Genomic DNA, 57,671 nt, shown 5'->3' with positions numbered 1-57,671 from the left:
GACTGGCTGTCCTCCAGCAGCACCGTACGTCGATCGGCCGACAGTTCCAGCGCGACCACGCGCGGGGTCACCTTGGCCCGTGTCACCCGGCCGTGTGAGGTGTCCAGATTGGACACCTCAATCCAGCGGAAGCCGAGCTTGCTCGCGTCCGGCGATTTCAGTTGCCTGCCGACCGGCAGACCGTCCAACGCCTTGACGACCGCGGAGCGCGCCGATTGATCGAGGGTCCATTTCGGGTTCGGCCGACCCGAATATATCTCGACCGTCGCGACGCTGGGCGAGTCGCCCTGGGCACCGGAATTACCGCAGGCCAACATGGACAGCGAAACTCCGACCACCGCGAGCACAAGCCGGATAGACACTGGGAACTCCTGACTACCTGATATTGGACCGCGGATTCACCCGGGGATAGATCCACGGCGTTCCGCCCACCGTATACGGTCCACGGTTGCACGTCACCGGATTGGTAATGGGATTCCCGGAATTATCGAGGTTCGTCGCCGGGGTGCTTCCGGGTTTGTGCGCCCAGCGGTTGCTGGTCCCCCAGAGGTCGTGGATCAAGTGATAGAAGTGGAAGTCGACACCCGGCCAAATGCACAGATAACTAATGAATCGGTCGTCGTTGCAGAAGCTGGTATACCCATCGCGGAAGGTCGCGGCCTCGATGTTGGCGACGGTCAGCGAGCTGAAGGTCGAGCCGCTGCCGCGGCCCGGCTGTGCGAAGGTTCCCGTGGCCAGACTGGAGGCGAAGTTGTAGCAGTTGTTGCTGGACCGGCGGGTGCCGTTCCAGAAGGTGTTGAGATCCGCCCACCAGGACGCCCAGTACGCGCAGGCCAGAAGGCCTTTGCCGGCCTGACCGCCGGGGCCTGCCGACGGCGATCCGATGGACCGGTCGGACACGTCGCCGACCTCGGGCAGGAGGGCCTCCTGCGCGCCTGGGGTGTGCAGCAGCCAGCGCTCGGCCACGTCCGAGACGTTCACGCCGGTGGCCTCCCTGAGGCGGAAGCCCGGCGGAAGCCCGGCCGCGGTGAGACGCTCCCGGCCGGCGCGGTCGGCGTGCACGACCATTCCGCGGTAGCCGAGCTTCGACTCGACCTGGTCGACGGGCCGCAGCGCGGCAGGGCTCGCCGTGAGCCGGTCGATGAGTTCACGTTCCTCGCGCGCCGTGAGCTTCCAGTACGGATTCGGACGTCCGGAAAAGACGTCGAGCTCGATGTGGAGCATTAACACTCCTTCGCTGTCGGCGATTCCACAAAGAAGTTAACAGACTAGTAAGCACATAGAAAGACTCGAATTTCACGCAATAGGAGATCATGGTGGGTAAGTTCAAATTAATCTTCCACCAAACGCCCACAATGACATTAAACGATCCCACCAAAACGGGGTTGCGTCACAAAGGGTGACCCCGGACCAAAGTCGTTTCTCACCATTCGAGAAAGAGTGCACCGGGAAGATTGAGAATTCACGCTGTACCCACCGGCCGAATTCACCGCTTTGAGCATGCTGACCAGGCGTAACACACCGATCACACAGCTACGCATGGTGGCCGCCCCGAACGGAGCGGATCCGGTGCGAACCGTCAGCGGCGCTCACCAAGAGTTACATCCCGCCGAGACGACCCTTGCCGGATCCGTTGTCCTGGGTCTCCGCCATGCGGCTACGACGGACCGGTCACCCCAATCGACGAGGAGGCACCGGCGCGCGGCCTACCCGGATCATCGGGGTGGTGCCTCCGCCGACGGCACAAGCGCGCGCTCAGCGCGCAGACGCAGCAGCTTGAGCATCGACGCGATGCCCACCAGCGGGCCCACCGCCAGCACGGCGAACGCCCAACGCCAGCCGACGGCCTGCTCGGCCGCGGGGACGAGCCAGATCGTCGCGCCGGTCAGCAGGAAACCGAAGGCCATCTGCAGGGTCAACGCGGTGCCCACGTAACTCTGATCGGCCAGCTCGGTGACGAGCGCGGAGAACTGCACCGAGTCCCCCACGACGCTGTACCCCCAGACGAGGGCGACAACGACGAGCAGCCAGAGGGGCGCCTCCATGAGCAGGCCGATGAACGCGGCGCAGGAGGCCGACACCGCCATCATCACGATCGCGGTTCGCTCGCGCCCGTAGCGGTCGCCGCACAGTCCGCCGGTGTAGTTCGCCAGTCCGCCGATGGCGAAGACGGCGAAGGTGACGTAAACGCCAAGGAGGGATCCCCCCCTACCCTGGCCGTCCAGCGCCGCGGAGAAGAACAGCAGGAACCAGGTCCACATCGCGTAAAGCTCCCACATGTGACCCAGGTAGCCGATCACGGCCAGCCGGGTGCCCCGGTCGCGGAGAATGCGCCGCGCCTGGCGCGGGTCCAGCGCAGCGGCCGGGAACGGGTACGGTCCCTCCTTGACGACCGTCAGCGTGATCAGCCCACCGGCCAGGGTCAGCGCCGAGGTGGCCACGATGACGGTGCGCCAGTTCAGGCCGCCGAGCCCGTTGATCAGGTGGGGTACGCCGGAGCTCACGGTCAGCGCGCCGATCAGCAGCCCCATCGCCGCCCCGCGCCCGTGGCGGTACCAGGTGGAGATGAGCTTCAGCGCGGGAGGGTAGACGCCGGCGATGAACAGGCCGGTGGCGAAGCGGGCCAGGCCGCCGGTGAAGACGTCGTGGGTCAGCAGCAGGGCCAGGTTGGCGACGGCGGCCCCGATCGAGCTCAGGAAGATCAGCCGGATGGGCGGCAGCGCGTCGGAGATGACGAACACCGCCGACAGTACGGCGCCCGCCACGAACCCCCACTGCACGGAGATCGTCAGCCAGGCCGCGAAGTCGGGCGTGAGCCCCCATTCCTGCCGAACCTGGGGGATCACCGCGGTCGCGGAGAACCAGGTCGACTTCAGCAGCAGCAGCGTTCCGGCGAGGATGAGCAGGTTGCGGCGGGCGTCCGTGTTTGCCATGGGACTCCCCTTCTCGACGGCGGTCAGGTGGGGGTCACCGCCTGGCGGGCGCGGAAGGCTGCGACGGTGGCACGGTTGAGGCAGGTTTTGGAGCAGTAGCGTTTGCGCGGCCCGCGCGAGATGTCGGCGTAGACGCGCTCGCACCCGGTGTCCTGGCACACGCCGAGCCGACCGGCGCCGTGCTCGCAGATCACGAAAGCCAGTCCCACCGCGGTGTTGGCCCGGACGCGGTCGACAAGCCCGGCCCCGGGCGGGCCGTAGTGCAGGTGCGGGCCCAGGCCATGGTCGGAGATGTGCGGATGCATGGGGACCTCGCCCATCACGGCGTTGAGCAGGTCGATCGCCCCCTCCTCGTCGGCCTCGGCGAACACCGGCCGCAGCAGCCGCGCCCAGTGGCGAAGCGCTTCCGCCTCGTCGTCGGTCACCGGTTCGCCGACCTTGAAGTTGTAGGAGGCCAGCAGCGCGCCGAGCGCTCCGGGGGAGGCGTCGCCGTCGGTGGTGACGGCGTTGACCAAGGCCACTGCGGTGCCCACGCCGTCGTTGCGGTAACCGGTCACCTCGGTAGGGCTGGATCTTGTCACAAACCCAACTGTAATCTAATTTGGTAGATAATTGAATTACAACCTTCTTTGAAGGTGGGACGATGGACCTGAAGGCGTGTGATGAATGCGGCTCCGCGACGGGGCAGGAGATCCTGTCCGGTCACTCAACCTCGCAAGGGCGGGTGATCTACGTGCGCTGCGCCTGCGGCGGCATGGGCATCCACCTGATCACTTACGTGGAGGCGTCGCACCCCATCGTCGAGCTGGCCGGCCCGGCGGGCCGACCCGGGTACGCACGAGCTCGCTCGTGACACACACGTACCAAAGGTCGGCTGGACCACCGGATCCCCGGTGTGCTCCAACCGGGTGATGACCGCCATGGACGAAGTCCATCCTGCTGTTCGTCGGGGCGACCCTGGTCGCGGGTTGCTCCTCAATCGCTCCGGCCGGGTCGGCGGCCAAGCCCCGAAAGACGTCTCATACTGCCGGGGAATCGGCTGGCTGAGCCCCACTCGTGGGCGTCACTCGCAGAAAGCCGGTCGACGACACCTTCGCGCTGGACGTCACGACCGGCGACGCTCGGCAGGTCAGCCGGTTCGAGCGGAGGAAGGTGCTGGTTCGCGACCCGACGCCGCTTCCGTACGGGCAGGTGGCGGTCGGCGGTTACCTCCCGACCTCGCCGTACCGGGCGGCTCGGGAAAAAGTCGTCCCGCTCAAGCGCGGGAGCTGTGGGTGGACCCCGGCCGGCCCCTCGCCGGTCAGGTCCGCGGCGGCGCGACCACGTCGCCGCGGACGCCGGGTCACCGCCCCTTGTAGGCCACGAAGTCGATCTCGACCAGGATGTTCATCAGTTCGGATCCGACCGTGGTCCGGACCGGGAACGGCTCCTTGAAGTGTTCCTTGTAGACCTCGTTGTAGGCGGCGAAGTCCCGCTTGAGGTGCTGCAGGTGCACCGTCGACTTGACCACGTCGTCGAAGGTCAGGCCATGCGCGTCGAGGATCGCCGCGAGGTTCTTCAGGGTCTGCCGGGTCTGGGTGGCCACGTCGTCGCCCACGACCTCCGATGTCACCGGGTCGAGCGGGCCCATCCCCGAGGTGTAGACGAAGTCTCCCACCACCAGACCCTGCGAGTAGGCCCCTACCGGGGGCACACACCCATCCGTCCTGATCTCCTGCTTACCCATATATCCCACTCCCTAGAAATAGGTATTAATCAACTCGGTCACCACGTAGTGATCGTCCACCACCGGCAGGACCCGCCACTTGTCGAACGCGGTGCACGGATGCGAGACCCCGAACGACACCAGGTCGCCGGGGCGCAACCCGGCGTCCCCGGCGAGTACGGCGTGCTGGTCGTACATCTTCACCACGCTCACCTCGCGCAGCGGTACGGACGTGCCGTCCGCCCGGCGCAGCGCCTTCGGCACCGGGAGCCCCTCGTCGAAGGGGGCGTCCCGCTTGCCGAACCCCACGACGGTCAAGCCGGGTTCGGGCACCGACAGCACGTGCGCCCAGAGTTCGAGCGCCGGGCGCAGCTCCCCCGCCATCCGGTTGAACGGTGTGCGCTCACGGTAGTACCCGTCGTCGTGGGTGACGTACGCCCCGCTGCGCAGCACCACCGTCGCGGTGCACCCGGCCAGCTCCTCGGCGATCACGTCGAACCACTGGCTGCCGCCGACCGTCAGTATCTCCGTACCCGTCGCCTCGACGGCCTCGCGCAGCGCCTTCACATAGCCGCGCACCTCGTCCGCCGACGAGAGCGTCCCCTCGTAGCCCGCGACCCCGGCGAGCTCCACCCCGTTTGCGGCCCGTACGGCTTCGGCCACCCGGTAGAGCTCGGCGAGCGTACGGCTGCCGCACCGCCCTCCGGCGTGGCCGAGCTCGGCCAGGACCCGGAACGGCCGCGTTCCGGCGCACCTGGAGAGGATCTCCACCCCCTCGACGGAGTCGGCGAAGCAGAGGAACTCGAACTCCGGATCCCGGTCCAGCTCCGCGGCTAGGGCACGCAGCGCGACGGGGTCGACGACCTGGTTGGCGAGCAGAATCCTCGGCACCGCGAAGCCGCGCAGCGCCAGAGCCTGGCTCGGCGTGGCCACCGTACCGCCCCATGCCCCGGCGGCCAGCTGGGCCTGGACGATCCGCGGCGCCATCGTGGTCTTGACGTGCGGCGCGAGCTCCATGCCGTGTCCGCGGGCGAAGGCGGCCATCGCGGCGATGTCGTGCTGGAGCGCGTCCCGGTGCAGGACCATCAACGGGAAGACGAAGGGCCCGTCGAACAGGGAGCGGCCGACCGCGGGCTCGCCCGTGAGGAAGCCTTTCGTCCATGGTCCGAGCGGTTCGTCAGGAATCCTCATTCCGCCTCTTTCGTCGAGCTTTGGATCAACGGACGACATCGTCACGGCGTTCGAAGTCGCTCAGGTCCGCCCGGGTGGGCAGCCCCTCCCAGTCGCCCGAGACGGTGACGGCGAACGCCCCGGTCCTGGTGGCGGTCGACAGCCGGCCGTGCGGATCGACGCCGCGCACAAGCTCGCTCAGGTAGCCCGCCGCGAAGGCGTCCCCGGCTCCGACGGGGTCGACCACCGTCACCGTCTCGGCCTCCCGCACGTAGAGTTCGTCGTCGACGACGGACACGCTACCCGCCGCCCCGAGTTTGACCATGACCTGGCTCGGACCGAGGGACGACAACACGCGCGCGCAGTCGGCCGGGGTGGCCTCGTCCACGATGAGCCGAGCCTCCTCGAACGTGGTGAACAGCACGTCGGCCTGCTTGACGAGCGGCTCCAGGGCCAACGCGGCCGTACGCGGATCCCACAGCGCGCCGCGGTAGTTCACGTCGAGTGAGACGGTGACGCCGTTGGCCCGCGCGACCTCGACGGCCGCCGACACCGCCGCGGCGGGCTTGTCGCCGAGCGCCGGCGTGATGCCGGTGACGTGCAGCACCTTCGCCTCGCGGATCGCCGTCTCGTCGACGTCGTCGACGGACAGGCGCGAGCCGGCGCTGGCGGACCGGAGGTAGGTGACCCGGACTTGGCCGGCGGCTCCGACGGTCTTGAGCATCAACCCGGTGGGCGCCGTGTCCCGTACGCACGAGGTCACCACGCCTTCGGCCCGCAGCTCGCGCACGATGAGGTCGCCGATCTCGTCGTCGCCGACGCGACCGATCCAGTGGGTGCGCAGGCCCAGCCGGGAGGCGCCGATGGCCAGGTTGGTCTCGGCGCCCCCGAAGCCGAGACGCATCAGCGGCTTGCGCAGCAGGGGCCCGGGCTCGATCGGCGTGAGCAGCCCCATCGCCTCGCCGAGCGTCACGAGGTCGGCCGTCATCGGCGTGCCCGCCCGGCCGCGACGGACCGGAGCACCCGCGCGATGTCGCCGCGCATGCGGCCGGCCTCTCCGGTGCGCAGCGCCGTACCGGTCAGCGCGCCGCCCAGCCCGACGGCCACCGCTCCGGCGCCCAGGAAGTCCGCGACGAGGTCGGCGGTGACACCACCGGTGGGGATCAGCGGGATGTCCGGGAACGGCTCGCGCAGCCGCCGCAGGTGCGCCACCCCGCCGCTGGAAGCCGGGAACAGTTTGACCGCGGAGGCTCCGAGCCGCCATGCGTGCAGCACCTCGGTCGGAGTCCAGGCTCCGACGACGGTCGGGACGCCGGCCGCCCGTACGGTCTCGATCGCCTCCTCGCTGACGCAAGGCGAGACGACGAAGTCGGCACCGGCCGCGAGAGCCGACTCGGCCTGAGCGCTTTCGGTGATCGTTCCCGCACCGATCGCGATCTCACCGCCGTAGCGTTGCCGCAGACCGCGCAATGTGTCGATGAATCCGGGCGTGGTCGCCGTAAGCTCGATGCACGTGATGCCGCCCTCGACGAGCGCGTCGGCCGTACGCACCACGTGGTCGGCCGTGTGCGCGCGGAGGATGGCGACGACACCGGTGGTGACGATCTGTACGGGAGCCGCCGTGCGCTCCACAGTCCCGATCATGGGTTGACTCCTAGGGAAGACGTGCCGGCCGCGCGAAGTACTCCGGCGGGCGGCGTGCGGTCGAGGGTACGGATCGGCAGGGTCACCGCCGTGCTCCGAGGCGCCGCGAGATCTCGTTCGCGGCCGCGATCACCAGCGGCCCGAGCTCCGAAACCCGCTCCCGGGTGACCCGTTCCACGGGGCCGGAGACGCTGATCCCGCTCGAACTCATCCCCGACACATCGAAGATCGGTGCGGCTACGCAACGAATGCCTTCCTCGTTCTCGATGTCGTCGATCGAATAGCCTCGCTCCCTGATCGCCGCCAGCTCCGCGCACAGCCCGTCGGCCGTGGTGATCGTCTGCGACGTCCGGGCCGGCATCCCGTTCGAGACGACGACCTGTACGGTCTCGGCCGGGGCGTGGGCCAGCATCGCCTTGCCCAGGCTCGTGCTGTAGGCCGGCTGCTGGTTGCCGATCCGGGAGAACATCCGGACGGGGTGGAGGCTGTCGACCTTGTCCACGTACACGATGCTCGGAAAGTCGGCGATCGCCAGGTGAACGGTCTCGCTGGTCTGCGTGGCGAGCTGCTGCAGCACGTCCCGCATCGTGCGGTGCAGGTCCACTCCGGCGAGGTACACCTGGCCGAGCTGAGCGTTTCGCCAGCCCAGCCGGTAGTGCCCGGAGTTGAGCTGTTCCACGAAGCGTGCCTCGGTGAGCGGCTGGAGCAGCCGCAGCAGCGTGCTCTTGTTCATCTCCAGCTCCGTGGCCAGCTCGACGAGGGAGTAGCCGCCCCCGCCGGTGTCGTTGCCGAGCTGCAGCAGGATGGACAACGCTCGGCGCAACGACGCCGAGTTGTTGCGAGGACCTGGGGTCTTACTCAGATCCTGGGTCATCGTGGACGCTCCCCTCGCCTCAGCGCACGGCCACTGCGGGCACCGGTGCGGTGCCCGTGACGAAGCACGAATTCACCATTGACGATCACGTCGTCGACGCCTTCGGCCAATGATCGTGGATCATGATAATCGGCACGGTCGGCGATGCGGTCCGGATCGACGACGGCGATGTCGGCCACCTGGCCTTCCCGCAGAAATCCCCGATCGGACAGGCCGAACCGCTCGGCCGCGTGCCCCGACAGATGCCATGCGGCCTCACCCCAGGTCCAGTCCCCCAGGTCGCGTGTGTGCCGGCCAAGCAACCGGGCGAAGGCACCCCAGCCGCGCGGATGTGGGTGGCTCCCGGTGAATATGCCGTCGGAACCGGCCATGTGACCCGGCTGCCGGAGCAGCGCCCGGATGTCCTCCAGGGCATTGCTCTTCGGCTGCCGGACCACGCAGCCCACACCGAGGCGACTCGCGGTGATGAGCTCGCAGACGGTGTCCGCGACCGTGCGTCCGGCGCGCTCGGCGGTCTCGGCCAGGCTCAGCCCCTCGGCCCACCCCCACTCGGGTGACTCGACGTAGGAGAGCGTGATCCGGCTGAGCAGGTCCTCGGCCGCCGGGAACCAGGTGCGCGCCAGTTCCCTGCGGGTCGCCGGATCGGCCAGGGTTTCCAACGTCTCGTACGGCGAACCGCGCTGCAGGTCCCGCGGCAGCGCGATCATGGCCAGAATCGTGTTGCCGCGGCGGTACGGATAGGTGTCGTAGGTGAGATCGACACCGTCGTCCGCCGCCTCCGCGAGCAGCGGGAGCAGGAGCGCGGCCGGTCCGTGGTAGTGCGACACGTGGGAGGCGACGCCGGAGGCCACGGCGACCGCCCGCAGCTCGGCCATCCCGATCCGTGCGTCCGCCTCGTAGCCGCGCAGGTGGGAAACGTGCACGCCCCCCGCCTCCGCGACGAGGCCGCACAGATAGGCCAGCTCGTCCACATCGGCGTAGCCGCCGGGAACGTACTCCAGTCCGGTCGAGAGCCCGACGGCACCGGCGGCCAGCGACTCTTCGAGCAGGGCCGCCATGTCCTTCAGTTCGCCCGCGTCGGCCTGTCCCGCGGCGAAGCCCGTCACCTCGGCCCGCAGGGTGCCGGCCGGCACCAGGTAGGCGACGTTCAGCGACCCCCGCCGGTCGTAGTACGACAGCAGGTCGGCGACGGAGCAGCCGCCGGCGAGTTCAGGTGGACGATGTCCGTTGACCGCGGCGAAGTACCGGTCCAGCTGTCCGGCCGCGGGCCCCGACGAGGGGGCGACGGAGATTCCGTCCTGGCCGGCGACGACCGTCGTCACGCCCTGCCGGAGGACGGCGAGCTCGAAGTCGGGGTCGCCGATCAGCGTGTCGGCGTGGCTGTGGGCGTCGATGAAACCGGGCATCACCCGGCGCCCGGTGACGTCGACCACCTCCCGTGCGGGAGCCTCGGCGAGGTCGCCGACGGCCGCCACCCTGGTACCCAGAATGCCGAGATCGGCGGAGAACGGCTCGGCGCCCGTACCGTCCGTGATGTAGCCACCACGCAGCACGAGGTCTAGCATCAAGCCAGGTCGATACCCGACATAACGGACATTAGGCATACGCGCGACCACGGGTCGCCACCCTTTCTTTACAACGGGTCACGAGGCATTTTGCCGGGGGACTTCTTGACACGACTATGCCCTAGACATAACCATGATGCAATGCAAGTCACTGATTTGCATTGCAACACAATTCAGCGTGTCTCGCAGCCCCCTGCTTGGTCTCCCCACGTCTCATCGGAGCGCGGTCAGAGGAACGCTGAATCGACCTTGAGAGAAGGTTTGGATTGATGAAGCATCATGGCCGCGCGTTCGCTCTACGCGCTGCCGTGGTGGCTTGCACGACAGCGGTGGTCGCAGCGGGTTGTTCCCAACCCAAAAGCAGCACCGCTGACGCCGGAGTCACCGTGGCGGAAACGACGGCGCCCACCACACTCGATCCACAGGGCTCGGGCTATTTCGCCGACCGGTTCGCCTGGCAGTTGGCGTACGAGTGCCTGCTCACCACCACCCCCGACGGAAAGGTGGAGCCCGCACTCGCATCGGGTTACGAGCGGTCGGCGGACGGTCTCACCTACACGTTCGAGCTCAAACCCAATGTGAAGTTCCACAACGGCGAGACGCTGACCGCCGACGACGTCGTCCACACCTTCACCCGCCTGAAGGACAGCCCCGACGGCATCGACGAGGCGTTGTTCCCGACGCACACGGAAACGGTGGCGAAAGGCCCCACGACCGTGGAGTTCAAGCTCAAGAGCCCGGACGCCGGCTTCGTCAACAACATGGCGAACCCGCTCGTGTGGGGTTGTGCCGTGATGAGCAAGAAGGCCGCCACATCCGGCAACCCGGCCGTCACCATGGTCGGCACCGGCCCGTGGAAGCAGGAGTCCTACCGCGCCAACAGCGAGCTCAAGCTCACGCGCAACGGGGACTACTGGGGCACCAAGACCAAGTCCGACCGCCTCAACATCCTGTACGTTCCGAACATCTCCACCCAGGTGAGCAACCTGCAGGCCGAGAAAGTCGACCTGATCTTCCCCGACGTGGCCGGGTCGAAGGCCCTGTCCGGCTCAGACAAGATCACAGTTGACAAGGCCGCGACGGACTCCACGATCTTCCTTCAGGTCAACAACCTCACGAAGCCGTTCGACAACCTCAAGGTCCGCCAGGCGCTGGCCCTGGCGCTCGACCGGGACGCCCTGGCCCAGCAGGCCTACAGCGGCGCGGCCCGGGCCAGCGTCTACATCCCGCCGAGCGTCACCTGGGCCCCCGCCCCGGCCGAACTGCCCCACTCGACGCAGAACATCGAGAAGGCCAAGCAGCTTCTCGGCGAGGCCGGATTCCCCAACGGTTTCAGCACATCGCTGATGTACCTCAGCGGTTACGACGGCGGCACCAACGACCTGGTCGCCGCCATGCAGGACCAGCTCGCCAAGGTCGGCATCAAGATCGAGCTGGAGCCGCTTGAGGTCGGCGCCTGGGGCGACAAGCTGGTCAACGCCAAATACGCCCTGAGCTGGAACGCGCAGTCGTACTACTCCAACCCGTACCAGTACGTGCAGCCCGCCGCGGGTCGTCAGGGCCCCGTCCCCGACTCCCTGCAGAAGCTGCTCGACGCGGCGCTGACGGCCGAGAGCCAGGAGGCGTACCAGCAGGCCCTCATCGCCGTCGAGAAGGAGGAGGCCGAGCTGGTCTACCCCACGATCACCCTGCTCGCGACGGACATGTTCGTCGCCTACAAGAAGGGGCTGACCGGGGTGGCGGTGCCGCCAAGCCAGAGCCGCACCTTCCTGAGCCAGGTTGGCCGTGGCTGATGCACGAGAGGTGGACCGTCCCCGGAAGGGGGCGGTCCACGCCGTGTCCGCGACGGATGCCCCCCTGCTGGCCGTCGACGCTCTCTCCGTGCACTACGGGAGAGCGGCCAAGGCGGCCGTCGACGACGTCTCGTTCACGATCTCGCGCGGCGACCGGGTCGGACTCGTCGGCGAGTCGGGATCGGGGAAGTCGACCCTCGCGTCGGCGATCCTGCGCATCCTCCCCCCGGCCGCGACCGTCAAGTCCGGCCGGATCGAGCTCGACGGCGAGAACCTGCTGGCCCTCAAGCCCGCGGCGCTGCGATCCATCCGCAGCACCCGCATCGCCCGGGTGCCCCAAGACCCCCTGGGCAGCCTCAACCCGGTCTTCACCATCGGCCGCCAGCTCTCCGACGTCGTCTCCGCGCATCGCAAACTCAGCCGACGTGAGCGGACGACCCTCGTCGAGGAGGCCTTGCGCCAGGTGGGCATCGGCGACGCCGCCGTCAAGCGGCGCAGCTACCCGCACGAACTCTCCGGCGGCATGCGCCAGCGGGTGATGATCGCGATGGCGCTGCTGAACCACCCCGATCTGCTCATCGCCGACGAACCGACGACGGCACTCGACGTGACCGTCCAGGCCCAGGTGATCGAGCTCCTGCGCGAGCGGGTCGAGAACTCCGCGATGACCCTGCTGGTCATCTCACACGACGTCGGCGTCATCTCCGAGCTGTGCACCAAAGTCATGGTCATGTACGGCGGCCGCATCGTCGAGCAGGGCTCGGCGGCCGACGTCCTCACCCGGCCCACGCACCCCTACACCCGGTCGCTCCTCGACGCCGCGCGAGGAAAGGTGACCACCTACTCCCCTGAGGTGGTGGCATGACCAACGTGACCCCGCGATCCGACATCGTCCTCGACGTCCAGGACGCCGTGAAACACTACGCCCTCCGCCGCCGAGGCCTGCGGGCTCCCCGCCGTTCCGTCCACGCGGTCGACGGGGTCAGCATCCGGCTCCACTCCGGGCAGACCCTGGGGATCGTGGGCGAGTCCGGCTGCGGCAAATCGACGTTCGGACGGCTGATCACCGGCCTGGAGACGCCGACGAGCGGCACCATCCGGGTCGGCGCCCACGGTGTCCCCATCGCCGCGGCACACGGCACCGGAACGGTCCAGGCGGTGTTCCAGGATCCGGCGAGCGCGCTGGACCCGCGGATGACGGTGCGGGAGAGCATCGCCGAGGCGCTGGGCAAGGTCGCGGGGCGTGAACGCGAACGGCGTGTCGACGAGGCGCTCGCCGCCGTCGGGCTCACCCCCGAGTTCGGCGTCCGCTACCCCCACGAGCTGTCCGGCGGCCAGCAGCAGCGGGTGTGCATCGCCCGCGCCATCGTCGACCGGCCCGACCTGATCCTGCTGGACGAGGCCGTGAGCTCGCTCGACGCGTCCCTGCAGGCGCAGATCCTGCACCTGCTCGAACGACTGCAACAAGACACCGGCACGGCCTACGTCTTCATCTCGCACGACCTGCGCGCCGTACGGCAGGTGAGTCACTCGGTGGCCGTCATGTACCTGGGCCAGGTCGTGGAACAGGCGCCGGCCGAGGCGTTCGACCGCGGCCTGCTCCACCCCTACGCGGTCGCGCTGCGCTCCACCGAGCCGCGGATCCTCGACGAGGGGACCGAGCACGTCGAGCGCATCGTGCTCACGGGTGAGCCGCCGAGCGCCGTCTCCCCACCGGCCGGCTGCCGGTTCGCTCCGCGCTGCCCGATCGCCGAAGACCACTGCCGGAGTGTCGCCCCCGACCTCGTCGAGGCGACGTCCGGCCACCTGGTGCGCTGCCACAAGCCGGGCGAGCTCACGCTGTCCGGCGTCGCGCGCGCCGACGCGGAAGTCTAGGAGAGACTGTGCTCCTTTACCTGACAAGGAAGCTGGCCGGAGCCTTCGGCGTCCTGTTCGTCCTTTCGGCGCTGATCTTCTTCGCCGGGCGCGGGTTGGTACCCGGCAACCTGGCCACCACCCTCGCCGGTCCCAAGGCCTCCCAGGAGGCGATCGCGGCGATCGAGCGCGAACTCGGCCTGGACCTGCCGATCTACCAGGCGTACCTCGACTGGCTGGCCGGGGTGCTCCGCGGCGACCTGGGGACCTCGCCCCTGTCGGGTCAGGCCAACCTCGACGTGATCGCCCAGCAGGTGCCGGTCTCCCTGGAACTCAGCCTGATGGGGCTGTTCTTCGCCGTGCTGATCGGCATCCCGATCGGGGTGATGGCGGCAAACCGCGCTGGTAGCGGTACGGACTGGGGCATCCGGCTTCCCCTGCTGATCGTCTTCGCCTTCCCCGCCTTCGTGTCCGGGTCGGCGGCGCTGTACCTGGCGACGCACTACCTGACGAACCTGTACTCGCCGAGCTACATCCCGATCTCCGACAACCTCGTCGCCAACCTGCAGACGATGCTGCTGCCCGCCCTCGCGGTGGGCATCCCGACCGCGCCCCTGGTCAGCCAGATGACGCGGTCCTCGATGATCGAGGTGCTGGCGCAGCCGTACATCGCCACGGCACGCACCAACGGCATCTCCGAATGGCGGATCACCTATCAGTACGCCCTGCGGGCGGCGCTCCCCCCGGTGCTCACGCTGATCGGCTTCATCTTCGGCCTGCTCGTCGGCGGCCTGTTCATCGTGGAACAGATCTTCAGCTTGCCGGGCCTGGGCCGCGGCATCCTCAGCGCCATCTCAAACCGAGACTTCTCCCAGGTCACCGCGCAGGCGATGGTCATAGCAGGGGTGTTCATCCTCGGAAACCTGCTCGTCGACCTGGCGCTGCCGTTCGTCGACCGACGCATCCTCCGCAAGTAGCCTCAGGAGCCAGTGTGTCCACCGTTGCCCACCGACGGCGTCCCTCCCGCAGCGTCCGCTGGCCGGTGCGCGGGGTCGTCGCCAACATCGCGATCTTCCTCATCCTGTTCTACGTCGTGCTCGCGGTCCTGGGGCCGTACCTCACGCCCTTCGCCCCCAACCAGCTCAATGTGGGCCCGCGGCTGTCACCGCCGTCGGCGGAGCACTGGTTCGGCACGGACGCCCTCGGACGCGACCAGCTCTCCCGAGTCGTCGCCGCGGCCCAGCCCGCGCTGCTGGCGGCCGTGTACGCGGTGACGTTCGCCCTCGCGATCGGCACCGTCATCGGCATCGCCGCCGGCTTCCTCGGCGGACTGTGGGACGGCGCCCTGTCCCGCCTGGTCGACCTACTCTTCGCGATCCCCGAGTACCTGCTGGCCATCCTCGTCCTCACCATCATGGGCAGCGGCCTGATCAACGCGTCCGTCGCGATCGGAATCGTGTGCATCCCCCGGTTCGCGCGCATCGCGCGAGGCTCCACCCTTGAGATCATGGGGCGCAACTACATCGACGCCGCCCGGCTCTGCGGGCGCGGGCGCATCTGGATCATGCGGCGCCACATCCTCCCGAACATCGCCTCGCCGCTCGTCATCATGACCGCGATCAACCTGTCCACCGCCGAAGGCGCGTACGCGGCCCTCAGCTTCCTCGGTTTCGGCGTCCGGCCCCCCGAGGCCGACTACGGGAGCATGATCTCCTCCTCCCAGCAGTATCTGCTGACCGATCCGTGGCTGGTGGTGTTCCCCTCCATCGCGTTCGTCGTCCTCGTCCTCGCCTTCAACCTGATCGGCGACGTGATGCGCGACCGTCTGGACCCGCGCAGCCGTACCTCCGCCGGCGCGTGAGCCGATCCCGTTCGTCACGATCTATCAAGAGGAAACCCAGCACCATGTCCGACCACGCCACGACCCTGTACAGCCAGATCGCCCCCATTCTCCGCCAGCGGGGTGTGCCGGGCGTCGCCGTCGCCGTCATGCACCACGGGGACACGACGTTTCTGGAATTCGGCGTCACCAACGTCGAGCACGCCCTGCCGGTGAACCGCGACACGATCTTCCAGGTCGGCTCCATCTCCAAAACCATGCTCGGGCTGATCATCGGGCGGCTCGTGGAACAAGGGCGGGTGGAACTGGACGCGCCGGTGGCGCCGTACTTCCCCGCCGGCACCGGCGTCGACGAGCGGATCACCCTCCGCCACGTCATCACCCACACCTCGGGCATCGACGCGCAGAACATGATCGCGGACGCGCCGCGCATCCTCGGCAACCACGCCGACGACGCCCTCCAGGCGTCCCTCCCGCACTTCGTCCGCCGGCCCCTGCTGTTCGCACCCGGCACCGACTACTCCTACAGCGGCCCCGGCATCATGGTCGCCGCGGCCGTCGTGGAGAAGGCGACCGGCCGGCACTACGCGGACGTCCTCCAGGACGAGGTGCTCGACCCGGCCGGCATGACGAACACGTTCACCACAGCCGACCAGGTCATCACCCGCCGCGTCGCCGCCCCACACGGCCACGACCGGTACGGACGGCCCGAACTGCTCACCGACCGGGGATGGCAGCGCCACTGGCAGCTCCCCGGCTGGGACGTGCCCGGCGGAGGCGTGCTCAGCACCGCCCGCGACCTGATGAAGTACGCCGCCTATGTGCGGTCGCCCGCCGCCCCGGCCGGACTGTTCGACGTCCAGGCGCACCGCGGGCCGATCGGCCGCGACATCGGCCTCGCCTGGTGGCTCGAAGACGTCGCGGGCAGACCCGCCATGCTGCACGACGGTCTGACCATCGGCTACGCCACCCGGCTCGTCCTGATCCCCTCCGAAGACCTCGCGTTCGCCGTCCTTACCAACTCCCTGGAAGGCGGCCCCGCCGTCAAGGAGATCGAACGCGTCATCGCCCGCACCCTGTTCGGCCACGTCCCGCTCCGCGCCACCGGCCCCGTCGACGACAAACTGAGCGACGCCCTGCTCGGCACCTACGACTGCGGCTTCTACGGCACCGTGACCATCGCCCCCGGCACCCGGGCCGGCGAACTGCGGATGATCGCCAATCAGGCTCCGGCGGACTCCGACCGGTTCACCATCGAACTGTCCTCCGCCGACCGCCTCGTCCGCTGCGGCGAAGACTCATTGATCATGCTGGAGCCGAACGGCGAGGAAAGCTCGCGCATCCCCTTCGTCAGAGACCCCGACGGCACGGTCTCGGCCCTGCGCATCGGAGAGCGAATCGCGAGCCGCGTCGCCTGAGGCCCGTTGCACAACATTCCCGTCGACGGCTTGGAACTCCGAGCCAGAACCTCCCGTACGTCGTGCGTCGTCGATGACGACGGAGACCATGTGGTCGAGGCGGGCCCGTCCCAGGGCTGAAGAACGGATGATCGCGGTGGGTGGGCCCGGCGTGCTTGGCGGGGCCCACCCAAGGTGGGACGTGGTTCGGCTGAAACATGATCGGCAGCCGCTCCCGATCGGTGAATCATCGATCGTGACGACGACAGCCGGCCGAAGGCCGCCCCTGATAGGCCGCGGTTAGTAGGTGTAGGTCCAGGTCCAGGAGACGGTGACGGTGACGCTGACGGTCGCCGTCAGCGTGAGCGACTCGTTGTCGCGGGAGGCGACCGGCTGCTCCTGCAGAATCGCCTCGGTGGAGGCGTAATTCGCGTAACCAGCAATCAACTCATTCATCGATTCGGTTCCTTTCCTAATAGGTGAAGGTGATGGTGTTAGGGGAGGTGGTCGTCGTTGAGAGAGTCAACGAGAAAGAGGTAACGGAAGTCGACTCGTTTAGACGGGAGGCGAGCTGCTGCTCCCGCAGAATCGCCTCGGCGGAGGCGTAACTCGCGTAGCCCGCAATCAACTCATTCATCGATTCCGTTCCTTTCCTAATAGGTGAAGGTGATGGTGACCGGCGTGATGCTCACCGAGTTGGTAAGGTAAATCGACTCCATTTCGCGGGAGGCGAGCTGCTGCTCCCGCAGAATCGCCTCGGTGGAGGCGTAACTCGCGTAACCAGCAATCAACTCGTTCATTGGCACCACTTACTGTTAGATGCTGACGGTGGCGGTGACGGTGAAGCTGAAGCTGACGGTGACGGTGACGGTGACGGTGAGAAGCTCAGTCTGCCGCTCGCGGGAGGCGACCTGCTGCTCCCGCAGGATCGCCTCAGTTGAGGCGTAATTCGCGTAACCCGCAATCAGTTCATTCATCGCTTGCGTTCCTTTGTTAAACGGTTACGGTGATGGAAGCAGCCCGGTCCGCGTCTCGTCGTCGCGGGAGGCGACCTGCTGCTCCCGCAGGATCACCTCAGCGGAGGCGTAACTCGCGTAACCAGCAATCAGTCCGTACACCATGCGAAGAATCGCCTGACCATGGTGTGCGGACGGCCCCGGATGCGGCCAGGCTGATTCCATCTCGGCCGAGCACAACGGAAACAGAGGACGGTTCGAATGGAAATGGCGAGAACTTGCCCGCTCGAACCATCCATGACTTTGTGATCTGCTGACCGGGATGACAGGTATCTGCTATCCGGCTCCGCGCCCGGTCGGCAAAGGACCGACCTGCCAGCAAGATCCTGTCAGACATCCTCCCAATGGGTTCTGCCAGTGAATTGCTGTGATATCGGGCTGTCCTGGAACCCTCGTAGTGTGCGGCCATGAATGTGAAGGAAAAATCCGGCCACAGGGCGCCGGAGACGGCGCGAACCATGCCGGCCAGGCCTGTGCAACGCCCGGCGGAGTTCACGCGGACGATCGCCTCCATCAGCGGCTCCACTCCCGTCGTGGAGAGCATGCGGAGCTTCCTCGGGCGCAACGACAACTGGCAGGTACCCACCGAGGACGCGGCTGATCTGTTCGTGAAGCGCCTTCGGGGCGAACGTCCCCAGGTTGAGGCCCGGATGCGCCGGATCCTCGCATTTCAGCAGGCGATCGCCGGACAGCAGACGCGCGAGTTGCGCACGGCTCGGTTCCGGGGCAGCGACTTCGACCAAGGTCTGGTTGTGTTCGACTACGTGCCTGAATCGCGTACTGCTTCGGACCTACTCGCCGGTGACGAGCTGGACACCGACCTGGCTCACCGAATGGGCCGCATTCTCGGCGAGATCCACCGGTTGCCACCGCCGGCCCCCGACCGTCCCGAGGTAGCCGAAGCAAACAAGGCGACGACCTTCTACGCGCTGAGCCCGCAGGCTTACGCCGATTGCAGCGGTGGGGAGGTGGAGGCCTGGTCCATGCTGCAGCACGACAGACTGCTCGTGGAGACCCTCGACCGGTTGAGCCGCCGATCGGCCCAGGCCCCTGCCACCGCAACACACGGAGATATCAGGCTTGACCAGTTTCTCCTGGCAGGCGACGACATTTACGTCATCGACTGGGAGGAGTTCCGCCTAGGAGATCCGGCTCGCGACGTCGGGAGCTTCGCCGGCGAGTTCGTCCGCCACGCGGTAGGACGGATGTTCTCCGAGCTTGATATCGATCTCGGCCTGACGCCGGGTGCGGCCCATGAGGCCATTCTGGCGGCCGGCGACGAGCACCTGATGAACATACGTGAGCACGTGTGTCGATTCTGGGACGGATACCAGGAGACCGCGGAGATCGACGAGGGGCTGGCGGTTCGCGCGACCAGTTACCTCGGCTGGCACTTCATCGACCGGCTTCTCGCAGGTGCGGTTCACGCCGTAAAGCTCAGCGCCATTGAAAAAGGCATGGCCGGGATCGGCAGGAATGCGCTCCTCATGCCGGAGCGATTCGCAGCGGTCATCGGCCTTGGAGAGGAATGACGTCATGACGGACACCCATCCGGGCATCCTCGACCGCCTCGCACGATACCTTGACAAGTTGCACTTCGACCGCGCCGAAAAATGTGTGACAGTCGGCGATGAAACCATCGAATACGACAGCGCGAAACGTCTGCGCCAAGAACTCGGCAGTGCGCTCTACCGCCACTGGCACAGCGGCTCCGTCATCCGGCCCGAGGACCGCGATCTGCATCGTGACTTCGACTTCGAGGACCTGCTCCGCGAAGCCACCCCGCATCGCACCAGCAAGACACCGGCGGTCGTGAAATCAGCGCTGCTGGACGGCCCGCTCGGTCAGCACATTCTGTTTGACGTGGGCCATGTTCGCCTGCGGATCCCCGGGAGTGAGGGGCCGTCCCCATTGCCCGAGATCGGGACCAGGACCACCCTTGAGCTCCCTGCCATCCGCCCAGGGCTCTCCCCGGGCTTCTTCCTCGTCAACGGCTCGGCCGGTGGCAACTCCTCCGCGGGCCCCGTCCTCCGCGTGTACCTGCACATTGACGAGTCGTCGATGGCACCGGCCGTGTGGCGCGCCGCCCTGACGTACCTGGAGTCGCTGAAAGCGACCTACCGGGCAAAGATCCTGGCGAAGGCGAGCAGGTACCCACGGCGTGACGCCATGGTCGTCTACCTCGCGGAAGAGTCCTGGCACACGGTGGACGGCCTCGTCGAGGCGGTCCGGCACCTGCCCGGACTCAAACCGGACTACTCGCTCATGACCTGTCCGATCGCCGACGGAGTGGCCTTCGGCTGGGAGCCGAGAGACCAGCGGGTCGGCTGGGATCGAATGAGCCTCGGCCAGCACCGCACCATGGTGATCGCCCATGCGGTAGCCGCGCATCTGTTCGAGGACGCCGACCTGCACACGGCCGTCGCCGACGGGTTCCACGAGGCCAACATCGACCCGCAACGGCCCTATCGCAACGGCGACAGCCCCGATTGGACCCCCGTCGTGCGGGGAGCGGCGTCATGACCTCCACCCGTGTGTCCTTCATGTTCCCGCAACAGCCCACCGATCCTGACGCGATCCTTGAATTCGGGTCGCTCGTGCAGGAGATCGGAGCGCAACGGCTGTGGCTCGGGCAGTCACTGCGCATCGAGTCGCACCCGGCCATCGCCTACATGGCGGGTGCCGGCTGCAAGATCTCAGTCGGCATGTCGGTGGGGCTGACCGTTCTCCGCAATCCCTATGACGCCGCTCTTCAGGCGCGTTCCCTTGCTCGGCTGCTGGACAGACCCGTCGCCGTCGGATACGGCGCGGCTTTCCCGTCATTCGTCACAAGTGTTCGGGGGGAACCCTACGCCAAGCCCGCCGCGATGGTGGGAGAGTACATCTCCATCGCCCGCAGGCTCGCCAACAACGAGGCGGTCGCCCACAACGGTGAACACTTCACCGTGAACGCGCAGCTCCCCCCGATGGAGACACCCAAGGTGGAGATCGGGGCGGGCGTGCTGCGGCCGGTCATGGCCCGAGCCACCGGCCGCCACGGCGATCTCGCGATGACGTGGCTGACCCCGCTGAACTACATCGAGAACGTCGTGATGCCCGCGGTCGCCGAAGGCGCGCGAGGAGTGCAGACTCCGCCGCGCATCGTATCGATGATTCACGCAGGGGTGGAGCGGCCTAAGCGGAACCCGATGTTACTCGCCCAATACGGCAGCATGGCCCACCTACAGGCTCCGCACTACACCGACATGCTCCGCAAGGCCGGCCTCGACGTCGACGCTTCCGACCCGATATCAGGCGCACGCGAACTCGTTCAGGCCGGAGTCTACGTATACGGCAGCCCATCCCATATCGCCGGCGAGATCAGCAAATACCACGCGATCGGCGTCGACGAGGTCGTCATCAACCCCTGCTCCGTCGGCAATATGTACGGCATGCAGGCGGTCATCGAAGATCTTCGGGAGATCTTCGCCGCACTCGCCGAGCTACGAACCCCGCACGCGCAGAAGGGAGACTCCGATGGCTCGCTCCCCGAACTCGCCGACGCTGCGGCTGCTGTCCCGCTCGGTTAGGTCCCGGCGCGCCCGGCTCTCCGCCGCTGTGGCGCTGGCGCTCCTGGCCGCGGCCTCGGGAATCGTCGCGCCCCTGCTGATCGCACAGATGGTCAGCGCGATCGGCGACGAGCGAACCAACCTGACCGCCGTGGTCGTCCAGCTGGTGGTTTGCGTGCTCGCCGGGGCGTTCGCCGGAGGCTGGTCGTCCTATCTGCTGAGCTCGGTCGGCGAGCGGGCCATCGAGGACGTGCGGCTATCGGTGGTGCGTCACGCGATCCGCCTGCGTGTTCCGGTGATAGACCGCATCGGCGTCGGCGAGATCGTCTCACGTATCGGTCCGGACGCCGCGCAACTGCGGGCGATCACCGATACCGGAGTCACCGTCCTGCCGGTATCGGCGATCCTGGTGGCTGCCTATCTCACCATCATGGGCCTGCTCGACTGGGTGATGCTGGCCATCACCGTCGGCACCTTCGCGGTCGCCTCGATCGCCATTCGCGCCTTCCTCATCGGGATGCGCAAGGCGGCGCAGAGCCAGCAAATGGCACTCGGTCGTCTGGCGCAGTCCGCTCAGTCGGTCTTCGCCATGATCTCTACGGTCAAGGCCTACAACGCCGAAGACCGTGCCGTCGAGCCGTTGAAGGAGGAGGCGGCCGCCGCGGCGGCCTCGGCGATCCAAGCAGCGCGCGCGCAGGCGGCGATCAGCCCGCTCATGGGGCTGGGACAGCAAGTCGCGATCATCGGTGTTCTCGCCGTGGGTGGTATCCGCCTCTCCTCCGGTTCGCTCGACGTGGCCAGTTTCATCGCGTTCCTGGTTTACCTCTTCCAGTTGGTGAACCCGTTGATGACCCTCGCTCAGGGAGCCGGCCGAATCCAGGTCGGACGAGCCGCGGCCACACGCGTCGACGAGGTGCTCGGTGCGGAGGCCGAGCAGCTCGAAGACGGGGAGGCGCCGACGGTCGCCGACCAGGCGCCGGCCCTCAGGTTCTGCGAGGTCGATGTCGACTACGGCGACAAGCAGGTGCTCGAACAGGTATCGCTCGAAGTGCCGCGAAGCGGTGTTCTGGCCGTGGTCGGACCGTCAGGGGCGGGCAAGTCCACCCTCCTGAACCTCGTGGAGCGTTTCGCGGAACCCAGCAGCGGACATGTCGAACTGCTCGGCACCGCTCTGGACGCCTGGCCGATCGCCCGAGCGCGGCGGCGGATGGCGCTGGTCGAGCAAGGCCGGACCGTCCTCAACATGAGCATCCGGCAGAACCTGGCGCTGGGCAGGCGGGACGAGCCCACGGACGAACAACTCGTCGACGCGTTGCGCGCCGTCGGCCTGGAGGAGGCCGTGAGCACGCTCCAAGCGGGGCTTGACGCCGTCCTCGGCCAGGGTGTGCAAATGTCCGGAGGCGAGGAGCAGAGGCTGGCCATCGCCCGTGCGCTTCTTACCGATGCGGAGATCCTCCTGTTGGACGAACCCAGCGCGCACATGGACGGCATCAACGAGAGCCGGTTCGTGGACCTGCTGACACGGCTCGGACGCGATCGGGCCGTGGTGGTCGTCACCCATCGACCGTCGACCGTCGCCGCCGCCCGCTCCATCGCCGTGATGGAAGCCGGTCGCGTGACGGCCGTCGGCGATCACAAGACGTTGCTCGCCACCTGCCCGACCTATCAGGCGCTGGTGCGCAGCCAAGGCGAGGTCGACGAGACCTCGGCGATGGTGCCGCAGATGGCGGGATAGGGAGCGGAGATCGCCATGGTAGCCACGCACCCGCCGTTTGAAGTGGTGAGCCGAGAGCTTCCCGGCGGCGTAACCGTGATCGTTCGACCCGACCCTTTGCTGGGATTCACCGTGCTCAATGTCTGGCACAGCGTGGGTTCGCTCCATGACCCCATCGGGCGATCGGGTCTGGCGCATCTGGTCGAACACGTGATGTCCGGTGCGTCCGAAGGCATACGCGACGCCCCCGGACCGGTGGGATCCGTTCACGCCACCACGGCCTACGAGTGCACCAACTATCTCGAGACCGGCCCGGCCTCGGCGCTGCCCGAGTTGCTGGCCGGCGCCGTCGATCGGATCAAGAGCGGTGCCGCGGGTCTCTCGGACGCCGTCCTCGAGCGGCACCGCCGGATCGTGCTCGAAGAGATCCACCAACGTGAGGAGCCCGCACGCTTCGGCTCCGGACTGCGGCGAAACCTGCGGCTGCTGTTCGGTGCGGACCACCCGCTCGGGAAGCCGCCGTTTGGCGCGCTGAAAGAGATCTCCGCGATGACGCCGACAGACGTTCGTGGATTCATCGAACGCCACTACGGGACATCACGACTTGTAGTGTCGATCATTGGTCCCGTTCATCCCGAACATGCCATGGAACTGGTCGCGCGCCACATGACCGGGTTGCCCTACGGACAGCCTTCCGGGGACGGGAGACTCGCCTCGGCGGCCTCTGGCCGGACCCGGCGTGAGGACGTGCAGGAGGGGCAGCCGACCGGGATGCTCAGGTACGCCATCGCTCTGCCCGCAGCACGTGAGCGCCTGGCGGCGGCCTCCGAGGTTGTCATGACCGCCCTGGCGGGCGCCACGTGGTCCGTGATCGGAAGCGATCTCGTCCACGAGTACCGGCTGCTGGGTGCTCTGGCCCAACACGAACGCTGCGGGGACGGTCCGTCGATCGGGCTGCTCAAGATCAGTGCGCCGGCGGGTGTCGACCTGCACGACCTTGAGAAGGCGGTGGCTGCCCGCCTGGGAGACCTGGCCCGCACCGGTATTCGGGAAGATGTGCTGACCGCGGCGAAGGCCCAGCGGGGCAAGGAGCAGCTGGCCGTACTGGGCAGTGCTCGCCTGTGTGCTGAGGAACTGTGTCGTGAACAGTCATGGTCGGGCGACCCGTCAGGAATCACCGGACGGCTTGACGCCGTCCGCGCCGTGACCGTCGACCAGGTCTCCGAGATCATCGCAGGCCCGCTGGCGCGACCCTCGGTGGTCGCCTTTCACACCGACCCCCCGGGGAACCCCACATGGATCGTCTGACAACCACGCCGGTGTGGCGGTTTCCCGCAGCCCGCACGCTCCTGCTCGACAGCGGGATGCGCGTAAAGCTGGTGGACATGCCCGGCCGGTTCATCGCTTCCGTCGCCGTCGTCGTCGATCTGCCGACCGAGGTGGAGACGCCCGACGTGGAGGGCGTCGTGGCCGCGTACGCGACGATGATGCTCAGCGACGCACCGCATGCCAGAGCCGACCTCGTCAGCGAAGTCGCCAAGGCCGGCGGAATGATCACCACCAGATGCAGCCATCGAGGCCCGGTCGTCGTAGCCGACTGCCCCATGTCCGAGCTGCCGAGCCTGTTTCGAGCGCTCGTGCCGATGCTCATGCGGTTCGAGCCGACGGCCCGCTCCTTCGACAAGCTCCGGCGCCGCATCGCCGCTGAGCGGGTGTTCGAGGCGAGTGACCCGGCCGGCCTGGCCAACAAACTCCTGAACGAGTCCGTGCTTGAACCCGCAAGCCGCTACAGCCGCCCGCTGGGTGGATCGGAGGCGGCGTGGCGACACTTGACCTTGGACGATGTCGCCGAGCTGTTCGAAACCCGGGTCGGTCCACAGCGTATGACCCTGATAGTCGTCGGTGATCTGGGCATGCTGGACGCGGCCAAGGCGGCGGCCGAGGCCTTCGGGGGATACCCGGCCCAGGGCCGCCTTCCGGTCGCCGACCGGCCACCGGTTCCCGATGGCACCCCGCGGCTGCTGTGCCGTCCCGGGCCCGGTGGGCCTCAGACCAGACTCATGCTGGGCTGCTTCGGCATCGACCGGCTGGACCCTCGGTGGCCCTCCGCGCGAGCTGCGGCCGAACTGCTCGGGGCAGGGCCGGATTCCCTGCTCAACGTCGAGGTACGCGGGCGCCTGGGCCTCAGCTACGGCATCGAGGCGAGGTTTCTCCCGTTCCATGCCGGGGGGGTGTTCGTGGTGCACGGCGCAGTCGACGGCGCACGCAGTGAACACGCTGCCGCGGCGATCCTGCGGACCCTGCATGGGATGTGCCGGGGAGCAGTGGACACCGAGCGATTCGCGCGAGTCCGCAGCCGTATGGTCGGCTCAGCGCCCGAGATCTACGAGTCAGCCCTGGCCGTCGCCCATCAGTACGTGGAACTCGTCTCATGCGGGATCCACGAGTCGTTCATCGACGAACATCTCAACCGCCTCGGCTCCCTGGGTGTGGACCAGATGGTGACCGACTTCCGTAGCATCATTGATCCGGATTCGCTGCATGTCGTCGCCGTCGGACGCTTCGACCCTGATGTACCGACACTGGCTGGATCCGTCCTCTCCGGACTTGAACGCGGCTGAATCGGAGCTTCCTCACCCTGATGAGTACGCCGACGGGGTCGCATATGCCAAGCCGTGTACCCAACGTGCGACCTGCACCCGTGAAGTGCAGTTGAGCTTGCGCATGACCTGGCGGAGGTGGTTGATAACAGTCCAGTCGGAAATGCAGAGTTGACGGGCAATCTGCTTGTTGGTCAGTCCGTCGGCAACCAGGCTTGCCACTTCGGACTCGCGAGTGGTGAGCTTTGAGCGTTCTTTCAACAGCCGAGAGTTCGGCGTCTCGGACAGCGGCTGGCCGGGGAGCACGGAACGTCCGATCCCATTGTTGTTAAAACGCCGCTGCAGGATCTCATGGAGGAGATCCACGAGATCGGCGGCCATACCTTCCACTGCCCCACGCCACAGTGAGCGCGCGCCGATGCGCTTGGACAGTTGCCAATAGGTCTCGGCCAAGGTTGGCCAAGAAACCGTGTTGCAGTCCAAATAAACTCGGGCGAGCGAGCCTACAACCATTGCGAGGTCCCTACCCCCCTGCTTGAGGTTGCGCGAATGCCGGCCGCCGATAACTGTTTCTACCGCTGACATCGTCACCGCCGGTCCGAGCGGCAGGAATTTCTCCAGGGCGCGCTCGATGTACAGCCGCGCATCGCCATGCCCCTTGCCGCACGCCGCCGCAGCCCGCCACAACAGCAAAGAACCGGCGGCGTACCCGTCGCCATTGCGCATGGCCTCATACAAGGCCAACCGGCATTCGTCGTCAGCCCGTTCAAACTGCCGAGTCCGTATCAGGCACGCAACATATTCCGCGACGGTTTCGGTCAGCCGACGCAGGTCTCCTTGTTGCCTCTCGGCTTTTACGCACTCCGCCAGCGACTCGGCATCGGTATCGTCAACGACCAGGCTGTGGAGGAGTATCGTCTCCGGGTCGGTCCAACCGGTGGGGCACAGGCTCTCAAGGCATACCGCGGCCGCCTCCTGCTCCCCGGCCATTGCGAAGACTCGCACGGCCAGCCGTGCCAGCGCATGCCGTTCCATCGCGGTCGTCGGGTCGTACTCGCGAATGATGGGAAGGAGGTGCGGAAGGAGTTCCGCCACACCGCAGGTGCGGGCCAGCAGTGGAAGTGCATCGGACATCAATGCGACAGCTTGAGCGTATCGGCCGTTCCCCACGAGTTCGGTGATCGCGCATCGTAGGTTCCGCTGCTCATGTTGGAACTCGTCGAGCACCTTTCCCTGGGACTCGGAGAAACAATTGGCGGCCAAGCGTCGGATATGGGAAGAGAGATAATCTGCCTGGGACTGCCGGATTGCTGCGAGTGATATCTCCGGCTGCCCCGCACACCAGTTCGCGGCCGAGAACCCCGCCACACGTAGGTGATAGCGATCACGTGACGGGGACGCTTCGGAAGCGGCGTTGAACACCAGCCCCCGTTCGATCAGCGAACCTGTCAAACGGTCGATGTCACAACGGGGAAGTGACTGCCGTAGGATGCCCAAGCTCGCTCCGCCAGGCATGGCGAGAATCGACGCCAAGACCACCATCTCGTCGTTGGTCAGGTTGCGAGAGCGTGGCTCCGCCCCTTCGATGAACTCTCCCAGTCGATTGCGGGAGACGTCCTCGGTCACCGCATCGTGCACCGCTGTCAGTCCGTAACGGGCGACAAGCTCCGCGAGCGTATCGACGTCCGCCGGGATACCGAATGATACGGCGCAGATCCGTGTCACCCTGCCCAGGTCCTCAAAGGTGAGGGAGAAGGTTGGATCACGTCGTCGCAGGCAGAGCAGGAAGAATCGCGCCACCTCACTCAGGATCGCCAGGCCGGCGCCTTGTTCCGGGCCTCGCAGCGGTCGTATCGGCAAGGTGGGAACCCCGTCCAGCGGAGCGCTGCTGTTCGCGGAAACGACAACGTGCACCCATGAGTGGCGGTGGGGCAGTTCCAGTAGCCCACGTCGATGAGTGTCGTCCAGAAGCTCGACATCATCGATGAGGATCACCAAGCGCTCAGGGTCGGCTTCGCCATCCGCAGCGTGGATGACGCTGTGCAATCGCTCGAAGAGGGTGTGAGACGGCTCGCTTCCCGCATTCGCGGCGAACAGCGCGACGCCATCAGCCACGGCCAGATACTCGCCCACACGGGTCAGCACTGCGGTCTTACCGATGCCGGGGGGACCCGTAAGCCCGAGCGTCCGGCTGTCGGAGCAGGCGAGCAAGACCTGAATGGCCCTTAGCACGTCACCTGTTTGGGGAGGATCCGGAACCTGTAGAACTTGTTCCACCTGATCCAACCATGGCTCCTCCGCCTGGTGGATGTCGGCAATCATCGCGCGATCCTTTCTTCGATCCTGCAGCGGACGTGCTCCTCAAGCGGTAAGAACGGTGGCGACCCGCCTGGCGAGGAGTTTGAACACCGGCTGCTCCCAAACGCCCAGCCGACACCCGGCTCAGGTCGCCGGCAGTCAAATGTGACGAGCCACCACCGTCTCCACCCACATCGAGCAGCCGAGATCGGGCCGACGGCGGCTCCTCGCCCTGATCGGCTTGTGCTGCTCCCCCAAGGGGTCTCGTGGGTTGGGGCGCATCCTCGAGGCCTTGACCGACCTCGACCGGCTCTCGTTCCCAGCATGGCCAAGGCGTCCGGCCGCCGTAGGGGAGTTCCTGACCGACCCCGTGCAATGAGTGATCCGATAGCCGGCGCGGCACGGCTTTCGAGGAGGTTCGTGGTCCACCGCTCCGCCAAGCCCGCCAGGGGCGGTGCGGCTCAATGCGGAGAGCGGCCTGGGTATGTGCTTCACCCGGCTCCGTACCGTACATCGGCCCGCGCGCGAGCTGTGATCCGTCATCCGCTGAAGTCGACGACGCGACAGCCACATCGAGCGTTGCACGGGACCACCGCCCATCCCCACTGTGCCCTCACCATGTACTTTCTCCGCCCTCGGGAGACGTCCTCGGATCATCACGGGTGGATCTTGTGAATGGCTTGCGCCCCACTGCACACAGATCTTCCGGCTTGCGGATCACACTGGTCGCCGACTACGCCCGGGCCGGACGGGACGCGGGCAAACCGGTGGGCGTGTGCGGAAAGGCGGCGGGCTTGTCGGCCGCTCGACAGGTGGCGCCGCATACGACTCAGCCAACGATGACAGCGCGATGTCTTGACTTCGCAGATATATGGGTCTAAACAAAGATAAAACAACATCCAATCGGTGGAGGAACACACATCATGTACGCGGAGGAGCGCCAGCAGGAGATCCTGCGGCGGGCCCGTGAGGTGGGCCGGGTCGACGTCGTCCGGCTGGCCGAGGATCTCCAGGTCACCACCGAGACGATCCGCCGCGACCTGACCACGTTGGAGCGGGCGGGCGTGCTGCGGCGCGTGCACGGCGGCGCGATCCCCGTCGAGCGGCTGGGCTTCGAGCCCGAACTGGCCGCGCGCGACGAGGTGATGACCGCAGAGAAGGAACGCATCGCCAAAGCCGCCCTGGCCGAGCTGCCGGAGGACGGCTCGATCATCATCGACGCCGGCACCACCACCGGGCGGCTGGTGCGCGTGCTGCCCGCCGACCGCGAGCTCACCGTCGTGGTCAACTCCCCGCCCCTGGCGACCGTGCTGGCCACCCGGCCCAACCTGCACGTCATCATGCTCGGCGGCCGGGTGCGCGGCCGGACTCTGGCCACCGTGGACGACTGGGCCCTGCAGCCCCTCACCCACCTGCACGTCGACGTCGCCTTCATGGCCACCAACGGCTGCTCGGTCAGCGCCGGGCTGACCACCCCCGACCCGGCCGAGGCGGCGATCAAGCGCGCGATGATCAAGGCCGCCGAGCGCAGCGTGCTGCTGGCCGACCACACCAAGTTCGCCGGCACCCACCTGGCCCGCTTCGCCACCCTCGCCGAGATCGACGTGCTGATCACCGACACCGGCGTCACCCCGGACCACGCCGCCCGGCTGGCCGCGGCCGGTCCCGAGGTGATCCGGGCATGATCCTCACGTTGACGCTCAACCCGAGCCTGGACCGGACCATCGAGATCGCCTCGCTGGAGCGCGGCGCGGTCATCAGAGCCGCCGCGGCCAGGATCGACCCGGGCGGCAAGGGCGTCAACGTCTCCCGCGCGCTGCTGGCCAACGGCGTCGCCTCCTGCGCCGTGGTGCCCTACGGCGGGGACGAGGGCCGTCGGCTGGTCAACCTCCTGTACGGCGAGGGCTTGGACATGGTGACCGTACCGGTGGGCGGATCGACCCGCTCCAACGTCACCCTCGCCGAGCCCGACGGCACCACCACCAAGATCAACGAGCCTGGCACCGCGCTGAGCGGCATGGAGCTCGACCTCATCGCCGAGGCCCTGCTCGGCGCCGCCCACTCGGCGGACTGGGCGGTCGTCTCCGGCAGCCTGCCGCCCGGCGTGCCCGCCCAGGTCTACGCGACCCTCGGCCGCCGCTTCGCCGACGCCGGCATCCTCGTCGCCGTCGACACCAGCGGCCCGGCGCTCGGCTGCGCCCTCGGGGCCGGGCCCGCTTTGGTCAAACCGAACCGGGAGGAGCTGGCCGAGGCGACGGGACTGGCCATCACCAGGCTCGGCGACGTGGTCGAGGCGGCGGAGAAGCTGCGGGCCGCCGGGGCGCGAGCCGTACTGGCCAGTCTGGGTTCCGACGGCGCGCTCCTGCTGCAGGAGGAGGGCTGCTGGTACGGCAGAGCCACCGTGACCGAGCCGCGCAGCTCCGTCGGTGCGGGCGACGCCATGCTCGCCGGATTCCTCGCCGCGGGCGCGCAGGGCCCGGCCGCTCTCGCCGAGGGCCTGGCCTGGGGTGCCGCGGCCGTCTCCCTGCCCGGCAGCCGCATGCCCCACCCCGCCGACCTGCGCCGGGACCTGGTGGAGATCAGCCCGCCCGACCCCGAACTGGCCCTGCACCCCTGATCCGAAGTCGTCTGTCCACCAAGTTGCTCACCCCCCGAAGGAGTGACGTCCATGGCCGACACCTACACGCCCCCGGTCTACGGGACCGGGGTCAAAGCCACCATCCAGCGCCTCGGCGGCCATCTGGCCGGGATGATCATGCCCAACATCGGCGCGTTCATCGCCTGGGGCCTGATCACCGCACTGTTCATCCCCACCGGCTGGCTGCCCCACGAGGGCTTGGCCAAGCTGGTCGGGCCGATCATCAGCTATCTGCTGCCGATCCTGATCGGCTACACCGGCGGCAGGATGGTCCACGGTCAGCGTGGCGCGGTCGTCGGCGCGGTCGCCACCATGGGCGTGGTCGTCGGCTCAGAGATCCCGATGTTCCTGGGCGCGATGATCATGGGTCCGCTGAGCGCCCTGATCATCAAGTACGTCGACAAGTTCGCCCAGGACCGCACCCGGGTCGGCTTCGAGATGCTGGTCGACAACTTCACCGCCGGCATCGTCGGCGGCGCCATGGCCGTGCTCGGCATCCTGGGCATCGGGCCGATCGTCCGCGTCGTGACCGAGGCCGCGGGCGACGCGGTCTCCTGGATGATCACCAACAACCTGCTGCCCCTGGCCTCGGTCCTCATCGAACCGGCCAAGGTGCTCTTCCTCAACAACGCCATCAACCACGGCGTGCTCGGCCCCCTCGGCGTCACGCAGTCGGTGCAGGACGGCAAGTCGATCCTGTTCATGCTGGAGTCCAACCCCGGTCCGGGACTCGGCCTGCTCCTCGCCTACCTGCTCTTCGGCCCGAGGCTGCTGCGTCCCACCACCCCGGCCGCGATGATCATCCACTTTTTCGGCGGCATCCACGAGATCTACTTCCCCTACGTGCTGATGAAGCCGCGGCTGATCCTCGCCGTGATCGCGGGCGGTGCGGCAGGCGTCTTCACCTTCCTGATCACCGGCGCCGGCCTGGTCGCCACCCCCTCGCCGGGCAGTATTTTCGCCTACCTGGCCGTCACCCCCAGGGGCGGCTGGTTCGGCGTGATCCTCGGTATCGTCATCGCCGCTGGCGTCACCTTCGCCCTGGCCTCGCTCCTGCTGGGCTTCGGCAGGGGTGAGAAGGCCCAGGAGGGTGCGGAATCACAGCAATCCGACAACCCTGCCGCGGGACCCGAGCCCCGCGAGCCCGTCACCGACACCTCGGCCACCAGGGAGACCGGCGCATGAACGCCAAGGACGTCCGCAAAGTCATCGTCGCCTGCGACGCCGGGATGGGCAGCAGCGTGATGCTCGCCGCCACCCTGCGCAAGCAGCTCAAAGGCCTGCCGGTGGAGGTCGAGCACACCCCGGTCGACGCCATCCCGGCCGACGCCGACGTGGTGCTCACCCACGCCGGGCTGGCCGCCCGCGCCCGTGCCGCCGCGCCGGGCAAGCTCGTCATCCCCTTCCAGATCTTCCTTGGTGACCCCGCGGTCACGCGGCTGGTCGACACGCTCAAGAAGGGCGGGGACCTCGGTGCGTGAGGTGCTGGAGGCGCGAGCCGTACTCCTGAACGAGCACGCCGCCACCCGCGAGGAAGCCGTCGAGCGATGCGGCCGCCTGCTGGTCGAGATCGGCGCGGCCGCGGAGCCGTACATCGCCTCCATGCTGGAGCGCGAGCGCTCGATCTCCACCTATGTGGGTGAGCAGGTCGCCATCCCGCATGGCCTGAACCGCGAGGCGGTGCTGCGCGACGCCGTCTGCGTGGTGCGTTTCCCCGGCGGGGTCGACTGGGAAGGCGAGCGGGTCAGCCTCTGCGTGGGTATCGCCGCCCGCGGCGACGGACACGTGGCTCTGCTGGCCGAACTGGCCGAGATCCTGCTGTACCCGGAGCGTGCCCGCGCCCTGCGCGAGGCCGTCGACGTCGAGACCGTACTGAAGGAGCTGGCATGAAGGTCGCCCGTTTCCACGCCCCCGGCGACCTGCGCATCGAGGAGGCCCCGGAGCCGACCGGCGACCTGGTCGTCAAGGTACGCAACTGCTCCACCTGCGGAACCGACAACAAGATCTACCGTCACGGCCACCACCACATCCGGCCGCCGCGCGTGATGGGCCACGAGATCGCCGGTGAGGTGGTGGGCACCGGTGAGCGCGTCCAGGTCATCGCGGCCATCCCGTGCGGCACCTGCGCCGAGTGCCGGCGCGGCCGGATGACGGTCTGCCCGAACCAGGAGTCCATGGGCTACCACTACGACGGCGGGTTCGCCGAGTACATGGCGGTCCCGGGCAAGGTCCTTGCCGTCGGCGGGGTCAACCGCATCCCGGACGGCGTCTCCTTCGCCGAGGCCTCGGTCGCCGAGCCGCTGGCCTGTGTGCTCAACGGCCAGGAACTGGCCGGCGTGGGCGAGGGCGACGACGTGGTGGTCATGGGTGCCGGGCCGATCGGCTGCCTGCATGTACGGCTGGCGCGGGCGCGCGGCGCGGCCCGCGTCTTCCTCACCGACATCAACCCGGTACGGCTGGCCGCCGCGGCGGACCTGGTCCAGCCGGACGCCGCGATCGACGGCGACGCCGTCGAGCAGGTGCTCAAGCTCACCGCCGGACGCGGTGCGGATGTGGTCGTCACGGCCGCCGCCTCGGGCGCCGCCCAGGAGCAGGCGATCACCATGACCGCCCGGCAGGGGCGCATCAGTTTCTTCGGGGGACTGCCGAAGGACGACCCGATCGTACGGATCGACGCCAACCTGGTCCACTACCGGGAGCTGCGCATCGTCGGCGCGAACGGCTCCTCCCCCGCGCACAACGCCGCCGCGCTGTCCCTCATCGCCTCCGGCTCGGTGCCGGTCGCCGACCTCATCACCCACCGGCTGCCGCTGGAGGGCGTCCTGGACGCGATCGACCTGCTCGCCCGAGGCGACGCCATCAAGGTCACCATCGAGCCCTGGGGTTCCCATGCCTGAACGGACCGTCGCCGTCGCCTCGCGCAGCGGGCTGCACGCCCGACCGGCCAAGCTCTTCGTCCAGGAGGCGATGCGGCTCGGCGTACCCGTCAAGATCCGTGTCGGGGACCGTAAGCAGGTGCCCGCCAACAGCATGCTGGGGGTGCTGTCCCTCGGGGCGGTGCAGGGGACCGTCGTGACGCTGTCCGGTGAGGACGAGGCGGCGCTCGACGCGCTCGTCGCGTTGCTTGCCACGGACCTGGACGCGGATACCGAGCAGGGGGAGGCCCGCGATGAGTGAGCCACCGCCGGCGGAGCCACCCGGCTCGCTGCTCGGGATCGGTGTGAGTCCGGGCCACACCGCCGGCCCGGTCGCCCGTATGGCCGCACCGCCGGAGCTGCCCGCCCGGCGACCGGTCGTCGACCCGCCTGCCGAGGTCAAGGCGGTGGGCGCCGCGCTGGAAGCGGTCGCGGCCGAGCTGGAGCGCAGGGCGGGTGCGGCTGCTTCGGCCGAGGCGGTGGCGATCCTCGAAGCCCAGGCCATGATGGCGGCCGATCCGATGCTGCGCGAGGAAGCCGAACGCCTGGCGAGCGAAGGCCTGGACGCCGCCCACGCCCTGGACGCCGCCTTCGCCGCACATCGGGAACAGCTGGTCGCCCTGGGCGGCTACTTCGGCGAACGCGCCGCGGACCTGGACGACCTGCGCAACCGGGCGGTCGCCGCCGTACTCGGCCTGCCCATGCCGGGTATCCCCTCCCCGGGACATCCCTTCGTGCTGGTCGCCGCGGACCTGTCCCCCGCCGACACCGTCACCCTCGGCCCCGAGGTGCTCGCGATCGTCACCGAGCAGGGCGGCCCGACCAGCCACACCGCGATCCTCGCCCGGGCACGCGGGGTGCCCGCGATCGTGGCCTGCCCCGGTGCGGCAGCCCTGGCCGACGGCGACCCGGTGGCCGTCGACGGCGACACGGGCCGGGTCGACACCGGCATCCGCGAGGCCTTCGCCCAGGAGATACGGGTACGGCACGGCCTGGAACGCGCCAGGCTGGCGGCGAGCCGCGGCCCGGGGCGCACTGCCGACGGCCACCCGGTGCCCCTGCTGCTCAACGTCGGCTCGGCCGCCGACCTGCGCGACGGCGCCGGTGAGGGGGTCGGGCTGTTCCGCACCGAGTTCCTCTTCCTGGACCGCCGCACCCCGCCCTCCCTCGACGAGCAGGTCGCCGCCTACGCGGCGGTCTTCGAACGTTCGCCCAAGGTCGTGGTCCGCACCCTGGACGCCGGCACCGACAAGCCACTGCCCTTCCTGGGCCTGCCGCCGGAACCCAACCCCGCCCTCGGCCTCCGCGGCCTGCGCGTGGATCGCGTGCGGCCGGCCGTACTCGACACCCAGCTCGCGGCCATCGCCCAGGCGGCGGGGGACTGCGAGGTCTGGGTCATGGCACCCATGGTCGCCACCTGGCAGGAGGCGCGGGACTTCGCCGAGCGGGCCAGGGCGCACGGCCTGACCCGGGTCGGCGCGATGGTCGAGATCCCCGCCGCAGCCCTGCTGGCCGACCTGCTGCTGGAGTACGTGGATTTCCTCAGCGTCGGCACCAACGACCTGGGCCAGTACACCTTCGCCGCCGACCGCATGCACCCCGGCCTGGCCGACCTGCTCGACCCCGGGCAACCCGCCCTGCTCCGGCTGGTCGCCGACTGCGCCCGGGCCGGACGGGACGCGGGCAAACCGGTGGGCGTGTGCGGAGAGGCGGCGGGCGACCCGCGGCTGGCACCGGTGCTCGCCGGGCTGGGCGTGACAAGCCTGTCGATGTCGGCCGCGAGCGTCCCCGCCGTCCGGGAGTCGCTGGCGGGGGTGACCTTCGAGGAGTGCCGGGTCCTGGCCGAGCAGGCCCTGTCGGCTGGATTCCGGGAGAGACACGACCGGCGGTGGAAGCCACGGCCGTCCGGCGCTAACGCGGTCGAAGCCTGAGGGATCCCTGCTCAGGAAAGATCGACGGCGAGGCCGGAAACGGCGACGCCGATCTCGCCGTCGTATCCGGCTCCGGCGGCTGCTTGCGCGGCCACGGCGTCCGTGCCCGGCTGCAGGTGCGTCAGCACAAGGTGCCGGACGCCGGCTTCCTTGGCTTGCCGGCCTGCCTCCCGCGCGCTCGACAGGTGGCGCTGCGAACCCTCCGGGACCCTGTCGGCATAGGTGGCCTCGTGCAGAAGCAGGTGGGCGCCACGCGCCAGCTCCACCACATCGGGGCTCGGGCCGGAGTCGCCGGTGTAGGCGAGCACCCGGTCGCCCGCTGTCAGCCGTACCCCGGCATTGGGGACCGAGTGCGGGAGCAGACGGGTCCACGCGTCGAACGGGCCGATGCCGAGCCGGTCACCGGCGGTGAACTCACGCAGGACGTAGGCGTCGGCCAGCATCCCCGGGCGGTCCAGCGCGAGTACCGCGTCCAAGGCGCCGGGCGGCGAATACACCGGCAGCGGCGCCGGCGGGTCGTCGCGCAACGCACGCGCCCGCAACAGGGGGTTCAGGTCGGCGCAGTGATCGGGGTGTCCGTGGCTGACGAACACGGCGTCGATCTGATCGGCGGCGACCCGTTCCAGCAGCCGCGGCACCGTCGCGTATCCGGGGTCGACGAGCAGCCTGAACCCGTCGTGTTCCACGAGGTAACCGCTGCAGGCCTGACCCGCCCCCGGCCACGCACCGCATCCCCCGAGAATCGTCAGCAGCATTCACGAGACTCTAATCGCCGGCTCACAGTCACGACCGAGATTCGGTACAAAAGCGAACAAGCACCGATAGGCCTGCCGAACCGACCAAAGCTCATGCGACGACCTATTCTCGCGGCTCGCACCCCACCGCCTTGGGGTCACGCACCCGTTATGTGTCGGCTAGAACCACATCCACTCGGCCGTACGGCGATCCCGTCGGGCGAGTAAAGGTCCGAGGCAGATCGTCTACAACAAAACTATCTGCTATGGTCTCTCTTGCTTCCCTGCGAACAGGAGACGGCCATGCCATCCCACGCCACTTCCCTTCCGTCAACCCGTCCGAGCGCACCCCGATCACGCTGGACCGCCCTCGCCGTACTGGCGGCGGCGTCGCTGATGACGATCCTGGACGGCAGCATCGTGACCGTCGCACTGCCGGCCATCCAGCGTGATCTGGGCTTCTCCCCCGCCGGACTGAGCTGGACCGTCAACGCGTACCTGATCGCCTTCGGCGGGTTGCTCCTCCTGGCCGGTCGGCTGGGCGACCTCATCGGCAGAAAGTCCATGTTCCTGGCGGGGAACGCGGTCTTCACCGTCGCGTCACTGCTGGCCGGAGCGGCCACCGGGCCGGGCATGCTGATCGCCGCCCGGTTCCTGCAAGGCGTCGGCAGCGCCATGGCCGCCGCGGTCGTCCTGGGCATCCTCGTGACGCTGTTCCCCGGGACCGGGGAGCGCGCGAAGGCGATCGGAATCTTCAGCTTCACCGGCGCCGCCGGCGCCTCGATCGGCCAGGTCCTGGGCGGCGTGCTCACCGACGCGCTCAGCTGGCACTGGATCTTCCTCATCAACCTGCCGATCGGGCTGGCCACAATCGGGCTGGCGATCCGGGTGCTGCCGGGCGAGCGCGGCGCAGGACTCTCCGCAGGGGCCGACGTCATCGGTGCCGCCCTGGTCACCGGCGGCCTGATGCTGGGCATCTACACGGTGGTCAAGATCGAGGAGTACGGCTGGCTCGCGGCGCACACCCTCGGCCTGGGCGCGGTGTCGCTCGCGCTGCTGGCCGGCTTCGTCGTCCGGCAGGCGACCGCCAAGACCCCGCTCATGCCTCTGCGCATCTTCCGCTCACGCAACGTCTCGGGCGCCAACCTCACCCAGATCCTGACCCTGTCGGCCATGTTCGCCTTCCAGATCATCGTCGCTCTCTACATGCAGAAGGTTCTCGGCTACGGCGCGCTCGCCACCGGCCTGGCGATGCTCCCCGCGGCGGTGTCCATCGGCGCCGTTTCCCTGTTCGTCTCGGCTCGGCTCAGCACCCGCTTCGGCGAACGCCCCGTCCTGCTCGCGGGGCTGGTGCTCCTCCTGGCGGCGATGGGCTGGCTCACCCGCGTACCGGTGAACGCGGACTACGTCACCGACCTGCTCCCGGTCATGCTGCTCATCGCGGGCGGCGGTCTGGTCCTGCCCGCACTGACCGCCCTCGGCATGTCCGGTGCCAAGGCCGACGACGCGGGCCTGGTCTCCGGGCTGTTCAACACCACCCAGCAGGTCGGCATGGCCGTCGGCGTCGCCCTGCTGTCGACGCTGGCCGCCTCACGCACCGAGCAGCTGCTGGACGCCGGCCGGAGCCAGGCCGCCGCGCTGACCGGCGGCTACCACGTGGCCTTCACCGTCGCCGCGGCGCTGCTGGTGGCCGCCTTCGCCGTCGCGCTCCTCGTTCTACGGCAGCCCCGTCCAGGCGCCACCGGCACGGACGCTCCCCTGCCCACCCCGATTGCCTGACCCCCCACCCACCTCGCACAGACAGGATGTATCCCCATGACCGAGTTCACCGTAAATGAAAACGAGTCGGCAGCCGGACCCGCGCCGCGGATCCTCACCGATGACGAGTTGACCAGCCTGCTCGGCAAGCAGCAGTTCGGCGTACTGGCGACCGTCAAGCGCAGCGGCCACCCCCATCTGTCCACCATCCTCTACAACTGGGATCCCGCCGAGCGCATCGTCCGGATCTCCACGACGGACGACCGCATCAAGACGCGTCACGTACGCAACAACCCCCGCCTCGCCCTCCACGTGAGTGGGCCGGACGTCTGGTCGTTCGCCGTCGCCGAGGGCGACGCGGAGGTGTCGGAGGTGACGGCCACACCCGGCGACGCGATCGGCCGGGAACTCCTGGCCCTCACCCCGGGCTTCGAGGACCCGGCGCAGGAAGCGGCGTTCCTCAGGCAGGCGGTGAAGGAGCGACGCGTGGTGATCAGACTGCGAGTGTCACGCTTGTACGGCACTGCGCTGGACATCCCCTCCTAAACGAACCTGGCGACCCACCCCTCAACGGCCCCCACCCGTGCCGGAGTCCGGCGGTGGCGGGCCGTCGGTGGCGATCACCTCGGCCTGGGAGACCACCCGGTGATCGATGCGGGCTTCGCAGGTGGCGTCCGGGAACACGCAGTAGCCCTGCCAGATCAAGCGTGTTTGCGGACGCGCTTCGTGGCGGTCCTCGACTTGGCGGTCGTCGATGTCGGCTTGGCGGTCGGCTTGGCGGTCCGTTTGGCAGTCGGTTTGGCAGTCGGTTTGGCGGTCGGCTTGGCCGTTCTCCTGGCAGTCCTGGCCCGGGACGCGACTATGGTTCCCACGCCGACCACGGCCGCGACCGGCCACTCGATCACGCCGAGGACGGCGAGCGCGCCGAGTCCGCCGTAGTAGACCAGGCGCTCCGGCGACGGCAGCGCCGACCTGCCCATTCGCACCACGCGACTGGCCAGCGAGGTGTCTACGTGCGGAACGTGCATGTGCGGGCGGTGCACCTGAAGACTGACCATCGGCAGGTCGAGCTCCAGCAGATCTTTCTCCGCCTCGTCCGCCACCGCGGTCCTTTTGGCGGTGCCCTTCACAGCCGGCTTCCTGGTATCGGTGACAGTCATTGCCCCCTCCGTTCCTCATCGGTTCCACTCGTCGCCCCAGTCGCCGGAGCCGTTGGACCCTGCTCACCGGGACCGCGAACACGTACGGGACGTGACCTCCCATTCGGCTTACCGCTGTGGGATCGCCACGTGACCCTCTGCCACGTGGGGGCGTCTCCCGACAGGTGGCGGCCCGGGAACCTTCGACTTTGCGGTCATTCCCGCTTGGGTCGACAGAAGCATGATCAACATCAACTTTTGATGCCATATATGCCAAAATGTCGGGGTTTGATGACCTTGGCGACACGAGTGGAGAGGTCACGCCTGTTGCCGAGCCCCAGCACACACCCGAAGAACCCAGGCGCCCGGACCCCTGGATGAGCAAGAGCCGACCCGACCAGACCAAGGCGTCACCGGAAGTTCACCAAACAGACAGCAGAATGTCGCTTATGTCCGAAAAATAGACTTTAGTATGAGATGTCCATATCATCATCGATGTGAGGTATCCAATGCCCGGTTTCCTTGGTTCGCTGCTCGCGAAGGCGGCGGTCATCGCACTTGAGGCGCTCGTCGTCCACCTGGTAAAGGCTCTGATCCAGGCCACCGTACGGCGGCTCGCCACGCGGAGTGGACTCGCGACCGCCTGAGAACCACCTCACCCACCCAAGGCAGACAGCCTCCGCTTCAAGGGCATGGGTGACAAGTGCCATCATTGCGCCAATTCTTGGCGAATCACCAGGTAGAGCGCCTGACGAACCCTCCCATGGTCTAGCATCAGAGGCTAAATCCTCCCACCGTACGAAGCTACTGGTGTCAAGTGGGGGATCGCGGCATGTTCGGGCAGGTGCTGTCTCTGGCCACCGGAATGCTGCGAAGCGTGCCGTTTCTCGAGGCGGTTCAGGGCGAAGCGGGCAAGCTCGGCGCGATGGTGGATTCCCTGACGGTCCCAGGTCGACGACGCGGGCGGCGTAGCTGGCCGACCGGAGCGAGCGGACTCTGTATCGAGGTGCGCGGATTGCACCTGCCCGGCGTGGAGCCTGCGGCCGAGGCCCTCGAACGGCGCCTCATGGCGGTCGGCGGGGTGACGCGGACCGAGGTCAACCGGGCTTTGGGATACGTCTTCCTGGCGGGTGAGACGCTCAACGAGGACGATCTGATCTCGTTGATCGAAGACCTGGAGGACGAGCACGATCTGGACGGCGCGCCGTACGCCGGCGAGGTGACGCTGCCGGACGTGTCGGCGGCGGCGCTCGGATTCGGAGTACGGCTGGCCGGGCTGGGAGTGTCGGCGGCCGGTCGGCTGGCGGGATTACGTGGTCTGCCCTCGGCCGTGCCGGCGCTGATCGCCTTGGCCGACTCCTACCCGTGGCTGCGGGACGTTGCGGCGAAGCGACTCGGGGAGCCCGCCGTCGACGCCCTGTTCGGGATCTCGACCACGATCGCCAACGTGCTGTCGTTCCGCCCGCTGGGCCAGCTGATCGACACCGTCGGCGCCGGCCTGCTGCTGGCTGAGTCCCATGCTCATCATCACGCCTGGGCCAGAGCCGCCGACACGACCTCACACCGGTCCGAGCCGTACGCGCGGCTCGAGCGCCCGGTTCCGCTTCCGCCGGGTCCGATCGAGCGCTACTGCGACCTGGCCGTACCGGCCGCGCTGGGGGCGTACGGGCTGATCGCCACCCTCGGCCGCGCGCCAGAGCACGGCCTGACCTTCCTGACGGCGGCGGTGCCGAAGGCCGCACGGCTTGGCCGGGAGGCCTTCTGCGCCGAACTCGGCCGGGGCCTGGTCCGGCGTGAGGTGCTGGTGCTCGACCGCCGGGCGCTGCGCCGCCTGGACCGGATCGACACCGTGGTCGTCGACGTCGCCGCGCTGCTGACCGGGCGCTGGACGGTCCACCGCGTCGACATTCCCGGCGAGCCGGAATCTGAGATCGCCGCCAACGAGAGTTCCGCGGAAGTGCACGCGATCATCCACGAACTGGTCGATCCGGCTGATCCGTGGCAGCGGCGCGAGCAGGCTGCCTGGACCGTCGAGCCGTGCCGGCCGGACGGTACGCTCACGCTCACCCGGGACGGGCGCCATGTCGCCCAGGTGACCATGGTCGCCGAGCTGCATCCCCTGGCCAAGCCGCTGACCGAGGCAGCCGAATCAGTGGGTACCGTCCTGCTGGCCGGCGGACCGCAGGACGCGGGGAATCGCCTCGGCGTAGTCGGAGCCGTCGCCGGTAGCCGACGGCTCGCCGCGGAAGTGCGCGCGCTGCAGGCCGACGGTCATGGCGTCGCGGTGGTCTCGGCCTCCGGCAAGGCGGCACTGGCCGCAGCGGACCTCGGTGTCGGCATCGGCTCGGCGAAGCGCAAGCGGTGGACCGCCGATGTGAGCTGCGACCTGGCCGGGGCGGTGCTGCTGCTCGGTGCGGCCGGACCGGCCCGGCTCGCCAGCAGGCGCAGCGCGCGGCTCGCGTTCGCCGGCTCGTGCTGCGCGGAACTGATGGCTCTGGCGATGCCCGGCGGCATCCGCATCGCCTATGTGACGGTCAACCTGGCGGCGGGAATCTCTCTCCTGGCGGGCACCTGGACGGCCCGGCGCATGCTCCGCCGTCCCGCGCCGATCCCGCATGACCTCACCGCCTGGCACGCCATGCCCGTACAGGCCGTGCTCAACCGATTGCGGACGACCCACCGTGGGCTGCCCGACGGCGAGGCCGAACGCCGCCGGATCGCCGCCCCTTTCACCGAAGGCCCACCAGGTCTGTTCAAGGTGTTCTGCGAGGAGCTGGCCAACCCGCTCACACCGATCCTGGTGACCGGAGCGGCCGTCTCGGCCGTGCTGGGCTCGGTGTCGGACGCCGCGCTCATCGGGGGTGTTCTCGCGGGGAACGCGCTGATCGGCGGCTTACAGCGGCAGGGTGCCCACCGCGCGCTGCACGGCCTGCTGACCGCCACCGCCATACGGACACAACTGCGCCGCGAGGGCCGGGTGCGGGAGACGCCGGTGGAGCACCTGGTCGCGGGGGACGTGATCGAGCTGGCTGCGGGCGACCCCGTACCGGCCGACTGCCGACTGATCGAGACCGACAACCTGGAGGTCGACGAGTCCTCCCTCACCGGGGAGTCCCTGCCGGTGCCCAAGACGGCCCACCCGGTGGCCGCCGAAACCGTGGCGGACCGGCGTTCCATGGTGTACGAGGGGACGGTCATCGCGGCCGGGTCCGGGGTCGGCGTGGTCGTGGCCACCGGGGCGGCTACCGAGGCGGGACGCAGCGTCCGGACGGCCGGGGACGGTCCGCCGATCGGGGGCGTTGAAGCCAGGCTGCGCGACCTGACCCGGATCATTCTGCCGTTGTCGGCCGCCGCCGGTGGCCTGCTGATCCTGGCGAACCTGTTGCGCGGGTGCTCGTTCGGCGCCTCGCTGGGGCAGGCGGTGGGCCTGGCGGTCGCCGCGGTGCCCGAAGGGTTGCCGTTCGTCGCCACGGTGGCCGAGCTGGCGTCGGCAAAACGGCTGTCCAAACGTGGGGTGCTGGTGCGCAACCCCGGCACGATCGAGACGCTGGGCCGGGTGGACGTGCTGTGCTTCGACAAGACCGGCACCCTCACCGAGGGACGCATCAGGCTGCGCTGGGTCAGCGACGGGCGGAGCGAGTCGCCGACCACCCGGCTCACGCCGGAACTGCGCCGCGTGCTGAACACCGCCATCCGAGCCTGCCCGACACCCGGTGAGGTGCTGCCGCACCCGACCGACCGGGCGGTGGTGGACGGCGCGGCGCACGCCGGCGTCGACACCGGTGCCTGGCACCTGATCGACGGACTGCCGTTCGAGCCCGGCCGCGGCTACCACGCCACTCTCGGCCGGGTACCCGACGGGCAGCGGCTGAGTGTGAAGGGCGCACCCGAGATCGTGCTGGAGCGGTGTGCGCACTGGCTGATCGACAACACCGAAACACCGCTCGACGAGAAGACCCGTGAGGAGGTCTACCGGAAGGTGGACCAGCTGGCGCGCAAGGGCTACCGGGTGCTCGCGGTCGCCGAGCGGCCTGCCTCCACCCGCCGCGACCTGGACGAGTCACGCATCGCCGGGCTGACCCTGCTCGGGCTGCTCGCCCTGGCCGATCCGGTCCGCGCGACCGCCGCCATAGGGGTGGCCCGCCTGCAGCAAGCCGGGGTGCGGCACGTCATCGTTACCGGGGATCACCCCAGCACCGCCGAGGCGATCGCCGCCGAGCTCAACGCCCTCAACGGCGGACGGATCCTCACCGGCGCCGAACTCGACGCCATGGGCGACGGGGAACTCGCCGCGGTACTGCCGCAGGTCGCGGTGTTCGCCCGGGTCACTCCCACCCACAAGGTGCGCATCGTGAAGGCGTTCCGCCACAGCGGCCGGGTGGTCGCGGTCACCGGCGACGGAGCCAACGACGCCCCGGCCATCCGGCTCGCCGACGTGGGCATCGCACTCGGCGCCCAGGCGACCCAGGCAGCCCGCAGCGCGGCCGACGTGGTGGTCACCGACGACCGGATCGAGACCATCACCGACGCGATCGCCGAGGGCCGCGCCATGTGGACCTCGGTGCGCGACGCCCTCGCCATCCTGCTCGGCGGGAACCTCGGCGAGGTCGCCTACACCGTCGGTGCCAGCGCCCTAGGCGGCGCAGCCGCCCTCAACGCCCGCCAGCTGTTGCTGGTCAACCTGCTCACCGACATGATCCCCGCGCTGGCGGTGGCGGTACGGCCCCCGGCCGGAACCAGTCCCGAGCAGCTGCTCGCCGAGGGCCCCGAGGCCTCCCTCGGCAAGCCGCTGGGACACGACATCATGATCCGCGCGGGCGTCGCCGCGGCGGCCGCCACCACCGCCGCGCTGCTCGACGGCATGACCGGCCTACGGTGGAACGCCGGCACCGTCGCCCTCGCCGCGCTGGTGTCGGCGCAGCTGATGCAGACGATGGCGGTCAGCCGCGGCGACCGCACCGTCCTTTTGGCCGGCGCCGTCTCCCTGGCCGCCCTCGGATTGATCATCTCCATTCCCGGCGTGAACACCCTGTTCGGCTGCCGCCCGATCGGCCCCGTGGGATGGGTCATCGCCCTGGGCAGCGCCGCTGCCGCCACCGCAGTCGGCCTACGGCTGGCTCCTGCCCCGCGCGTCGGCTAGCGTCACGGCTTCGAGCGGGCCCTGGAGATCCCCCAATCCATCGGCAAGCGCCGCCCGTCGGGCGGGTCCTCCAACGACCTCGGCCCAGCGACCGGGCGAGATCTCGCCAATGTCGGTTCGTGCCGACAGGCGCCCTTCAAACGGTGTGGGTGGTGTTACGGCCAGAGGCGAGGATCTGAGCACTAAGGCCCGCGATGACGATGATCGCCAGGATCGCCCGCACGCCGGTCTCGTCTTCGAGCACGCTTCCGGTGCGAACGCCGGCCACACCAGGTCGCTGAATCCACCCTCAACGTGCCGAACGGCCGCCGACCAGGACGCCCACGCCGTCCAGCAGACGTCGCAGGCCGAACTCGAAGAGGTCGTCGAGATCCATGCGAAAACCCGGATCCGGCCGCATGGCCCGTACGACCTCAGGCAGCTCGTCACGCCGCGGCGCGGAACCACCCGCCGCGGCGAACTGCGCCATGACCCACGATCCGCCGGCGAGCCCGGTCCGCTGCTCCATTTCGGCCTGCAGGTCCAGGTTCGTGGCCGTCCCGCGGACATAGTTGGCGATCATCAGATGCACCATCGCGCCGGCCTCGAGGTCCAACCCGAGCTTGCGGGTGGCCCGCAACGTCCATTCGCCGTAACGCGCGAGGTTGGGCAGAACGCGCGGATGGGTGAGCGAGATCACGGCCGGCAGCCACGGGTGGCGGCGGTAGACCCGCCATTGCAGCCGAGCCGCCAGTTCCAGATGCGCCCGCCAGGATTCGGGAGCGGCGGGCGGGTACTCGATCTCACCGAAGGCGGCGTCGGCCATGAGGTCGAGCAGCTGGTCCTTGGTGTCCACATACCGGTAGAGCGACATGGTGGGGACTTCGAGGGCGCCTGCGACGCCGCGCATGGACAGCCCGGCCAAGCCCTGCTCGTCGGCGATCGCCATCGCCGCCGCGGCGATCCGGGCGGCGCTCAGATGCCGTACGGGCACACGGGCCGGGCGTGTTGCCCGGGTGGCCTTCCCCGGGACGTCGGGGGCCGCGTCCGGGCCGGCGACGACGGTTCCGACGCGGGGCACGGTCTTGACCACACCTTCGCGGCCCAGCACATCGATCACTTTGCTCGCGGTCGCCTTGGCCACCCCCCACTGCTTGGTGATCTGCCGGGTGGAGGGGATCCGGTCTCCCGGGCGGAGCTCGCCGGAGGAGATCCGGGCGCGGATCTCCGCGGCGATCCGGACGTACGGCGGGTCGGCGGCGGTCACGGTTTCGCCTTTCACTCGGAGCCTTCTACCCTAGGGCAGAATTCCGGCGGACAGCCGAAGGACCTGGGGCCGATCTCTCTTCTACCCTAGGTCATATCAGGCATTTATTGAGGTCATTGGCAGGTGTGGATACGTTGTACGAAATCCCGTCCGTACAACGTATCCAAGTAGGAGGATAGTCATCAACCGCTACCTGAAGGGCGCCTTCGCCCCCGTAACCACCGAAACCACCGCCTACGACCTGCCGGTGACCGGGGATATCCCTCGGGAACTCACCGGGCGCTACCTCCGCATCGGACCCAACCCCCTCGGCGTCGACGACCCCGCCGCACACCTCTGGGCGGCGGGAGAGGGCATGGTGCACGGTGTCCGCATCCGCGACGGCCGCGCCGAGTGGTACCGCAACCGCTGGGTGCGCTCCACCGGCGTCCTCGACGCACTCGGGGAGCCCCGGCGGCCCGACTCCCCCGAAGACCCGCGGATGGACTTCGCCCCCAACACGCACGTGATCGGGCATGCCGGCCGGACCTTCGCCCTCGTCGAAGCCGGCGGCCTGCCGTACGAGCTCGGCTATGAACTCGACACGGTCGGGCCGTGCGGCCTGGGTGTCACCTCCCAGGGCTTCAGCGCGAACGCGCACTCCAAGCTCGACCCGCACACCGGTGAACTCCACTCGGTGGCGTACATCCCCGGCATGCCGTTCGTCCAGCACATCGTCACCGACGCGAACGGGGTGGTGACCCGCGTGACCGACATCCCCGTCCCGGCCGACACGCCCTACATGCACGACTTCGCGCTGACCGAGAACCATGTGGTCGTCTACGACACGCCCCTCGCCTACGACGTCGCCGCGCTCATGGCCGGTGCCGATCCCGGGCAGGTCATGCGCTGGAACCCGGAGCATCCCGGACGGGTCGGCGTCCTATCCCGCGACGGGGGGCCGGTGCGCTGGCTGGAGAGCAACCCCTCGCACATCAGCCACACCCTGAACGCCTACGACGACGGTGACGGCGCAATCGTCGTCGACCTCGCCCGCGCCGACGGCCCCGTGGACCCGACCGACCCCGGCGGCGCCCTGCCCACGCTCGACCGCTGGACGATCGACCTCTCCGCCGGCAAGGTCCACACCAGGCGCCTGGACGACCGGCCCCAGGACTTCCCCCGGGTGAACGAGGCGACGGTGTCCCGGCCGCACCGCTACGGCTACTTCGCCGCGACGGCCGCGCTGTACGGCACGCCGTTCCCGATCGACGGACCCCATCCCGACGAGATGTTCTCCAACGTGCTCATCAAGCACGACCTGCGGCACGGCGGCAGCGAGGTGCACGCGTTCGGCGCGGGCGCCGCGGTGAGCGAGGCCGCGTTCGCCCCCAGCCCGTACGGCGGGACCGAGGACGACGGCTATCTCATGGCCTACGTGCTCGACCCCGATCGCGGTACCACGGACCTGGTCATCCTGTCCGCCCAGGACTTCACCGGCGCCCCGCTCGCCCGGATCCACCTGCCGGCCAGGGTGCCGCTCGGCCTGCACGGCAGCTGGATCCCCGACGCCTGACGGGGCCAGGACGACCCGTCCGCCGTCACGCGGTGGTGCTCCGCGCTCGGCTCCGGGCGAAGCGCAGGTAGAGCGAGGGGGTGACGAACAGGTTCAGCAGGGTGGAGGTGAACAGGCCGCCCAGCACGACGACGGCGAGCGGGTGCTCGATCTCATGCCCGGGAATGTTGCCCATGATCACCAAAGGGACGACCGCCAGCCCCGCCGCGAGCGCGGTCATCAGAATGGGGGACAACCGCTCCCTGGCCCCGCGCAGCACGAGGTCCACGCCGAAGGACTCGTTCTCTTGATCTTCCAGGTGCTGGAAGTGATTGATCATGAGGATGCCGTTGCGCGCGGCGATGCCCATGACGGTGAAGAACCCGACCAGCGCCCCCAGGGAGAGGGTTCCGTCGCCCAAGGCCACCGCGAGCATCCCGCCGACCAGGCCGACCGGCAGGGTGATCAGGCTGAGTATCGCCAGCCGCCAGCTGCGGAAGGACAGGTTGAGCAGGACCAGGACCGCCACCAGTGCGATCGCCGCGTAGCCGAACAGGCGCTGCTGCGCGGCCTGCCGCTCGGCGTACTCACCGAGCACCTCGGCGTGGAAGCCCTGCGGGAAGGTGACATCCGCGAGTGCGGCCTTCACGTCCCGCGCGACCGAGCCGAGGTCGCGGCCGGCGACGTTGGCGCCCACGTCGATCCTGCGCGAGCCGCCCTCGCGCTCGATGATGTTCGGCGTGGGCTTGATCCGTACGTCGGCCACGTCTCCCAGGCGCACCTGCTCGCCGCGGGGCGTGTCGATCGGCAGCTCCTTGATCGCAGTCGGGCTGGACCTGGTCGCCGGGGTGCTCCACACCCGAACGTCGTAGATGCGGCCCTCCCAGTAGGTGTCGCTGACCTCCTCGGTGGCCAGCAGTGCCGCCGCCGCGCGCCGTACGTCTCCGGGCTTGAGCCCGTGCTTCTGCGCCCTGGCCAGGTCGACCTCGACCTCCACCTGGGGGATGTCCTGCTGGAGCGAGGCCTGGGCCTCGACAACCCCGGCGATGCCCGCGATGCGCTCCTGGATCTTCTTGGCCACATCCCGCAGGCCCTTCAGGTCGTCACCGTAGATGCGGACGACGATGGTCTCGCTGCTGCCGGTGAGCACCTCCTTGATGCGTTCCTTGAGGTAGGTCTGCACGTCGCGGTAGAGGCCCGGGTAGCCGTCCACCACCTCCTGGACGGCGGCGAGGGTCTTGTCGTAGTCGGCGGACGGGTCGACGCTGATCCAGTTCTCGCCGAAGTTCATGCCGACCACCTCGTCGGCGTTGACGGCCTGGCCGATGTGCGCCCCGAAGTTGCGCACCCCCGGGATGGCGCGCAGTTCCTTGCTGGCCGCTTCGCTGATCCGGATCATCTCCGGATGCGAGGTGCCCGGCTGGGTGACCCAGTGCATGAGGAAATCGCGTTCCTTGAACGAGGGCAGCAGGGATTGCCCCAGGAAGGGCAGCACACCGAGCCCTGCGGCCAAAACCACACCGACGCTCGCATACGCCCAGCGTGGCCGCCGGATGATCCTGGTCAGCAGGTGCTGGTATCCCCGCTGCAACCAGCGGACCAGCGGTGATTCGCGGGTGCCGAGCGGAGCCTTGGACAACATGATCAGCGATAGCGCCGGGGTCACGGTCAGCGCGACCAGCAGCGAGGCGCCGACGGCCAGCGTGTAGGAGATCGTCAGGGGGCCGAAGAAGGCTCCGGCCAGTCCGTCGAGGAACAGGACGGGAACCGCGGCGGCGATGATGATCAAGGTCGCGTAGATGATGGGCGAGCGCACCTCCATCGAGGCGTCCAGGATCACCTGTGCGGTCGATCTGCCGCTGTCGGCCGCACGGTGTTGCCGGAGTCTTCGCACGATGTTCTCGACGTCGATGATCGCGTCGTCCACGACGACGCCGAGCGCGATCACCAGGCCCGCCAGGATCATCGTGTTGATCGTGTCACCGCGCCACTGCAGCACCAGGACGGCGGCCATCAGTGAGAGCGGGATGGTGAGCACACTGATCACGGCGGCCCGCCACTCGAACAGGAACGCGCCGATGATGAGCACGACCAGGAAGAAGCCGAGCAGGAGTGAGGTGGTCAGGTTGTCCAGGGCCACCTCGACGAAGGTGGCCGGCCTGAAGATCGTGGTATCGATGTCCACACCCGGCAGGCCCGGCCGCAGCGCGTCGACGGCGGCCTCGATCCCCTTGGTCACCTCCAGCGTGTTGCCCCAGGGCAGCTTCTCGACGATAAGCATCAGCCCTTCGCCGTCGTTGATGACGGCGTCGCCGATGAGCGGCTGGTGTCCCTCCACCACCTCGGCGATCTCGCTCAGCGGCACCGGCTTGCCGTCGCCGTTGACGACCGGGATGGCGGCGATGTCCTGGCCCGCGGTGATGGGCAGCACGTGCCTGATCGGCAGGCGCCGGTCGCCGGTCTCTAGGAAGCCGCCGGTGCCCACCAGGGTGCCGTTGGAGTGCTTGAGCAGCCCCGCGTCCATCGAGTCACCCGTGGCCCGCATCACCTGGTCCAGCGAGACGTCGTGCTCGTTCATCTTCTTGGGGTCGACTTGTACGAGCGTCATCTGCTTGCGCTGACCCCAGGTGGCCACGTTGGCCACACCGGGAACCTGGAGGAGCCTGTTGCGGATCGTCCAGAACGAGATCATGGAAAGGTCGAGCAGCTGACGGTTCTCCGAGGAGATACCGATCTTCATGACCCGGCTGGTGGAGGAGAGCGGCTGGAGGATTGTGGGCGGCGTCGCCCAGCTGGGAATCGTCGGCGTGACGGTCGACAGGCGCTCCTGGACCAATTGCCTGGCCCTGATCAGGTCGGTGCCCGGCTTGAAGATCATCAAGATGGAGGAGAGCTGCGACACGGACTTGGAGCGCATGACGTCCAGCCCGTCGACCCCGTTCAGCGCCTCCTCAAGCGGAACGGTGATCAGGCTCTCCACCTCGGCCGCGGCCAGCCCAAGGCACGCGGTCTGCACCTCGACCCTGGGCGGGGCGAACTCGGGGAAGACGTCGACGGCCATGTCACGGAGCTGGCCCACGCCGAAGAACATCATTCCCGCGGCCAGAGCCAGCACGATGTATCGGAATCTGAGACTCGACCCGACGATCCAGCGCATCATCTGCGGAGACCCCTACTTCCCTATGCCGAGCTCGGCGCCGAACAGTTCAGCCGCCCCCGTCGTCACGACCGAGATGCCCACGGACAGCTGCGTGGTCACGTAGGCGGTTTCGCCCTCGACACGGTCGGCGGTAATCCTGGCCCGCACGTAGACCAGCGGCTCGGGGTTGGTGTAGACCCAGGTCAAGCCCTCGGAGTCGTAGACGATGGAGGAGTACGGCAGAGCCAGCCCCGAACCGTCGCTCCGGACGGCGGCCAAGGTGATGCCCAGGCGTTCGGCCGCCCGCTGGGTGACCTTGACCCTGCTCACCCCGTCCTGTCCCGTCGACTCCACCGTCACGGGAGAGTTCTTGACCGCCTGGGATTTCGTCGAGTCCTGCGCGCAGGACGTGATGCCAAGCAGGCCTGCGGCCAAGGCCGCCACCGCGATCCACGTTCGGCTGTTCACCGCTGCCCCTCTAAGACGTGTGGACCGCGGTCAATTCCCGCAGCTCGGTATCGTGATCGGATCGGGGGGCCAGCCGCAGGTAGAGGGCGGGCAGCACGAACAGGGCGTAAAGCAGGGTCGACACCAAGCCGCCCAGCATCGCGATCGCGACCGGACGGGCCACCTCCAGACCGGGGACACCACCCAGGAGAACCAGCGGCAGCACAGCCGCGGCGAAGGCCAGCGACGTGGTGAGCACCGGGACGACGCTCTCTGCCGCACCCCTGACGACATGGTCCGACGTGGGCGGAGATCCGTCCTGTCGGGCCAGGCGCCGGATTCGCCCGGCCGTCAGCACCGTCGCCTGGATCGCCAGCGCGGCGACCGCGAGCAACCCGGCCAGCGCACTCACCGAGAGCGAATCCTCGCCGAGCAGCACCACCACGGCGGTCCCCGCCAGCGCGAGCGGCAGGCAGAGCAGTGCGACGAGTGCCATACGCCAGCCGCCCAGCGCGCTCTGCAGCAGCAGGAGCGCGGCCAGCAGCGCCGCCGACGCGGGTCCCGCCAGGGCCGGCAGGCCGACCTCGTTCACGTCGCCCTTCGCCAGAACCTCGGCGTGGAACTCCAACGGGAACCGGATCTTCTCCAGTTTCGACTCGATGTCGGCCGCGACCTCCCCGTGCCCGCGGCCCGAGAGCTCGGCGACGACGTCGAAGTAGCGTGAGGTGGCCTCGTGTTTGAACACGTTCTGGTTCGGCGTCACCCGTACCGTGGCGACGTCTCCCAGGCGAACCTGACGGCCTGCGGGCGTGTCCAGCTTGATCTCGGACACACTGTTCAGGTCCTTCCGGGTGGCGGGCGTGCCCACCACGATGACTTCGAAGACCTTCTGGTTCTCAAACAGGCTGCCGACCTCGACTCCCGACAACCAGATGGCCGCGGCCCGCCGTACATCGCCTGGTTTGAGACCTTCCTTCTGCGCCTTGGCCAGGTCGACCTCGACCTCGACGGTCGGCTCCACGGGCTGCAGCCTGAGCTGGGCCGCCCGCACGCCGCCGACGGACGCGACGGCCTGCCGTACCTCCTCGGCCTTGGCCTTCAGTTGCTCCAGGTCCCTGCCGTAGACGCGGACGGCCACGTCGGACCCGGCGCCGGTCTGCCTGGTGGCGCCGACGCTCTCCTCGTGGAAGGTCCGCACCTCGCGGTCGAAGCCCGGATGGCGGCCGACTACGCCGCGTACGGCTTCGCGCGTGGCCAGGTAGTCGGCGTCCGCCTTGAGGCCGACCCACAGCACACCCGAGTTGATGTTCACGACCTGATCGGAGGCGACGGCGCGGCCGACGTGCGCGGTCACACCCCGCACCCCGGGCAAAGCCCGCAGCTCCTGACTGACCCGGTCGCCGACACCCACCATCGCGGAGTGCGAGGTGCCGGGTTCGGTCTCCCACCGCACCAGCAGGTCCCGATCCTGGAAGGCGGGCAGCACCGAGTCGCCGACCCTGGGCAGCACCGCGAACCCGCCGACGGCGAGACCTGCGACGAGAACCAGCGCCGCCACGGTGTACAGCGGCCCCGGTTTGCCGGCCATCCGGGTCAGCAGCGAGGCGTAGCGGCGCGGTATCGCGGGCTCGCGCCCGGGCGTCCCGGCTCGGGAGAGCAGGAAGGAGGTCAGCGCGGGCGTCACGATGAGCGAGACCAGCAGCGAGGCGGCGATGGCCAGCAGGTAGGCGGTGACCAGCGACCCGAGGAAGACACCCGCCAGATCGGGCAGGAACAGCACCGGTACGGCCACCGCCGCCGCGATCAACGTTGCGTAGACCAGCGGTGAACGCACCTCGAGCGAGGCCTCCGCGACGACCTCGTGGACGGGCCTGCCCCCTCGCTCGCGCAACCGCCGCGCGATGTGGTCCACATCGGTCACGGCGTCGTGCACGACGACGGCGAGAGCCACGACAAGACCGGCCAGGGCGAGGGTGTTGAACTGGCCGCCCCGCCAGCTCAGGACGAGCATGGCCGTGACCAGCGCGAGCGGCACGGTGACCAGGACGACCACCGCGGACCGCCAGCTGAGCAGCAGGACTCCGACGACCAGCATCAGCAGAAGCAGCCCAAGCGCCAGCGACAGCGCGAGGTTGGCGCGGGCGCTCTCCACGAAGGACGCGGGACGGTAGACCGAGGAGTCGATTTCCATGCCCGAAAGGCCGGGCTTGAGGGCGTCCAGCGCATCCTGGACGCCCTTGGTGACCGCGAGCGTGTCGGCACCGGGGAACTTCTCGACGACCAGCATGAGACCCTTGCCGCCGGCCTGCACGGCGTCGCCGATGAGCGGCTGGTGGTCCTCGACGACGTTTCCGACGTCGCCCAGCGTCACGACCTTCGCCGCGTCGTCCTCATCGTCGTCCCCGTCCGCCGCAGGCTCGACCGGTACCTTGGCCAGATCCTGTGCCGTCCTGATCGGGGAGATGTGCTGGATGCCCAGCCGTTGCTGTGGGGTGTCGATGAAGCCGCCGGAGCCCGGGGTGGAGGCTTTGACGAAGCTCAGCGGCGAGGACCACAGCGCGTTGCCGGTGGTCGAGATGACCTGGTCCAGGGAGACACCGTGGCCGCGCAGTCGATCGGGATCGACCTGGACCTGGAGCTGGCGCTCGCGTTGACCCCAGATGGCGACGTTGGCGACGCCGGGCACGCCCATGAGCCTGGGTTTGATGTTCCAGCGCGCGAGCACCGACATCTCGATCAGCGACAGGTTCTTGGAGGCCAGACCCACGATGGCGACGCGGCTGGCCGATGACAGCGGCTGGAGCATCGTGGGGGGTTTGGAGACGTTGGGCAGAAGGCCTGCGTGCAGGAGGCGTTCCTGCACCATCTGCCGTGCCTGCAGCAGATCCGTGTCCGGCTCGAAGATCAGCTCGATCGACGAGAGTCCGGCCACCGAGTTGGATCTGATCTCGTCCAGCCAGGCCACCCCGTTCAGCAGATTGACCTCAAGCGGAACCGTGATCAACTGCTCGACTTCGTAGGCCGACAAGCCCAGCGCCTCGGTCTGCACCTCGACGTAGGGAACGGAGAACTCGGGCAGGGCCTCGACCGAGGTATCCCTGAGCTGGACCACCCCAAGCGCCAGGAGGGCCAAGGCGGCCACGACGACGAATCCGCGAAATCTAAGACTCCATGCGACGATCCAGCGCATTGTCGCGCCTTTCCGTTTCCCCAGGGCCAAAAGATCGAATGACAAACGCGACTTTACGTCAGAATTGAATTCGCCTTTGAATTTAAGATGGACAGCAAACCCAGCAAAGGGCCAGGCGGGTCGCGTCCATACACACTTCGGGTTTTCAAGATCCCAAAAACGAGGCTAGCGGCGCGCGCGGCGCTTGAGTGCTGTGGTGAATATGTATCTTCGCCGGGACCGGCTGTCAATGGCTTGGTAGCGAATTAATTACCCCGAGTTCTTGATTTGCGTTGTCAGAATGTACGAGCCGCCCCCACTCCAAATTATTACGGCGGTCACCTAAGCGTTGCGGGCAGCCTCTGGGGCAATATCAAGAGGACCGGAACCCTCCCAAAATGCGGCTGCTCCCTTGAATCTCGATAAGAAAATCCCATCTGCATTTATAGCCATTTCCTGACAGGATCAGCGACGCGCGAAAGCTGACCGAAAATGGATCCAATGGGTGATCGCCTTCAGGCCACCTGTCCGTTGCAGACAGGGCATGGCACCAAGAACATCTTTAGTAGAGGCAGGGTGTCCAAACAATCCGGCGGAATACAGGGATCAAGGCGACCGCAACCAAGCGCCGGCCGGAAGCACCGAAAAGCGGAGGCCGCAGATGTTCTCGATGATTCGGGACCACGCTCCGCAGGATTTTGGTTCGGCGTGCTTTGCGGGCCGCCGGCGGTCACGTCCAGCGGAGTGGTGAACTCCGCTGGACGTGACCGTAATCAGCCTGTGGCGGGATCCGCCTAAGCGGCGCCGATACAAGGACGGATCGAACGCCGTAAGGTCGTCGGCGACACGATCGACGGGTATCACGACCCGATCTGCAAAGCCTCAGCTCAGACCGTGTGTACGTGTCTTGAAGCGGGACAACCGCTTCCGCGAAGGGTTGTGTCGGTGGGCCCTGCCATGATCTCTGCATGATCACGCCCTCTGACGACTACGCCTGGTTCGCCGACTCCAGCCTCGCGGAGGCTTACAGCTTCATCTTCGTCCGCGGGCTCACACCCGAGCAGCTCGTAGCCCGGATGGGTGGCCGAGCAGCGGACTTCTCCCGGACGACGCTCAATGAGTCGATCGACGCCGGCTCCTACTACAACTACAAAACCCAGTTCGTCGCGGTCACGAGCGTCGGCGACTGGGCGTTCGTCGCGCAGCACAACAGCTGGCTCGGCGCCGACGACAAGTTCACCGTGCCGCTGTCGGCGGGCACCCGCCTGGTCTCCCTCTACCGCCTCGACATCAAGGGCCTGGAGGACTTCCGCTGGGTGGAAGACGGGGAGATCCGGTTCGGCTTCTGGGCCCAGGAGGGCTACTCCGAGAAGGTTCCCGACGAACTCGTGGAGACCATGAAGCAGATCGATCACGACTACGGGAAGAACCACGATCTCTACCAGGGGCCAGGGCTTGTCCTGATCGAGCGCCTCACCGGAATCAAACTCACGCCCCAGATCCTGGAGGGGTCCACTTACCTATCCGGTGTCATCCCCGAGCAGCCGACCACCACGTAAGCAGTCGCCGGCCTCGCCAGGTCCATCGTGTAGGCCCGATCCATCTCCGCAGCCGCCCCGTGGACCTGGGCAATCCCGGCAGCAAGTTTTGGGTCGGACAAGAGTCGATCCAGATGCTCGTTGCCGCACACAAACACTTCGCTCTCCGGTCGCTCGTCGTAGAAGCGCCCCCCGAAGTCCAGGTCCTCGAACGGAGCCGAGAGGAGGAACTCCTCGAAGCCGTCGTTGGCGAGCACCGCCCATCGGGTGAGCATCGATTCCAGCTCGGAAATGTCGGTCCCGGCGAGCTCGGCGTCGAAGTGGACGAGCTGGTCGCCGGGCAAGGACGCGAGCCCGGGGTGGCTGAAAAATCGTTCGCTCCCCCGTACGCCCTACGGCAGCATGGCCACGGCGATGTCGGCATTCAGGAGGGTGGATGACCGCGCTCGGATCGCTCGAGAACTCTGGAGACCATCCATCTGTGCGAAGGTCGGCGGTTCTGCTGGCACTGCGCTACTACTGTGGTGAGTTCAGGCGCCAGTGGCGGGTCGCGGTGCCCGCGCTGATATCTCCGGCGATGGGGAACATTTGCCTGTTCTATCTGGCACCGCTGGCGGTGGCTGGGCTTGTGGGGCATCTGTCTCGCGGCGGAGACGGCTCCATCGATGCGTTACTGCCTTACGTGCTCGGCTTCGGCGCATTGCTGCTGGCGGGCGAGGCGCTGTGGCGGGTGGGGTTTCACTTCCTGAACCGTGTCGACGCCCGGGGGGTCGAGCGACTCGGCGTGGTGGGCATGGACGAGTTGCTGGCCAAGGACGCCGCGTTCTTCCACGACAACTTCGCCGGTTCGCTGACCAAACGGGTGCTTGGATTCTCCTCCAGGTTCGAGGAATTCGCCGACCTGCTCACATTCTCGATCATGGCCAAGGTGGTGCCCCTGACCTTTGCCTCGGTGGTGCTGTGGCGGTATCACCCGCTGCTGGTCCTCGTGCTCGTGGGCCTCATCATTGTCACCGGCGTTCTCGTTGCCCCGCTCATCCGCCGTCGCCAGGCGCTGGTCGAAAAACGCGAGGCCGCCAAAGTGCGGGTGTCGGGCCATGTCTCCGACGTGCTGGCCAACATGGAGACGGTCCGCGCGTTCGCCGCCGAGGATCGCGAAGCCACCGAATATCAGGCCAGGGTCGCCGAGCAGCGCAGGTTGTCCCTCCTTTCCTGGGACTACGGCAACCTCCGGGTGGACACCGTCGTCGCCCCGCTGGCAGTGCTCACCAGCACCGTGGGCCTGCTTCTTGCCGTGTCGCTCCGCGGCGGCCTCGGCGTGGAGGCCATCGTGGTGACGTTCACCTACTACGCAAACACGATCAGCATCATGTACGACTTCAACCAGATATACCGGCGTATCGAGAGCGTGCTCACCGAAGCGGCTCAATTCACCGAACTGCTCCTCATACCGCCGACCGTGGTGGATCCGGCCGACCCGCAGCCGCTGCGCCAGGCCGACGCGGGCATCCGCTTCGAGCGGGTGAGGTTCGCGCACGCCGACGGCCCTCCCCTGTTCGAGGACCTGGACCTGGACATCCCCAGCGGCGCCAAGATCGGGCTGGTCGGCCGGTCCGGCAGCGGCAAGAGCACCCTCACCCGGCTGCTGCTGCGCCTCATGGACGTCGATGAAGGCAGGATCCGGATAGGCGGCCAGGACATCGCCCGACTGCGTCAAGCCGACCTGCGCAGCCTTATCGCCTACGTCCCGCAGGAACCCGCGATGTTCCACCGGTCCGTGCGGGACAACCTCGCGTTCGCCCGGCCGGGCGCCACCGAGGCCGAGATCCTTCGAGCAGCGCGGGCCGCACATGTCACGGAGTTCGTCGAGGCTTTGCCGGACGGATTCGACACCCTGGTCGGCGAGCGTGGCATCAAGCTCTCCGGCGGGCAGCGGCAACGCGTCGCCCTCGCGCGCGCCATCTTGTGCGACGCCCCGATCCTGCTCCTGGACGAAGCGACCAGCGCCCTGGACTCCGAAAGCGAAATCCTCGTCCAGGAAGCCTTGTGGCGCTTGATGCGGGACCGCACCGCGCTCGTTGTCGCGCACCGCCTGAGCACCGTCGTCCGCATGGATCGACTCGTCGTCCTCAACCAGGGACGCATCTTGGAGCAGGGCGCCCACAGCGAGTTGCTCCAAGCCCAAGGTCCCTACGCCCGGCTCTGGCACCACCAGTCCGGGGGCTTCCTGGCTGACGGCGACATCCCGGACGCGCTCCACCGTTGACCGGCCATCGGGCGACCGGGGCGTCGGCGCGCCTTCGGTGACGCGGTCACGTCTGCGTGAATCGCCCTTGGCCTACAGTTTGGCGGCGATGGCGGCACCGAGGTCCGCGTCCACGTTGGTCCAGTA

General features: G+C 68.2%; 52 protein-coding genes (2 of these 52 cut by a window edge). 28 read left to right on the top strand and 24 right to left on the bottom strand.

Annotation, left to right across the window (positions count from 1 at the left end):
- The 4 genes from RUR_RS12015 to RUR_RS12000 all read right to left on the bottom strand — a co-directional run.
- Positions 1 to 362, bottom strand: partial view of a hypothetical protein gene (locus RUR_RS12015; protein ID WP_283135071.1) — the 5' portion only. The gene continues 85 nt to the left of window position 1, outside the view; the window shows 362 of its 447 coding nt (coding positions 1-362); it begins with the start codon at positions 360 to 362; its stop codon lies beyond the left edge, outside the window.
- 13 nt (positions 363 to 375) lie between these two features.
- Positions 376 to 1,224: a hypothetical protein gene (locus RUR_RS12010; RefSeq protein WP_283135070.1), complete on the bottom strand. Its 849-nt coding sequence runs from the start codon at positions 1,222 to 1,224 to the stop codon at positions 376 to 378.
- Between the two features lie 491 nt (positions 1,225 to 1,715).
- Positions 1,716 to 2,933, bottom strand: a complete 1,218-nt coding sequence (locus RUR_RS12005) for an MFS transporter (RefSeq protein WP_283135069.1) — start codon at positions 2,931 to 2,933, stop codon at positions 1,716 to 1,718.
- 23 nt (positions 2,934 to 2,956) lie between these two features.
- Positions 2,957 to 3,514 carry a CGNR zinc finger domain-containing protein gene (locus tag RUR_RS12000; RefSeq protein ID WP_283135068.1) on the bottom strand — a complete coding sequence of 186 codons (558 nt, stop codon included), beginning with the start codon at positions 3,512 to 3,514 and terminating at the stop codon, positions 2,957 to 2,959.
- Positions 3,515 to 3,576: 62 nt separating this feature from the next.
- On the opposite strand from RUR_RS12000, the gene RUR_RS11995 reads away from it, so the two are divergent.
- The gene (locus RUR_RS11995) at positions 3,577 to 3,786 is read left to right on the top strand and encodes a hypothetical protein (protein ID WP_283135067.1); all 210 of its coding nucleotides are present in this window, start codon (positions 3,577 to 3,579) and stop codon (positions 3,784 to 3,786) included.
- A gap of 489 nt (positions 3,787 to 4,275) precedes the next feature.
- On the opposite strand, the gene RUR_RS11990 is transcribed toward RUR_RS11995, so the two are convergent.
- From RUR_RS11990 to RUR_RS11965, 6 genes are all read right to left on the bottom strand, one after another.
- Positions 4,276 to 4,659: a RidA family protein gene (locus RUR_RS11990; protein ID WP_283135066.1), complete on the bottom strand. Its 384-nt coding sequence runs from the start codon at positions 4,657 to 4,659 to the stop codon at positions 4,276 to 4,278.
- A 12-nt stretch (positions 4,660 to 4,671) separates the two neighbouring features.
- Positions 4,672 to 5,829, bottom strand: coding sequence for an alanine racemase (locus tag RUR_RS11985; protein ID WP_283135065.1), 1,158 nt, complete (start codon positions 5,827 to 5,829; stop codon positions 4,672 to 4,674).
- 25 nt (positions 5,830 to 5,854) lie between these two features.
- On the bottom strand, positions 5,855 to 6,796 hold the full coding sequence (locus RUR_RS11980; protein WP_283135064.1) for a sugar kinase: 942 nt from the start codon (positions 6,794 to 6,796) through the stop codon (positions 5,855 to 5,857).
- A complete protein-coding gene (locus tag RUR_RS11975) occupies positions 6,793 to 7,452 on the bottom strand; it encodes a bifunctional 4-hydroxy-2-oxoglutarate aldolase/2-dehydro-3-deoxy-phosphogluconate aldolase (protein WP_283135063.1) in 660 nt (219 codons plus the stop codon). The genes RUR_RS11980 and RUR_RS11975 overlap by 4 nt, the downstream gene beginning before the upstream one ends.
- A gap of 82 nt (positions 7,453 to 7,534) precedes the next feature.
- A complete protein-coding gene (locus RUR_RS11970; RefSeq protein ID WP_283135062.1) occupies positions 7,535 to 8,326 on the bottom strand; it encodes an IclR family transcriptional regulator in 792 nt (263 codons plus the stop codon).
- Entirely contained in the window at positions 8,323 to 9,891 is a 1,569-nt protein-coding gene (locus tag RUR_RS11965) for an N-acyl-D-amino-acid deacylase family protein (RefSeq protein WP_283135695.1), read from the bottom strand. The genes RUR_RS11970 and RUR_RS11965 overlap by 4 nt, the downstream gene beginning before the upstream one ends.
- Positions 9,892 to 10,277: 386 nt before the next feature.
- Between RUR_RS11965 and RUR_RS11960 the strand changes: the two genes are divergently transcribed.
- From RUR_RS11960 to RUR_RS11935, 6 genes are read left to right on the top strand one after another with little or no spacing between them, the layout of a single operon-like run.
- A complete protein-coding gene (locus RUR_RS11960) occupies positions 10,278 to 11,684 on the top strand; it encodes an ABC transporter substrate-binding protein (RefSeq protein WP_283135061.1) in 1,407 nt (468 codons plus the stop codon).
- Between the two features lie 43 nt (positions 11,685 to 11,727).
- On the top strand, positions 11,728 to 12,549 hold the full coding sequence (locus RUR_RS11955) for an ABC transporter ATP-binding protein (RefSeq protein WP_283135060.1): 822 nt from the start codon (positions 11,728 to 11,730) through the stop codon (positions 12,547 to 12,549).
- A complete protein-coding gene (locus RUR_RS11950; RefSeq protein ID WP_283135059.1) occupies positions 12,546 to 13,559 on the top strand; it encodes an oligopeptide/dipeptide ABC transporter ATP-binding protein in 1,014 nt (337 codons plus the stop codon). Before RUR_RS11955 ends, RUR_RS11950 begins: the two co-directional genes overlap by 4 nt.
- Positions 13,560 to 13,567: 8 nt before the next feature.
- Complete coding sequence (locus RUR_RS11945; protein WP_283135058.1) at positions 13,568 to 14,515, top strand: ABC transporter permease; 948 nt, start codon at positions 13,568 to 13,570, stop codon at positions 14,513 to 14,515.
- Positions 14,516 to 14,529: 14 nt separating this feature from the next.
- The gene (locus RUR_RS11940) at positions 14,530 to 15,399 is read left to right on the top strand and encodes an ABC transporter permease (RefSeq protein WP_283135057.1); all 870 of its coding nucleotides are present in this window, start codon (positions 14,530 to 14,532) and stop codon (positions 15,397 to 15,399) included.
- A 44-nt stretch (positions 15,400 to 15,443) separates the two neighbouring features.
- The gene (locus RUR_RS11935) at positions 15,444 to 16,796 is read left to right on the top strand and encodes a serine hydrolase domain-containing protein (RefSeq protein WP_283135056.1); all 1,353 of its coding nucleotides are present in this window, start codon (positions 15,444 to 15,446) and stop codon (positions 16,794 to 16,796) included.
- 279 nt (positions 16,797 to 17,075) lie between these two features.
- Here RUR_RS11935 and RUR_RS11930 read toward each other — a convergent pair whose 3' ends face one another.
- The 4 genes from RUR_RS11930 to RUR_RS11915 are packed head-to-tail and all read right to left on the bottom strand — an operon-like array spanning position 17,076 to position 17,752.
- A complete protein-coding gene (locus RUR_RS11930; RefSeq protein WP_283135055.1) occupies positions 17,076 to 17,231 on the bottom strand; it encodes a hypothetical protein in 156 nt (51 codons plus the stop codon).
- A 16-nt stretch (positions 17,232 to 17,247) separates the two neighbouring features.
- Complete coding sequence (locus RUR_RS11925) at positions 17,248 to 17,412, bottom strand: hypothetical protein (RefSeq protein ID WP_283135054.1); 165 nt, start codon at positions 17,410 to 17,412, stop codon at positions 17,248 to 17,250.
- 16 nt (positions 17,413 to 17,428) lie between these two features.
- Positions 17,429 to 17,575 (bottom strand): hypothetical protein, encoded by a 147-nt coding sequence (locus RUR_RS11920; RefSeq protein ID WP_283135053.1) that lies wholly within the window; start codon positions 17,573 to 17,575, stop codon positions 17,429 to 17,431.
- 15 nt (positions 17,576 to 17,590) lie between these two features.
- Positions 17,591 to 17,752 carry a hypothetical protein gene (locus tag RUR_RS11915; RefSeq protein WP_283135052.1) on the bottom strand — a complete coding sequence of 54 codons (162 nt, stop codon included), beginning with the start codon at positions 17,750 to 17,752 and terminating at the stop codon, positions 17,591 to 17,593.
- Positions 17,753 to 18,198: 446 nt separating this feature from the next.
- On the opposite strand from RUR_RS11915, the gene lxmK reads away from it, so the two are divergent.
- From lxmK to RUR_RS11885, 6 genes are read left to right on the top strand one after another with little or no spacing between them, the layout of a single operon-like run.
- A complete protein-coding gene (gene lxmK / locus RUR_RS11910) occupies positions 18,199 to 19,323 on the top strand; it encodes a class V lanthionine synthetase subunit LxmK (protein ID WP_283135051.1) in 1,125 nt (374 codons plus the stop codon).
- A gap of 4 nt (positions 19,324 to 19,327) precedes the next feature.
- On the top strand, positions 19,328 to 20,314 hold the full coding sequence (locus RUR_RS11905; RefSeq protein WP_283135050.1) for a T3SS effector HopA1 family protein: 987 nt from the start codon (positions 19,328 to 19,330) through the stop codon (positions 20,312 to 20,314).
- On the top strand, positions 20,311 to 21,360 hold the full coding sequence (locus RUR_RS11900) for an LLM class flavin-dependent oxidoreductase (protein ID WP_283135049.1): 1,050 nt from the start codon (positions 20,311 to 20,313) through the stop codon (positions 21,358 to 21,360). The genes RUR_RS11905 and RUR_RS11900 overlap by 4 nt, the downstream gene beginning before the upstream one ends.
- A gap of 28 nt (positions 21,361 to 21,388) precedes the next feature.
- Positions 21,389 to 23,074 (top strand): ABC transporter ATP-binding protein, encoded by a 1,686-nt coding sequence (locus tag RUR_RS11895; protein WP_283135048.1) that lies wholly within the window; start codon positions 21,389 to 21,391, stop codon positions 23,072 to 23,074.
- Between the two features lie 15 nt (positions 23,075 to 23,089).
- Complete coding sequence (locus RUR_RS11890) at positions 23,090 to 24,361, top strand: M16 family metallopeptidase (protein ID WP_283135047.1); 1,272 nt, start codon at positions 23,090 to 23,092, stop codon at positions 24,359 to 24,361.
- Positions 24,349 to 25,674, top strand: coding sequence for a M16 family metallopeptidase (locus tag RUR_RS11885; RefSeq protein ID WP_283135046.1), 1,326 nt, complete (start codon positions 24,349 to 24,351; stop codon positions 25,672 to 25,674). The genes RUR_RS11890 and RUR_RS11885 overlap by 13 nt, the downstream gene beginning before the upstream one ends.
- Positions 25,675 to 25,686: 12 nt before the next feature.
- Here RUR_RS11885 and RUR_RS11880 read toward each other — a convergent pair whose 3' ends face one another.
- On the bottom strand, positions 25,687 to 27,975 hold the full coding sequence (locus RUR_RS11880) for a LuxR C-terminal-related transcriptional regulator (RefSeq protein ID WP_283135045.1): 2,289 nt from the start codon (positions 27,973 to 27,975) through the stop codon (positions 25,687 to 25,689).
- Between the two features lie 899 nt (positions 27,976 to 28,874).
- Here RUR_RS11880 and RUR_RS11875 point away from each other — a divergent pair.
- The 8 genes from RUR_RS11875 to ptsP are packed head-to-tail and all read left to right on the top strand — an operon-like array spanning position 28,875 to position 35,435.
- The gene (locus tag RUR_RS11875; protein WP_283135044.1) at positions 28,875 to 29,636 is read left to right on the top strand and encodes a DeoR/GlpR family DNA-binding transcription regulator; all 762 of its coding nucleotides are present in this window, start codon (positions 28,875 to 28,877) and stop codon (positions 29,634 to 29,636) included.
- Positions 29,633 to 30,568, top strand: coding sequence for a 1-phosphofructokinase (gene pfkB / locus RUR_RS11870; RefSeq protein WP_283135043.1), 936 nt, complete (start codon positions 29,633 to 29,635; stop codon positions 30,566 to 30,568). The genes RUR_RS11875 and pfkB overlap by 4 nt, the downstream gene beginning before the upstream one ends.
- A gap of 51 nt (positions 30,569 to 30,619) precedes the next feature.
- A complete protein-coding gene (gene mtlA, locus RUR_RS11865) occupies positions 30,620 to 31,774 on the top strand; it encodes a mannitol-specific PTS transporter subunit IIC (RefSeq protein WP_283135042.1) in 1,155 nt (384 codons plus the stop codon).
- Complete coding sequence (locus RUR_RS11860) at positions 31,771 to 32,070, top strand: PTS lactose transporter subunit IIB (protein WP_283135041.1); 300 nt, start codon at positions 31,771 to 31,773, stop codon at positions 32,068 to 32,070. Before mtlA ends, RUR_RS11860 begins: the two co-directional genes overlap by 4 nt.
- A complete protein-coding gene (locus RUR_RS11855; RefSeq protein ID WP_283135040.1) occupies positions 32,063 to 32,479 on the top strand; it encodes a PTS mannitol transporter subunit IIA in 417 nt (138 codons plus the stop codon). The genes RUR_RS11860 and RUR_RS11855 overlap by 8 nt, the downstream gene beginning before the upstream one ends.
- A complete protein-coding gene (locus tag RUR_RS11850) occupies positions 32,476 to 33,486 on the top strand; it encodes a zinc-dependent dehydrogenase (RefSeq protein WP_283135039.1) in 1,011 nt (336 codons plus the stop codon). Before RUR_RS11855 ends, RUR_RS11850 begins: the two co-directional genes overlap by 4 nt.
- Positions 33,479 to 33,766, top strand: a complete 288-nt coding sequence (locus RUR_RS11845; RefSeq protein WP_283135038.1) for an HPr family phosphocarrier protein — start codon at positions 33,479 to 33,481, stop codon at positions 33,764 to 33,766. Before RUR_RS11850 ends, RUR_RS11845 begins: the two co-directional genes overlap by 8 nt.
- A complete protein-coding gene (ptsP, locus tag RUR_RS11840; RefSeq protein ID WP_283135037.1) occupies positions 33,759 to 35,435 on the top strand; it encodes a phosphoenolpyruvate--protein phosphotransferase in 1,677 nt (558 codons plus the stop codon). The genes RUR_RS11845 and ptsP overlap by 8 nt, the downstream gene beginning before the upstream one ends.
- Before the next feature lie 11 nt (positions 35,436 to 35,446).
- Here ptsP and RUR_RS11835 read toward each other — a convergent pair whose 3' ends face one another.
- The gene (locus RUR_RS11835) at positions 35,447 to 36,190 is read right to left on the bottom strand and encodes an MBL fold metallo-hydrolase (protein WP_283135036.1); all 744 of its coding nucleotides are present in this window, start codon (positions 36,188 to 36,190) and stop codon (positions 35,447 to 35,449) included.
- Positions 36,191 to 36,472: 282 nt separating this feature from the next.
- On the opposite strand from RUR_RS11835, the gene RUR_RS11830 reads away from it, so the two are divergent.
- Together RUR_RS11830 and RUR_RS11825 are read left to right on the top strand one after the other, a co-directional pair.
- A complete protein-coding gene (locus RUR_RS11830) occupies positions 36,473 to 37,948 on the top strand; it encodes an MFS transporter (protein WP_283135035.1) in 1,476 nt (491 codons plus the stop codon).
- A gap of 36 nt (positions 37,949 to 37,984) precedes the next feature.
- Positions 37,985 to 38,473 carry a TIGR03618 family F420-dependent PPOX class oxidoreductase gene (locus RUR_RS11825; RefSeq protein ID WP_283135034.1) on the top strand — a complete coding sequence of 163 codons (489 nt, stop codon included), beginning with the start codon at positions 37,985 to 37,987 and terminating at the stop codon, positions 38,471 to 38,473.
- Positions 38,474 to 38,494: 21 nt separating this feature from the next.
- On the opposite strand, the gene RUR_RS11820 is transcribed toward RUR_RS11825, so the two are convergent.
- Both RUR_RS11820 and RUR_RS11815 read right to left on the bottom strand, forming a co-directional pair.
- Positions 38,495 to 38,632, bottom strand: coding sequence for a hypothetical protein (locus RUR_RS11820; protein WP_283135033.1), 138 nt, complete (start codon positions 38,630 to 38,632; stop codon positions 38,495 to 38,497).
- Entirely contained in the window at positions 38,629 to 39,087 is a 459-nt protein-coding gene (locus RUR_RS11815) for a hypothetical protein (protein WP_283135032.1), read from the bottom strand. The genes RUR_RS11820 and RUR_RS11815 overlap by 4 nt, the downstream gene beginning before the upstream one ends.
- 476 nt (positions 39,088 to 39,563) lie before the next feature.
- Here RUR_RS11815 and RUR_RS11810 point away from each other — a divergent pair, with 476 nt between their 5' ends.
- Positions 39,564 to 39,713: a hypothetical protein gene (locus tag RUR_RS11810; protein ID WP_283135031.1), complete on the top strand. Its 150-nt coding sequence runs from the start codon at positions 39,564 to 39,566 to the stop codon at positions 39,711 to 39,713.
- Between the two features lie 230 nt (positions 39,714 to 39,943).
- On the top strand, positions 39,944 to 44,206 hold the full coding sequence (locus RUR_RS11805) for a cation-translocating P-type ATPase (RefSeq protein ID WP_283135030.1): 4,263 nt from the start codon (positions 39,944 to 39,946) through the stop codon (positions 44,204 to 44,206).
- Between the two features lie 289 nt (positions 44,207 to 44,495).
- Here RUR_RS11805 and RUR_RS11800 read toward each other — a convergent pair whose 3' ends face one another.
- On the bottom strand, positions 44,496 to 45,467 hold the full coding sequence (locus tag RUR_RS11800; RefSeq protein ID WP_283135029.1) for a TetR/AcrR family transcriptional regulator C-terminal domain-containing protein: 972 nt from the start codon (positions 45,465 to 45,467) through the stop codon (positions 44,496 to 44,498).
- A 160-nt stretch (positions 45,468 to 45,627) separates the two neighbouring features.
- On the opposite strand from RUR_RS11800, the gene RUR_RS11795 reads away from it, so the two are divergent.
- Positions 45,628 to 47,007: a carotenoid oxygenase family protein gene (locus RUR_RS11795; protein ID WP_283135694.1), complete on the top strand. Its 1,380-nt coding sequence runs from the start codon at positions 45,628 to 45,630 to the stop codon at positions 47,005 to 47,007.
- A gap of 25 nt (positions 47,008 to 47,032) precedes the next feature.
- Here RUR_RS11795 and RUR_RS11790 read toward each other — a convergent pair whose 3' ends face one another.
- From RUR_RS11790 to RUR_RS11780, 3 genes are read right to left on the bottom strand one after another with little or no spacing between them, the layout of a single operon-like run.
- On the bottom strand, positions 47,033 to 50,146 hold the full coding sequence (locus RUR_RS11790) for an efflux RND transporter permease subunit (RefSeq protein WP_283135028.1): 3,114 nt from the start codon (positions 50,144 to 50,146) through the stop codon (positions 47,033 to 47,035).
- A gap of 12 nt (positions 50,147 to 50,158) precedes the next feature.
- Positions 50,159 to 50,593 (bottom strand): hypothetical protein, encoded by a 435-nt coding sequence (locus RUR_RS11785; protein ID WP_283135027.1) that lies wholly within the window; start codon positions 50,591 to 50,593, stop codon positions 50,159 to 50,161.
- A gap of 10 nt (positions 50,594 to 50,603) precedes the next feature.
- A complete protein-coding gene (locus RUR_RS11780) occupies positions 50,604 to 53,762 on the bottom strand; it encodes an efflux RND transporter permease subunit (RefSeq protein ID WP_283135026.1) in 3,159 nt (1,052 codons plus the stop codon).
- 947 nt (positions 53,763 to 54,709) lie between these two features.
- Here RUR_RS11780 and RUR_RS11775 point away from each other — a divergent pair.
- Positions 54,710 to 55,300 (top strand): DUF6461 domain-containing protein, encoded by a 591-nt coding sequence (locus tag RUR_RS11775; protein ID WP_283135025.1) that lies wholly within the window; start codon positions 54,710 to 54,712, stop codon positions 55,298 to 55,300.
- On the opposite strand, the gene RUR_RS11770 is transcribed toward RUR_RS11775, so the two are convergent.
- The gene (locus RUR_RS11770) at positions 55,258 to 55,623 is read right to left on the bottom strand and encodes a hypothetical protein (RefSeq protein WP_283135024.1); all 366 of its coding nucleotides are present in this window, start codon (positions 55,621 to 55,623) and stop codon (positions 55,258 to 55,260) included. The two genes, RUR_RS11775 and RUR_RS11770, sit on opposite strands and share 43 nt — an antisense overlap.
- 92 nt (positions 55,624 to 55,715) lie before the next feature.
- Between RUR_RS11770 and RUR_RS11765 the strand changes: the two genes are divergently transcribed.
- Positions 55,716 to 57,545 carry an ABC transporter ATP-binding protein gene (locus RUR_RS11765; RefSeq protein WP_283135023.1) on the top strand — a complete coding sequence of 610 codons (1,830 nt, stop codon included), beginning with the start codon at positions 55,716 to 55,718 and terminating at the stop codon, positions 57,543 to 57,545.
- 72 nt (positions 57,546 to 57,617) lie between these two features.
- Here RUR_RS11765 and RUR_RS11760 read toward each other — a convergent pair whose 3' ends face one another.
- Positions 57,618 to 57,671, bottom strand: partial view of a catalase gene (locus tag RUR_RS11760; protein ID WP_283135022.1) — the final stretch only. 1,386 nt of this gene lie beyond the right edge of the window; the window shows 54 of its 1,440 coding nt (coding positions 1,387-1,440); its start codon lies beyond the right edge, outside the window; its stop codon occupies positions 57,618 to 57,620.

Origin of the sequence: Rhizohabitans arisaemae (genome assembly GCF_025996515.1) — a bacterium.
Lineage (GTDB): Bacteria > Actinomycetota > Actinomycetes > Streptosporangiales > Streptosporangiaceae > Rhizohabitans > Rhizohabitans arisaemae.
This window is presented reverse-complemented; position numbering and strand designations above follow the sequence as displayed.

Coding starts and splice junctions, on each gene's coding strand:
- RUR_RS11885 (WP_283135046.1), top strand. CDS start 24,349: ATGGATCGTCTGACAACCACGCCGGTGTGGCGGTTTCCCGCAGCCCGC.
- RUR_RS11925 (WP_283135054.1), bottom strand. CDS start 17,412: ATGAATGAGTTGATTGCGGGCTACGCGAGTTACGCCTCCGCCGAGGCG.
- lxmK (WP_283135051.1), top strand. CDS start 18,199: ATGAATGTGAAGGAAAAATCCGGCCACAGGGCGCCGGAGACGGCGCGA.
- RUR_RS11875 (WP_283135044.1), top strand. CDS start 28,875: ATGTACGCGGAGGAGCGCCAGCAGGAGATCCTGCGGCGGGCCCGTGAG.
- RUR_RS11825 (WP_283135034.1), top strand. CDS start 37,985: ATGACCGAGTTCACCGTAAATGAAAACGAGTCGGCAGCCGGACCCGCG.
- mtlA (WP_283135042.1), top strand. CDS start 30,620: ATGGCCGACACCTACACGCCCCCGGTCTACGGGACCGGGGTCAAAGCC.
- RUR_RS11990 (WP_283135066.1), bottom strand. CDS start 4,659: ATGGGTAAGCAGGAGATCAGGACGGATGGGTGTGTGCCCCCGGTAGGG.
- RUR_RS11900 (WP_283135049.1), top strand. CDS start 20,311: ATGACCTCCACCCGTGTGTCCTTCATGTTCCCGCAACAGCCCACCGAT.
- RUR_RS12010 (WP_283135070.1), bottom strand. CDS start 1,224: ATGCTCCACATCGAGCTCGACGTCTTTTCCGGACGTCCGAATCCGTAC.
- RUR_RS11950 (WP_283135059.1), top strand. CDS start 12,546: ATGACCAACGTGACCCCGCGATCCGACATCGTCCTCGACGTCCAGGAC.
- RUR_RS11830 (WP_283135035.1), top strand. CDS start 36,473: ATGCCATCCCACGCCACTTCCCTTCCGTCAACCCGTCCGAGCGCACCC.
- RUR_RS11780 (WP_283135026.1), bottom strand. CDS start 53,762: ATGCGCTGGATCGTCGCATGGAGTCTTAGATTTCGCGGATTCGTCGTC.
- RUR_RS11980 (WP_283135064.1), bottom strand. CDS start 6,796: ATGACGGCCGACCTCGTGACGCTCGGCGAGGCGATGGGGCTGCTCACG.
- RUR_RS11970 (WP_283135062.1), bottom strand. CDS start 8,326: ATGACCCAGGATCTGAGTAAGACCCCAGGTCCTCGCAACAACTCGGCG.
- RUR_RS11860 (WP_283135041.1), top strand. CDS start 31,771: ATGAACGCCAAGGACGTCCGCAAAGTCATCGTCGCCTGCGACGCCGGG.
- RUR_RS11995 (WP_283135067.1), top strand. CDS start 3,577: ATGGACCTGAAGGCGTGTGATGAATGCGGCTCCGCGACGGGGCAGGAG.
- RUR_RS11915 (WP_283135052.1), bottom strand. CDS start 17,752: ATGAATGAACTGATTGCGGGTTACGCGAATTACGCCTCAACTGAGGCG.
- ptsP (WP_283135037.1), top strand. CDS start 33,759: ATGAGTGAGCCACCGCCGGCGGAGCCACCCGGCTCGCTGCTCGGGATC.
- RUR_RS11965 (WP_283135695.1), bottom strand. CDS start 9,891: ATGCTAGACCTCGTGCTGCGTGGTGGCTACATCACGGACGGTACGGGC.
- RUR_RS11920 (WP_283135053.1), bottom strand. CDS start 17,575: ATGAACGAGTTGATTGCTGGTTACGCGAGTTACGCCTCCACCGAGGCG.
- RUR_RS12005 (WP_283135069.1), bottom strand. CDS start 2,933: ATGGCAAACACGGACGCCCGCCGCAACCTGCTCATCCTCGCCGGAACG.
- RUR_RS11975 (WP_283135063.1), bottom strand. CDS start 7,452: ATGATCGGGACTGTGGAGCGCACGGCGGCTCCCGTACAGATCGTCACC.
- RUR_RS11985 (WP_283135065.1), bottom strand. CDS start 5,829: ATGAGGATTCCTGACGAACCGCTCGGACCATGGACGAAAGGCTTCCTC.
- RUR_RS11815 (WP_283135032.1), bottom strand. CDS start 39,087: ATGACTGTCACCGATACCAGGAAGCCGGCTGTGAAGGGCACCGCCAAA.
- RUR_RS11935 (WP_283135056.1), top strand. CDS start 15,444: ATGTCCGACCACGCCACGACCCTGTACAGCCAGATCGCCCCCATTCTC.
- RUR_RS11845 (WP_283135038.1), top strand. CDS start 33,479: ATGCCTGAACGGACCGTCGCCGTCGCCTCGCGCAGCGGGCTGCACGCC.
- RUR_RS11930 (WP_283135055.1), bottom strand. CDS start 17,231: ATGAATGAGTTGATTGCTGGTTACGCGAATTACGCCTCCACCGAGGCG.
- pfkB (WP_283135043.1), top strand. CDS start 29,633: ATGATCCTCACGTTGACGCTCAACCCGAGCCTGGACCGGACCATCGAG.
- RUR_RS11905 (WP_283135050.1), top strand. CDS start 19,328: ATGACGGACACCCATCCGGGCATCCTCGACCGCCTCGCACGATACCTT.
- RUR_RS11890 (WP_283135047.1), top strand. CDS start 23,090: ATGGTAGCCACGCACCCGCCGTTTGAAGTGGTGAGCCGAGAGCTTCCC.
- RUR_RS11765 (WP_283135023.1), top strand. CDS start 55,716: ATGACCGCGCTCGGATCGCTCGAGAACTCTGGAGACCATCCATCTGTG.
- RUR_RS11850 (WP_283135039.1), top strand. CDS start 32,476: ATGAAGGTCGCCCGTTTCCACGCCCCCGGCGACCTGCGCATCGAGGAG.
- RUR_RS11835 (WP_283135036.1), bottom strand. CDS start 36,190: ATGCTGCTGACGATTCTCGGGGGATGCGGTGCGTGGCCGGGGGCGGGT.
- RUR_RS11880 (WP_283135045.1), bottom strand. CDS start 27,975: ATGATTGCCGACATCCACCAGGCGGAGGAGCCATGGTTGGATCAGGTG.
- RUR_RS11775 (WP_283135025.1), top strand. CDS start 54,710: ATGATCACGCCCTCTGACGACTACGCCTGGTTCGCCGACTCCAGCCTC.
- RUR_RS11790 (WP_283135028.1), bottom strand. CDS start 50,146: ATGATGCGCTGGATCGTCGGGTCGAGTCTCAGATTCCGATACATCGTG.